The 57551-nt window shown below is 69.9% G+C and carries 50 protein-coding genes and 1 tRNA gene (2 of these 51 cut by a window edge); 24 read left to right on the top strand and 27 right to left on the bottom strand.

Annotation, left to right across the window (positions count from 1 at the left end; all coding sequences use genetic code 11):
• A protein-coding gene (locus ACFU8Q_RS00525; RefSeq protein WP_384446218.1) for a BTAD domain-containing putative transcriptional regulator crosses the window boundary here: on the top strand, positions 1–2369 show its 3' portion. Its footprint begins 637 nt before the window's first position; 2369 of the gene's 3006 nt are visible here — the last part of the coding sequence; the start codon falls outside the window, past its left edge; it ends in the stop codon at positions 2367–2369.
• A gap of 171 nt (positions 2370–2540) precedes the next feature.
• Positions 2541–3299 (top strand): DUF4232 domain-containing protein, encoded by a 759-nt coding sequence (locus ACFU8Q_RS00520; RefSeq protein WP_384446216.1) that lies wholly within the window; start codon positions 2541–2543, stop codon positions 3297–3299.
• Between the two features lie 103 nt (positions 3300–3402).
• Here the strand turns inward: ACFU8Q_RS00520 and ACFU8Q_RS00515 are convergent, their stop codons facing one another.
• Entirely contained in the window at positions 3403–5229 is a 1827-nt protein-coding gene (locus ACFU8Q_RS00515; protein ID WP_384446214.1) for an NHL domain-containing thioredoxin family protein, read from the bottom strand.
• 82 nt (positions 5230–5311) lie between these two features.
• Between ACFU8Q_RS00515 and ACFU8Q_RS00510 the strand changes: the two genes are divergently transcribed.
• Positions 5312–5803 (top strand): LURP-one-related/scramblase family protein, encoded by a 492-nt coding sequence (locus ACFU8Q_RS00510; protein ID WP_384446212.1) that lies wholly within the window; start codon positions 5312–5314, stop codon positions 5801–5803.
• Between the two features lie 127 nt (positions 5804–5930).
• On the opposite strand, the gene ACFU8Q_RS00505 is transcribed toward ACFU8Q_RS00510, so the two are convergent.
• Positions 5931–6731 (bottom strand): carbon-nitrogen family hydrolase, encoded by an 801-nt coding sequence (locus ACFU8Q_RS00505; RefSeq protein WP_384446210.1) that lies wholly within the window; start codon positions 6729–6731, stop codon positions 5931–5933.
• Between the two features lie 170 nt (positions 6732–6901).
• Between ACFU8Q_RS00505 and ACFU8Q_RS00500 the strand changes: the two genes are divergently transcribed.
• Positions 6902–7726 carry a maleylpyruvate isomerase family mycothiol-dependent enzyme gene (locus tag ACFU8Q_RS00500; RefSeq protein ID WP_384446208.1) on the top strand — a complete coding sequence of 275 codons (825 nt, stop codon included), beginning with the start codon at positions 6902–6904 and terminating at the stop codon, positions 7724–7726.
• An 81-nt stretch (positions 7727–7807) separates the two neighbouring features.
• Here the strand turns inward: ACFU8Q_RS00500 and ACFU8Q_RS00495 are convergent, their stop codons facing one another.
• Both ACFU8Q_RS00495 and ACFU8Q_RS00490 read right to left on the bottom strand, forming a co-directional pair.
• Positions 7808–9115: a nitrate/nitrite transporter gene (locus ACFU8Q_RS00495; RefSeq protein WP_384446206.1), complete on the bottom strand. Its 1308-nt coding sequence runs from the start codon at positions 9113–9115 to the stop codon at positions 7808–7810.
• Positions 9112–9807: a GntR family transcriptional regulator gene (locus ACFU8Q_RS00490; RefSeq protein WP_384446204.1), complete on the bottom strand. Its 696-nt coding sequence runs from the start codon at positions 9805–9807 to the stop codon at positions 9112–9114. The genes ACFU8Q_RS00495 and ACFU8Q_RS00490 overlap by 4 nt, the downstream gene beginning before the upstream one ends.
• Before the next feature lie 331 nt (positions 9808–10138).
• Between ACFU8Q_RS00490 and ACFU8Q_RS00485 the strand changes: the two genes are divergently transcribed.
• Positions 10139–11038, top strand: coding sequence for a D-alanyl-D-alanine carboxypeptidase family protein (locus ACFU8Q_RS00485; protein ID WP_384446203.1), 900 nt, complete (start codon positions 10139–10141; stop codon positions 11036–11038).
• A 291-nt stretch (positions 11039–11329) separates the two neighbouring features.
• On the opposite strand, the gene ACFU8Q_RS00480 is transcribed toward ACFU8Q_RS00485, so the two are convergent.
• From ACFU8Q_RS00480 to pdhA (ACFU8Q_RS00465), 4 genes are all read right to left on the bottom strand, one after another.
• The gene (locus tag ACFU8Q_RS00480) at positions 11330–11764 is read right to left on the bottom strand and encodes a VOC family protein (RefSeq protein WP_384446201.1); all 435 of its coding nucleotides are present in this window, start codon (positions 11762–11764) and stop codon (positions 11330–11332) included.
• Positions 11765–12106: 342 nt separating this feature from the next.
• The gene (locus tag ACFU8Q_RS00475) at positions 12107–13510 is read right to left on the bottom strand and encodes a dihydrolipoamide acetyltransferase family protein (RefSeq protein WP_384446200.1); all 1404 of its coding nucleotides are present in this window, start codon (positions 13508–13510) and stop codon (positions 12107–12109) included.
• A gap of 10 nt (positions 13511–13520) precedes the next feature.
• Positions 13521–14501, bottom strand: coding sequence for an alpha-ketoacid dehydrogenase subunit beta (locus ACFU8Q_RS00470; RefSeq protein WP_384446198.1), 981 nt, complete (start codon positions 14499–14501; stop codon positions 13521–13523).
• Between the two features lie 2 nt (positions 14502–14503).
• Positions 14504–15709, bottom strand: a complete 1206-nt coding sequence (pdhA, locus tag ACFU8Q_RS00465; RefSeq protein WP_384446197.1) for a pyruvate dehydrogenase (acetyl-transferring) E1 component subunit alpha — start codon at positions 15707–15709, stop codon at positions 14504–14506.
• Between the two features lie 341 nt (positions 15710–16050).
• On the opposite strand from pdhA (ACFU8Q_RS00465), the gene ACFU8Q_RS00460 reads away from it, so the two are divergent.
• From ACFU8Q_RS00460 to ACFU8Q_RS00450, 3 genes are all read left to right on the top strand, one after another.
• Entirely contained in the window at positions 16051–16710 is a 660-nt protein-coding gene (locus ACFU8Q_RS00460) for a response regulator (RefSeq protein WP_384446241.1), read from the top strand.
• A 386-nt stretch (positions 16711–17096) separates the two neighbouring features.
• The gene (locus ACFU8Q_RS00455; RefSeq protein ID WP_384446195.1) at positions 17097–17528 is read left to right on the top strand and encodes a pyridoxamine 5'-phosphate oxidase family protein; all 432 of its coding nucleotides are present in this window, start codon (positions 17097–17099) and stop codon (positions 17526–17528) included.
• 121 nt (positions 17529–17649) lie between these two features.
• Positions 17650–18642 (top strand): phosphotransferase, encoded by a 993-nt coding sequence (locus ACFU8Q_RS00450; protein WP_384446239.1) that lies wholly within the window; start codon positions 17650–17652, stop codon positions 18640–18642.
• A gap of 47 nt (positions 18643–18689) precedes the next feature.
• On the opposite strand, the gene ACFU8Q_RS00445 is transcribed toward ACFU8Q_RS00450, so the two are convergent.
• On the bottom strand, positions 18690–20333 hold the full coding sequence (locus ACFU8Q_RS00445; protein WP_384446193.1) for a protein kinase: 1644 nt from the start codon (positions 20331–20333) through the stop codon (positions 18690–18692).
• A gap of 297 nt (positions 20334–20630) precedes the next feature.
• Here ACFU8Q_RS00445 and ACFU8Q_RS00440 point away from each other — a divergent pair, with 297 nt between their 5' ends.
• The 6 genes from ACFU8Q_RS00440 to ACFU8Q_RS00415 all read left to right on the top strand — a co-directional run bounded on the left by ACFU8Q_RS00440 (position 20631) and on the right by ACFU8Q_RS00415 (position 28370).
• Positions 20631–22277 (top strand): protein kinase, encoded by a 1647-nt coding sequence (locus ACFU8Q_RS00440; RefSeq protein WP_384446192.1) that lies wholly within the window; start codon positions 20631–20633, stop codon positions 22275–22277.
• A 192-nt stretch (positions 22278–22469) separates the two neighbouring features.
• Entirely contained in the window at positions 22470–23195 is a 726-nt protein-coding gene (locus tag ACFU8Q_RS00435) for a hypothetical protein (RefSeq protein ID WP_384446190.1), read from the top strand.
• 82 nt (positions 23196–23277) lie between these two features.
• Positions 23278–23904 (top strand): PadR family transcriptional regulator, encoded by a 627-nt coding sequence (locus tag ACFU8Q_RS00430; RefSeq protein ID WP_384446188.1) that lies wholly within the window; start codon positions 23278–23280, stop codon positions 23902–23904.
• Between the two features lie 175 nt (positions 23905–24079).
• Complete coding sequence (locus tag ACFU8Q_RS00425; RefSeq protein WP_384446186.1) at positions 24080–24859, top strand: ABC transporter ATP-binding protein; 780 nt, start codon at positions 24080–24082, stop codon at positions 24857–24859.
• Positions 24856–27702, top strand: coding sequence for an FtsX-like permease family protein (locus ACFU8Q_RS00420; protein WP_384446184.1), 2847 nt, complete (start codon positions 24856–24858; stop codon positions 27700–27702). The genes ACFU8Q_RS00425 and ACFU8Q_RS00420 overlap by 4 nt, the downstream gene beginning before the upstream one ends.
• A gap of 119 nt (positions 27703–27821) precedes the next feature.
• Positions 27822–28370, top strand: a complete 549-nt coding sequence (locus ACFU8Q_RS00415; protein ID WP_323183884.1) for a bacterial proteasome activator family protein — start codon at positions 27822–27824, stop codon at positions 28368–28370.
• A gap of 193 nt (positions 28371–28563) precedes the next feature.
• On the opposite strand, the gene ACFU8Q_RS00410 is transcribed toward ACFU8Q_RS00415, so the two are convergent.
• The 7 genes from ACFU8Q_RS00410 to pdhA (ACFU8Q_RS00380) all read right to left on the bottom strand — a co-directional run bounded on the left by ACFU8Q_RS00410 (position 28564) and on the right by pdhA (ACFU8Q_RS00380) (position 37484).
• On the bottom strand, positions 28564–29550 hold the full coding sequence (locus ACFU8Q_RS00410; protein ID WP_384446182.1) for an NAD(P)H-quinone oxidoreductase: 987 nt from the start codon (positions 29548–29550) through the stop codon (positions 28564–28566).
• A 227-nt stretch (positions 29551–29777) separates the two neighbouring features.
• Positions 29778–30914 (bottom strand): potassium channel family protein, encoded by a 1137-nt coding sequence (locus ACFU8Q_RS00405; protein WP_384446180.1) that lies wholly within the window; start codon positions 30912–30914, stop codon positions 29778–29780.
• The gene (locus tag ACFU8Q_RS00400; RefSeq protein WP_384446237.1) at positions 30872–32656 is read right to left on the bottom strand and encodes a molybdopterin molybdotransferase MoeA; all 1785 of its coding nucleotides are present in this window, start codon (positions 32654–32656) and stop codon (positions 30872–30874) included. Before ACFU8Q_RS00400 ends, ACFU8Q_RS00405 begins: the two co-directional genes overlap by 43 nt.
• Before the next feature lie 101 nt (positions 32657–32757).
• A complete protein-coding gene (locus ACFU8Q_RS00395; protein WP_384446178.1) occupies positions 32758–33606 on the bottom strand; it encodes an NTP transferase domain-containing protein in 849 nt (282 codons plus the stop codon).
• Positions 33607–33703: 97 nt separating this feature from the next.
• Positions 33704–35293 (bottom strand): dihydrolipoamide acetyltransferase family protein, encoded by a 1590-nt coding sequence (locus tag ACFU8Q_RS00390; protein ID WP_384446176.1) that lies wholly within the window; start codon positions 35291–35293, stop codon positions 33704–33706.
• The gene (locus tag ACFU8Q_RS00385; RefSeq protein WP_384446174.1) at positions 35293–36324 is read right to left on the bottom strand and encodes an alpha-ketoacid dehydrogenase subunit beta; all 1032 of its coding nucleotides are present in this window, start codon (positions 36322–36324) and stop codon (positions 35293–35295) included. Before ACFU8Q_RS00385 ends, ACFU8Q_RS00390 begins: the two co-directional genes overlap by 1 nt.
• Positions 36321–37484, bottom strand: a complete 1164-nt coding sequence (gene pdhA / locus ACFU8Q_RS00380) for a pyruvate dehydrogenase (acetyl-transferring) E1 component subunit alpha (protein ID WP_384446172.1) — start codon at positions 37482–37484, stop codon at positions 36321–36323. The genes ACFU8Q_RS00385 and pdhA (ACFU8Q_RS00380) overlap by 4 nt, the downstream gene beginning before the upstream one ends.
• Positions 37485–37748: 264 nt before the next feature.
• Between pdhA (ACFU8Q_RS00380) and ACFU8Q_RS00375 the strand changes: the two genes are divergently transcribed.
• Complete coding sequence (locus tag ACFU8Q_RS00375; RefSeq protein ID WP_384446236.1) at positions 37749–38255, top strand: Lrp/AsnC family transcriptional regulator; 507 nt, start codon at positions 37749–37751, stop codon at positions 38253–38255.
• Between the two features lie 148 nt (positions 38256–38403).
• Here ACFU8Q_RS00375 and ACFU8Q_RS00370 read toward each other — a convergent pair whose 3' ends face one another.
• Positions 38404–38997 carry a TetR/AcrR family transcriptional regulator gene (locus ACFU8Q_RS00370; protein ID WP_362192630.1) on the bottom strand — a complete coding sequence of 198 codons (594 nt, stop codon included), beginning with the start codon at positions 38995–38997 and terminating at the stop codon, positions 38404–38406.
• A gap of 123 nt (positions 38998–39120) precedes the next feature.
• On the opposite strand from ACFU8Q_RS00370, the gene paaN reads away from it, so the two are divergent.
• Entirely contained in the window at positions 39121–40821 is a 1701-nt protein-coding gene (gene paaN, locus ACFU8Q_RS00365) for a phenylacetic acid degradation protein PaaN (protein ID WP_384446170.1), read from the top strand.
• Positions 40822–41030: 209 nt separating this feature from the next.
• On the opposite strand, the gene ACFU8Q_RS00360 is transcribed toward paaN, so the two are convergent.
• From ACFU8Q_RS00360 to ACFU8Q_RS00350, 3 genes are all read right to left on the bottom strand, one after another.
• Positions 41031–41660: a TrmH family RNA methyltransferase gene (locus ACFU8Q_RS00360; protein ID WP_384446234.1), complete on the bottom strand. Its 630-nt coding sequence runs from the start codon at positions 41658–41660 to the stop codon at positions 41031–41033.
• A 140-nt stretch (positions 41661–41800) separates the two neighbouring features.
• The gene (locus ACFU8Q_RS00355) at positions 41801–43096 is read right to left on the bottom strand and encodes an HTTM domain-containing protein (RefSeq protein WP_384446168.1); all 1296 of its coding nucleotides are present in this window, start codon (positions 43094–43096) and stop codon (positions 41801–41803) included.
• On the bottom strand, positions 43093–43854 hold the full coding sequence (locus ACFU8Q_RS00350; RefSeq protein ID WP_384446167.1) for a DUF5819 family protein: 762 nt from the start codon (positions 43852–43854) through the stop codon (positions 43093–43095). Before ACFU8Q_RS00350 ends, ACFU8Q_RS00355 begins: the two co-directional genes overlap by 4 nt.
• Positions 43855–43973: 119 nt before the next feature.
• On the opposite strand from ACFU8Q_RS00350, the gene paaA reads away from it, so the two are divergent.
• The 6 genes from paaA (at position 43974) to ACFU8Q_RS00320 (ending at position 48920) form a co-directional block, all read left to right on the top strand.
• Positions 43974–44990 (top strand): 1,2-phenylacetyl-CoA epoxidase subunit PaaA, encoded by a 1017-nt coding sequence (paaA, locus tag ACFU8Q_RS00345; RefSeq protein WP_384446166.1) that lies wholly within the window; start codon positions 43974–43976, stop codon positions 44988–44990.
• On the top strand, positions 44987–45277 hold the full coding sequence (gene paaB, locus ACFU8Q_RS00340) for a 1,2-phenylacetyl-CoA epoxidase subunit PaaB (protein ID WP_093548044.1): 291 nt from the start codon (positions 44987–44989) through the stop codon (positions 45275–45277). The genes paaA and paaB overlap by 4 nt, the downstream gene beginning before the upstream one ends.
• Positions 45274–45975, top strand: a complete 702-nt coding sequence (paaC, locus tag ACFU8Q_RS00335) for a 1,2-phenylacetyl-CoA epoxidase subunit PaaC (RefSeq protein ID WP_384446165.1) — start codon at positions 45274–45276, stop codon at positions 45973–45975. The genes paaB and paaC overlap by 4 nt, the downstream gene beginning before the upstream one ends.
• The gene (gene paaD / locus ACFU8Q_RS00330) at positions 45969–46475 is read left to right on the top strand and encodes a 1,2-phenylacetyl-CoA epoxidase subunit PaaD (protein WP_384446163.1); all 507 of its coding nucleotides are present in this window, start codon (positions 45969–45971) and stop codon (positions 46473–46475) included. Before paaC ends, paaD begins: the two co-directional genes overlap by 7 nt.
• Positions 46476–47534, top strand: coding sequence for a 2Fe-2S iron-sulfur cluster-binding protein (locus ACFU8Q_RS00325; RefSeq protein WP_384446161.1), 1059 nt, complete (start codon positions 46476–46478; stop codon positions 47532–47534). It begins immediately after the preceding gene.
• Between the two features lie 150 nt (positions 47535–47684).
• Positions 47685–48920, top strand: coding sequence for an acyl-CoA dehydrogenase family protein (locus ACFU8Q_RS00320; protein ID WP_384446159.1), 1236 nt, complete (start codon positions 47685–47687; stop codon positions 48918–48920).
• Positions 48921–49006: 86 nt separating this feature from the next.
• Here ACFU8Q_RS00320 and ACFU8Q_RS00315 read toward each other — a convergent pair whose 3' ends face one another.
• The 4 genes from ACFU8Q_RS00315 to ACFU8Q_RS00300 form a co-directional block, all read right to left on the bottom strand.
• The gene (locus ACFU8Q_RS00315) at positions 49007–49351 is read right to left on the bottom strand and encodes a rhodanese-like domain-containing protein (RefSeq protein ID WP_384446157.1); all 345 of its coding nucleotides are present in this window, start codon (positions 49349–49351) and stop codon (positions 49007–49009) included.
• A gap of 46 nt (positions 49352–49397) precedes the next feature.
• On the bottom strand, positions 49398–50381 hold the full coding sequence (locus tag ACFU8Q_RS00310) for a J domain-containing protein (RefSeq protein ID WP_384446156.1): 984 nt from the start codon (positions 50379–50381) through the stop codon (positions 49398–49400).
• Between the two features lie 58 nt (positions 50382–50439).
• Positions 50440–51900 (bottom strand): DUF2252 domain-containing protein, encoded by a 1461-nt coding sequence (locus ACFU8Q_RS00305; protein WP_384446154.1) that lies wholly within the window; start codon positions 51898–51900, stop codon positions 50440–50442.
• Positions 51901–52062: 162 nt separating this feature from the next.
• Positions 52063–53202 carry a hypothetical protein gene (locus ACFU8Q_RS00300; protein ID WP_384446153.1) on the bottom strand — a complete coding sequence of 380 codons (1140 nt, stop codon included), beginning with the start codon at positions 53200–53202 and terminating at the stop codon, positions 52063–52065.
• Positions 53203–53291: 89 nt separating this feature from the next.
• Between ACFU8Q_RS00300 and ACFU8Q_RS00295 the strand changes: the two genes are divergently transcribed.
• The gene (locus ACFU8Q_RS00295; RefSeq protein WP_384446151.1) at positions 53292–53756 is read left to right on the top strand and encodes a MarR family winged helix-turn-helix transcriptional regulator; all 465 of its coding nucleotides are present in this window, start codon (positions 53292–53294) and stop codon (positions 53754–53756) included.
• A 191-nt stretch (positions 53757–53947) separates the two neighbouring features.
• Here the strand turns inward: ACFU8Q_RS00295 and ACFU8Q_RS00290 are convergent, their stop codons facing one another.
• From ACFU8Q_RS00290 to ACFU8Q_RS00280, 3 genes are all read right to left on the bottom strand, one after another.
• Positions 53948–54607: a response regulator gene (locus ACFU8Q_RS00290; protein WP_384446149.1), complete on the bottom strand. Its 660-nt coding sequence runs from the start codon at positions 54605–54607 to the stop codon at positions 53948–53950.
• Positions 54608–54635: 28 nt separating this feature from the next.
• Positions 54636–56357, bottom strand: coding sequence for a sensor histidine kinase (locus tag ACFU8Q_RS00285; protein ID WP_384446147.1), 1722 nt, complete (start codon positions 56355–56357; stop codon positions 54636–54638).
• A gap of 261 nt (positions 56358–56618) precedes the next feature.
• Positions 56619–56701, bottom strand: a tRNA-Leu gene (locus tag ACFU8Q_RS00280).
• A gap of 315 nt (positions 56702–57016) precedes the next feature.
• Here ACFU8Q_RS00280 and ACFU8Q_RS00275 point away from each other — a divergent pair.
• On the top strand, positions 57017–57551 hold the 5' portion of the coding sequence (locus ACFU8Q_RS00275; RefSeq protein WP_384446145.1) for an FhaA domain-containing protein. 338 nt of this gene lie beyond the right edge of the window; 535 of the gene's 873 nt are visible here — the first part of the coding sequence; the start codon lies at positions 57017–57019; the stop codon falls past the right edge of the window.

Genomic DNA, 57551 nt, shown 5'->3' with positions numbered 1-57551 from the left:
TGGACTGGTTCCACCGCACGAGGCGGCTGCTCGCCGATGAGCTGGGGGTCGACCCGGGGCACGAGCTCGCTGATGCGTACGCGCTGATCCTGCGCGGCGACCCCGGGCCGGACGCCGCGCGGGACACCGCACCGGACGCCCGACGGAACACGGCCGACGGCCCGGCAGCGCCGATGCGCGGTCCGGGCCGGCCACGCAACGGCTCCGGCAGTGGCACGGGCGGCGGGAGCGGTCACGGCAACGGCGCGGGCATCGCCAACAGCAACGGGGCTCTGTCCGTGGCCCGTCCGGTGGCCGAGCGTCGGGCGGGGCCGGATGCGGGGGCCGAACCGGCCGACCGGCCGGGCGACTTGATCAGTGGTACGGGGGACGGAGCGGGAGCCGGTGCGAACTCCGCCCCCGCCCTGCCGTCCCCCCGTCCCCTCCCCCCGCCGCCCCTCATCAATGAGCCGCACCCCACCGATCTGCTGCCCCGCGCACCCCGCGGGTTCCACGGCCGGGTCCCCGAACTGGCCGCGCTCACCCGGGCCGCGGCAGGCGAGGCACCCGTCTGTCTGGTCACCGGACCGGCCGGCGTGGGAAAGACCGCGCTGGCCCTGCAGTGGGCGCACCGCAACCCCGCCGCCTTCCCGGACGGACGGCTCTTCGCCGACTTGCGTGGGTTCAGCGACAGCGGAGAGCCCGCGCTGATCGAGGTCCTGCGCGAGTTCCTGCTGGCGCTCGGCGTCGCACCGCGCCGCGTCCCCGAGTCCGTGCCCGCCGCGGCGGCTCTCTTCCGTTCCCTGACCGACCGGCGCCGGCTGCTCGTCGTCCTCGACAACGCCCGCGACTCCGCCACCGTCAGGCCCCTGCTGCCGGGCGGCACCGACTGCGTCACGCTGGTCACCAGCCGGCACCGGCTGGAAGGCCTCATCGCCTCGGACGCCGCCCGCCCCGTCCCGCTCGACGTACTCGAACCGCAGGACGGCACGGCCCTGCTGGCCGGTGTGCTCGGCGAGGAACGGGTCCTCGCCGAACCCGTGGCCGCCCGTCGGCTCGCCGGACTCTGCGGAGGACTGCCGCTCGCCCTGCGCGTCACCGCGGCGCGGCTGGCGGGACGCCCGCAGCGGACGCTGGCCGGGCTGGCCGACGAACTGGCCGACGAACGCAGCAGGCTGACGTACCTCGACGTGGACGACACCGGTGTCTCGGCCTCGCTGCGGCTGACCGTGCAACAGCTTCCGCCGGACGCCGTCCACCAGTTCACCCGGCTCGGCCACCATCCCGGAAGCCACTTCGACCCGTACACCGCCGCCGCACTCGCCGGCACGGACCCGGTCACCGCCGCCGCGGCGCTGGAACGGCTCGCCACCGCCCACCTCGTCACCGAGAGGGCACCCGGTCGCTGGATGCTGCACGATCTGGTCCGTCTCTACGCCCGCGGCCTGGACCCCGCGGCCGGACCCGAGGCCCTCGTCGGCGTCCTCGACCACTACATAGCCACCGCGCTCGCCGCCGCCGACACGGCCGAACCCGGCGGCGAGCCCTGCTTCGTCCTGCCGGACGGCTACCACCGCCCCGCCGCAGTCCGGGACTTCACCGACCGGGCGGCGGCGATGAGCTGGCTGGCCGCCGAACGCGACGATCTGGCCCTGGCCGCCGTCGCGGCCCGGACCGCCGGGCTCGACGACCGGGCCTGGCGGATCATCCTGCTCCAGTGGCCGCGGGTGGTGTGGCGGGTCCGGGACAGCTGGGCCCCGCTGCTGGAACTGGCCCTGGACTCCGCCCGCACCGAGAACGATCCGTACGCCGAGTCGCGAGTGATCAATCTGCTGGGCTGGGTGCTGACCGAGGAGGGCAGGAGCGCCGAGGCCGTCGCCCTGCTGGAGCGCTCGCCCGCCCTCGCCCGGCAGGCCGGAGACCGGCTCGGCGAGGCGACCGCGCTGATCAACCTGGCCATCGTCCAGGCCGAACAGGGCGGGCTCGACCTGGCACTGGAGGGCTGCGAACGGGCCGTCGGCCTGGCCCGCGAGGAATGCGACGCGCACACCGAGATGCTCGCCCTGCAGCACCTCGCCCGGATGCAGCTCACCGCCGACCGCCCGCAGGACGCCCTCCGCTCCGCCCGGACGGCACTCGACCTCGGGCCCGAGCACGAGGAGGCCGCACGCCGGGTGCTGCTGCTGATCGTCAGCGGCGAGGCCCGGCTGGCACTCGGCGAGGAGGACGACGGCATCCGGCTGCTGGACCTGGCGGCGGCGGAGGCGGAAGCCGCCGGTTACGACGAGGGCGCGGTCCGGGCCCTCGAAGCGCTGCTGCGCGTCACGGCACGGACGGAGTACCGCAAACGGTACGAAGAGGCGGTCCGGCGGCTCGCTGACGACGCCTGAGCCGCACGTCCGGACAGAGACGTGAGAGTGCCGGTCCCGGACGTCAGCGGGACGTCAGCGGGACGCCAGCAGAACATGAGCGGCACACCCCAGAGTCATACATGTCAGCAGGTCAGGGGCGTTCGCCAATGACCAGGCGTCCGCCGCACCGTCACACTCGGGGGAAATTCCATGAGTACGCTCCGCAACCGCACCACCGTCCTCGCCGCCGCGACCACCGCGGTGCTCGCCCTGGCCCTGACCGCGTGCGGCGGGGACGGCTCCGGTACGAAGTCCGCCGGCCCGGCGGGCGACGCCGCAGCGGCTGCTGCCTCGACGGACGCCACCGACGCGACGACCACGGGCGCCGAGAAGACCGACGGTGCCGGGCAGAACACCGGAGCCACGAAGACGGGCACCTCGAGGACGGGCACCTCGAAGACCGGCACGTCCAACGGCAGCGCCGAGACGGGCGGCGACACCAGCGACAGCTACGCCTACAAGCACCCGTGCAAGAGCGGGGACCTGTCGGTGCGCGTGTACCCCCGCGAGGGCTCGGCCACCCAGCAGGTGATCGAGGTCAACAACGTCGGCGCGAACTCCTGCGGTCTGAGCTACTTCCCGCGGGTCAGCCTGGGCGCCGCGAAGGCCTCGGACCACAGCTCCGACATCCAGCCGACCGTTCCCGGCGGCCTGGGCGGCGCACCCGCGTACCCGGTCAAGCCCAAGACGGCCGCCATCGCCGTGATCGACCTCAACCCGAGCGGTGCGAACGGCCTGACCTGGATCGACGAGATGAACGTGCTCGCCGACGGTGACCACATGCCCAACGCGCAGACGCAGAACTTCGAGCTCGGCCCCGATGTGAAGGTGCGCGACCCGAAGCTCGGCCTGTACCGGAGCACGGTCGCCGAAGCGGTGAGCTCCATGAAGCAGGCGGGCACCTCCTGACCCGCTGAGCCGGGCCGTACGACGAGCCCCGCGGGACGCGGCCCCTACCGCACGCACCGCACCCGGCGCAGAAGGCCCTCCGTGTCCGGGGCTCCGCCCGCCGTCAGGCCTGCTCGTCCATCCCTGCCAGCACCAGCGGCAGCCGGGGCGTTCCCTCCGCGGTCACGCGGACGGGGACGCCCCAGTCCTGCTGGTGGACATGGCAGGCCGGGTATTCGTTCGCCGGGTCGTCGTCGCACGACGCCGCCATCGCGGACACGTGCAGGACCCCCTCGGTGACGCCGTCGGCCAGCACCAGGTCGCGGAAGAGATCGGTGCCCGGACCGGCGCCCTGTGCCAGCAGCTCCGGCGGGGTCGCCGAGACCAGCAGCCGGGTCGAGGGACCGTACCGGGTGTCCAGCTTCTGCCCGGCGGGCGCCTGGAAGACCACATCGAGGCGGAGCGTGCCCGGGGCGACCTCGGTGGCCGCGCGCTGCGTGTGGTGTGCCTGGCCGGCGACGCGTACGGCCTCCTCCGGAAGCCGCAGCCGGGTCAGCCGGTGCCGGGCGGACTCGACGACGACGAGATCGCCGTCGGTCAGGACGGCGTCACTGGGCTCGCGCAGATCCGTCGCCAGGGTGGTGACCTCGCCGCTCACGGGGTCGTAGCGCCGCAGCGCGTGGTTGTACGTGTCGCAGACGGCGACGGATCCGTCGGGCAGCGCGGTCACGCCCAGCGGGTGCTGGAACAGCGCCTGCTCCGCCACGCCGTCGCGGTGTCCGAAGTCGAAGAGACCGGTGCCGACGGCCGTACGGACGACGAAGCCGGTGCCGTCCCGCTCGACGTACCGCAGGGCAGACGTCTCCGAGTCGGCGACCCACAGCCGCTCCCCGTCGGCCGACGTCGCGAGGCCGGACGGCTGGGCGAACCACGCCTCGTCGGCCGGCCCGTCGACCAGGCCCTCGTTGGTCGTACCCGCGGCGACCCGCACGGTCCCCGTCGCGGGGTCGTACGTCCACAGCTGGTGCACGCCCGCCATGGCGATCCACAGTCGGTCCGCGAACCACGCGACGTCCCAGGGGGAGGACAGGTCGACCTCGCGGGCCGGGCCCGACGTCGGTGAGCCCTGCCACCACTGACGGCCGGTGCCGGCGAGGGTCGTCGTCGCCCCGGTGGCGAGGTCGAGGGCGCGAATCGCGTGATTGACGGTGTCGGCCACCGCGATCCGGCCGTCGGGCAGCACGGCGAGCCCCTGCGGCTCGGAGAACCGGACCTCGTCGGGCCCGCCGTCGGTGAACCCCCTGTCCCCTGTTCCGACGTGACGGCGAACCGTTTCACCGTCATGTTCGATCTCGACCAGGCGGTGCCGGGTGGTGTCGGAGACGAGGAAGCCGCCGTCCGGCAGGAGCAGGGCCTTGCCGGGGAACCGCAGATGCGTGGCGACCGGCTCGGGCGCGACGTACGGGCCGTCGCCGCGGCGCAGCGTGCCCGTCGCCCCGTGCTCGGTCTCCAGCTCCTCGACCAGCTTCTCGATGGCGTGCGCATGGCCCTCGCCCGCGTGCTGGGCGACGACGTAGCCCTCCGGGTCGATGACGACGAGCGTGGGCCAGGCACGTACGGCGTACTGCTTCCAGGTCGCCAGCTCCGGGTCGTCGAGGACCGGGTGGTGGACCTCGTACCGCTCGACGGCGTCGACGACTGCCTGGTGCTCGGCCTCGTGGACGAACTTCGGCGAGTGCACACCGATGATCACGACCGTGTCGCGGTGCTTCTCCTCCAGTTCACGCAGCTCATCGAGAACATGGAGACAGTTCACACAGCAGAAGGTCCAAAAATCCAGGATCACAATGCGCCCTCGCAGGTCAGCGAGGGTGTACTGCTGGTCGCCTGTATTGAGCCAGCCGCCCTTGCCGATCAGCTCGGGGGCCCGGACGCGCGCACGTGTTCCCATGTGGACAGTCAACAGCACCATGGCCCGCACGCATTCCGGAGGGTCCACGTATTCCGGGCGGTTCTGGGGGAACCTGTGAGCCATGAGATTCCTGGTGCGTGAACGGCTCTTCGCTGTAGGCGACGACTACTGGATCGAGGACGCGGACGGTCGCAAGGTCTTCCTCGTCGACGGCAAGGCCATGCGGGTGCGTGACACCTTCGAGCTGAAGGACGCGCAGGGCCGGATCCTGGTCGAGATCCGGCAGAAGCTGCTCAGCCTGCGCGACACGATGCTCATCGAGCGGGACGGCGAGCAGCTCGCCAAGGTCCAGCGCAAGCGGCTGTCGCTGCTGCGCAACCACTACCGGGTCACGCTGGTGGACGGTACCGAGCTCGATGTCAGCGGCAAGATCCTGGACCGCGAGTTCGCCGTCGACTACGACGGGGAACTGCTGGCCCAGATCTCGCGGCGGTGGCTGACCGTCCGGGACACGTACGGCATCGACGTCGTACGGGAGGACGCCGACACGGCACTGCTCATCGCCGTATCAGTGTGCGTCATCGTGCTCGCCGACAAGGAGCACGAGGACTGACGAGCTCGAAGATCAAGCCCGTCGAGAGAGTCCCCCACGCCCTTAAGGCCATGGGGGAGATTGAGGGCAGAACGACCAGCGGGTGGGTCCGGCGATGGCATCGAACCCGGTTTCACGTGAAACGTGACTACTCGCCCGTCTCGGGCGGTGCCAGTCCCAGCCGCCGGTCCTTGAGCGCCGGGAACTGCTCGCGCGTGGCGGCGACCTTCGCCGGGTCGAACTCCACGCTCAGCACCTCCTCATCGGCACCCGCCTCCGCAAGCACCTCGCCCCACGGGTCGACGACGATGCTGTGTCCGGCCTGCTGGATTCCGGCGTGGGTGCCCGCGGTGCCGACGGCCAGGACGTACGACTGGTTCTCGACGGCACGGGCCCGGGCCAGCAGCGTCCAGTGGGCGCGGCGGCGCTCGGGCCAGCCCGCCGCGACGATCAGCGTCTCGGCGCCCGCGTCGACCAGGCCGCGGAACATTTCCGGGAAGCGCAGGTCGTAACAGGTGGCGAGGCCCAGGGTGGTCTGCGGCAGGGCGACCGTGACGAGGTCCTCGCCGGCGCCCATCATGACCGCCTCACCCTGGTCGAAGCCGAAGCGGTGGACCTTGCGGTACGCGGCGGCCCGCTCACCCTCGGGCGTGAAGACGAGCGCCGTGTTGTAGAGGGTGCCGTCGACGGCGCGCTCGACGAAGGAGCCCGCGTGCAGCCAGACCCCGGCGTCGGCCGCGGCCTTGGCCATGATGTCGTGGGTGGGCCCCTGGAGCGGTTCGGCCTCGTCGGCGAAGGAGGTGTACGCGAAGGCACCGACCGGCCAGAGCTCTGGTAGAACCACCAGATCCGCACCGCGCTGGTCCGCGATCAGCGAAGCCGCGCGCTGCCTACGGGAATTGACCGATTCGTCCGGGTCTACTGCGATCTGGATGAGGGAGGCGCGCACACTACCACCGTCCTGGCATTCGAGCCGTCAACACGGGCCTACGATCGTCACACGAAAGCACTGCCGGGGTGCCTGCTCGCAGCGTAACTTAGCGACCGAACCTCCCACGCAGTCCGCCGCCCGCGCCCAGCACTCCAGCCCATGCACCGCAGAACCGCACGAGGGGTCCCGTGACCGTCCATCCCAGCCTCCAGACCTACGCCGATGCCTGGACCCACTCCATCGAGTCGATAGCCGAGCTGGTGAAGCCGCTCGCCGAGGGAGAGTGGAACAGCCGTACACCGTGCCCCAACTGGTCGGTGCGTGACATCGTCTCGCACATCATCGGCATGGAGAGCGAGCAGCTCGGCGACCCGCGTCCGATCCATACGCTGCCGCGCGATCTCTTCCACGTGCAGAGCGACTTCGCGCGCTACATGGAGATGCAGGTCGATGTGCGGCGTCACCACACCGCGCCGGAGATGACCTCCGAGCTGGAGTACACGATCATCCGCCGCGCACGTCAGCTGCGCAACGAGACCCGTGCCCCCGAGACCATGGTCCGGGCGCCGCTGGGCGCCGAGCAGACCCTCGAACTGGCGCTGCGGATGCGGGCCTTCGACGTCTGGGTGCATGAGCAGGACCTGCGGACGACGCTGGGGCGGCCCGGCAATCTGGACTCCCCCGGCGCCACCGTCGTCCGGGACACCCTGCTCGCCGCACTCCCGAAGGTGGTCGCCAAGGACGCGGGCGCGCCGGCCAATTCGGCGATCGTGCTCGATGTGCACGGGGCGCTGGAGTTCCTGCGCACGGTCAGGGTCGACGCGGAGGGCCACGGCTCGGTGGACGGATCGCCGTCGCTCGGGCCCGCGGTGACGCTGGCGATGGACTGGGAGACCTACTACCGCCTCGCCTGCGGACGGGTGCGCGCGGCCGCGGTCGCGGACCGGATCAAGATCGAGGGCGACCCGGACCTGGCGGCGGCGATCCTGCAGAACTTCGCCGTGACGCCGTAGCGCCCCGGCGCCGCGCCCCGGTGATCGGCGGCGCCCGTCGTGCGAGGACGGGCGCGCCGCCGATCCGGCGCGACAGGCGCGTCACGCGGGTACGTGCACGGCCTCCACGCGGCTGATCACATGGTGGTCCCGCTCGCGGTGCGTGGCCCGGGAGTGCAGTCGCAGAATCTGTACGACGCCGAGCGCCTCCAGCACGAAGACCGAGGCGAAAGCGATCCGGTAGTTGCCCCCGGTCGCGTCCAGCAGCACGCCGACGGCGAACAGCGTCGTCATCGAGGCGATGAAGCCGCCCATGTTGACGATGCCCGACGCGGTGCCCTGGCGCTCCGGCGGGTTGGCGGGCCGTGCGAAGTCGAAGCCGATCATCGAGGCGGGACCGCACGCGCCGAGCACCGCGCACAGGACGATCAGCAGCCACATCGGCGCGTGTTCGCCCGGGTAGAAGATGGTCGACGCCCAGAGCAGGGCCGTCACCGTGACCGTTCCGAGGGCCAGCGGGGCGCGGGCCGCGTGGTGGCGGGCGATGATCTGCCCGTAGACCAGCCCGAACGCCATGTTGGAGAGCACCACCAGGGTGAGCAGCTCACCGGCCGTGGACCGGCTCAGCCCTTGCGCCTCCACGAGGAACGGCAGGCCCCACAGCAGCAGGAACACCATTGCCGGGAACTGCGTGGTGAAGTGCACCCACATACCGAGCCGGGTGCCGGGCTCCCGCCAGGCGGCGGCGATCTGCCGGCGTACGTAGGCGGCGCCCGCGTGCTCGGCGGGCGGCGGCTCGTGGCCCTCGGGGTGGTCCTTCAGGAACAGCAGAAGGAGTACGAGGACGAGAACCCCGGCGGCGGAGCTGCCGACGAAGGTGGTGGTCCAGCCGAATCCGTGCAGGGCCCGCGCGATGAAGAGCGTCGAGACGAGGTTGCCCGCCATTCCGAAGAGCGCGGCCACCTGCCCGATCAGCGGACCGCGTCGCGCCGGGAACCAGCGGGCGCCGAGCCGCAGCACACTGATGAACGTCATCGCGTCGCCGCAGCCGAGCAGCGCCCTGGACGCCAGCGCCATGCCGTACGAGGGGGAGAGCGCGAAACCCAGCTGCCCCAGGGTGAACAGGACGGCCCCGAGGGTGAGGACCTTCTTGGTGCCGAGCCGGTCGACCATCAGGCCGACAGGTATTTGCATGCCCGCGTAGACGAGCAGCTGAAGGATGGAGAACGTGGAGAGCGCGGAGGCGTTGACGTGGAACCGGTCGGCGGCATCGAGTCCGGCGACACCCAGGCTGGTGCGGAAGATGATGGCGACGAAGTAGACGGCGACACCGATGCCCCAGACCCACACGGCCCGCCGGCCTCCGGGCGGATCACCGGGCAGGGACAGGGTGGGCGCGGCGGAACTCATCGGTCCTCACCCCTGACGAGCACCTTGACCCGGCTGACATGACGCCGCACGACCTGCGCGGCGCCGTCCGCGTCGCCGGACCTGATGGCCTCCAGCAGCTCACCGTGCTCGGTGATGTTCGCGGCGATCCTCCCCGGGTGCGCCTCCATCACGGCCACGCCCATCCTCAACTGCCGGTCGCGCAGCTGGTCGTAGAGGCGCGAGAGGATGTCGTTGCCCGCGTTGCGCACGATCTCGGCGTGGAAGCAGCGGTCCTTCACGGACACCGCGGCCAGGTCCCCCGCCTCCGCCAACTGCCGCTGCTCATCGAGAAGCTCTTCGAGCCGCCTGATCAACTGAGAGGAGGCGGGCACGGCCTTGCGGGCCGCGAACTCCTCGACCAGCAGCCGGGTCTCCACCACGTCCGCGATTTCCTGGGCGGAGACGGCGAGCACGAGAGCCCCCTTCTTCGGATACAGCTTGATCAGCCCCTCGACCTCCAGCCGCAGCAGCGCCTCACGCACGGGCGTACGGGAGACTCCGACGGCCTCCGCGAGACCGCCCTCGGTGAGGAGAGTGCCGCCCTCGTAGCGACGGTCCAGGACGGCTTCCTTGACATGGGCGTAGACGCGCTCGGCGGCGGGGGGCTGCTTGACGGAAGACTTCTCGGCGGACTTCACACGGGGCTTCACGGCTGGGGGTGCGGCAGGCATGTACACAGCATAGATACAAGATGCGTGCATGATGACACTCGTCCGGAATCTGGACGGCGAAACCTCGGCCGACCGCGCCGGAACCGGCCGATGGAGCGGGACGGTCACCCGCACGGCGTGACGCGATCGACATCAACGACGTCGCATACAGGAGCGACGGTGCCCGGATCCGGCGAAGCCGCGCCGAACGGCGCGCCGGCCCATGCCCTGAACCACCCGCAGCCCCGGAATTACCCCAGGATTCAGCACATCCTTCCCTGGGTCTCATGAGTCTCATTACCGAGCGGCACCCTTATGAGGCCGCATTCCAGGGGCATTTGGAGCGTTCAAGTTGAAAATCGGCATCAAGGGCATAAACCGCGTTTCGGCCGCTGCCACCGTGGCCCTCACCGCGGGTGCTGTCATCGCGGGAAGCGCGTTCGCCTCCACGGCGCAGGCCGCGACACTGCCTACCCCCACGATCACCGCCAAGGGCGGTTACGTGATGAACGACGGCACCGCGAAGACCCTGTACTCCAAGGCCGCGGACACCCGTCGCTCCACCGGTTCCACCACCAAGATCATGACGGCCAAGGTCGTCCTGGCACAGAAGAATCTCAACCTGGATTCCAAGGTCACGATCCAGAAGGCGTACAGCGACTACATCGTCTCCAAGGGCGCCTCGTCCGCCCGCCTGATCGTGGGTGACAAGGTCACCGTCCGCCAACTGCTGTACGGCCTGATGCTGCCGTCCGGCTGCGACGCCGCGTACGCGCTGGCCGACAAGTTCGGCTCCGGCACCACCCGCGCGGCCCGCGTGAAGTCGTTCATCGGCAAGATGAACGCCCAGGCCAAGTCCCTGGGAATGACGAACACCCACTTCGACTCGTTCGACGGCATAGGGAACGGCTCGAACTACTCGACGCCGCGCGATCTGACGAAGCTCGCGAGCAACGCGATGAAGAGTTCCACGTTCCGCACGGTCGTGAAGACCAAGTCGACCAAGCAGAAGGTCACCACGAAGAGTGGTGGCTACCGCTACATGTCGTGGTCCAACACCAACGCGATGCTCAGCAGCTACAGCGGCGCCATCGGCGTGAAGACCGGTTCCGGCCCGACGGCCAAGTACTGCCTGGTCTTCGCCGCGACCCGCAACGGCAAGACGGTCATCGGCACGGTGCTCGCCTCCACCAACGCGACCACCCGCACCGCCGACATGAAGAAGATCATGGACTACGGCTTCAAGAAGTAGTCCGGCCGATCACGGCGACACGTCGCAGAGGGGCCCCGCGCGGTGCGGGGCCCCTTTCGCATTCCCCTGCCCGCAGAGCGGGCTGCACCGGTACGGAGCAGGGGAAGCCGGCTCGTCCACGCTCGCGCCATGGAGAACCCACCGGAGCCGCCACACCGTGACCGTGACCTGGTGCGGGCCTCCCACCGCGGCTTGCGGACGACGTTCAGGGAGACCGGGTGCAGCGCTCGGCACCGCCTCGGATCAGCGGCATCCCGGTGCCGGTCACCAGGTCGCCGTCCCGGAGACCGCTCAGTCGAGACAGAACTCGTTGCCCTCGATGTCCTGCATCACGATGCACGACTCGTTCTTGTCATCGGCGTACAGCACGTTCACGCACACCGCGCCGAGCGCGACCAGCCGATCGCGTTCGGCCTCGAGCGTGGCCAGACGCTCCGCGCCCACGAGCCCGGTGCCGGCCCGTACATCGAGGTGCACCCTGTTCTTGGCGACCTTGCCTTCGGGAACGCGCTGGAAGTACATGCGCGGGCCCTCACCCGTGGGGTCGGAGCACGCGAACCACGCCCCCCGCTCCTCGGGCGGCAGCGAGTCGTTGTAGGCGTCCCAGGAGTCGAACCCCTCCGGCGGCAGCGGTGCGACGTACCCCAGCACCTCGCACCAGAAACGGGCGACGCGCTCGGGATCCGCGCAGTCGAAAGTGATCTGGATCTTCTTGACCGATGCCATCGGGCCACCCTAGCAGCGGACCTCCGCAGCCCAATTCCCGGCGCATAATGGGACGTTGACCAGCGGATTTCCTTTGCGAACCGTTGCCGTGCCGTGCGGTCCCAGAGGGCGAGCCGATGCCGGTTCCTCCGCTCCGAGGAGTTGCTCGCCGATCCGGGGCAGTCCGACCCGACCAGCCCCCCCGACGAGTGTTACGGGCGAGGGCTCTTGATCGTCGCGCGGACCGCTGGGGCGTCGAGCCGCGTACCGTCGGCAGGACCGTGTTCGCCGAACTCACCGTGTGGCACGGGCCGGACATGCCGATGGGCCCTCGCAAACTTCGCGCGGGCCCATCTCGCACAGCTACGCCCAGGTGATCAGCCGCTTCGGCTGCTCCAGGATCGCGGCGACATCCGCCAGGAACTTGGAGCCGAGTTCGCCGTCGATCAGACGGTGGTCGAACGACAGGGCCAGCGTGGTCACCTGACGGGGCTTCACCTTGCCCTTGTGGACCCAGGGCTGGAGCTTGATCGCGCCGACCGCGAGGATCGAGGACTCGCCCGGGTTCAGGATCGGCGTACCCGTGTCGACGCCGAAGACGCCGACATTGGTGATCGTCACCGTGCCGCCCGCCATGGCTGCCGGGGACGTCCTGCCCTCACGCGCCGTGGAGACCAGCTCGCCCAGCGCCGCGGCGAGCTCCGGCAGGGTCATGTCGTGCGCGTCCTTGATGTTCGGCACGATCAGACCGCGCGGGGTGGCGGCGGCGATGCCCAGGTTGACGTAGTGCTTGCGCACGATCTCCTGGTTCGCCTCGTCCCATGCGGAGTTGACCTCCGGGTTGCGCCTGATCGCGACGAGGAGCGCCTTGGCGATGATCAGGAGCGGGTTGACCCGGACCCCCGCCATGTCCTTGTCTTCCTTGAGCTCCGCCACCAGCTTCATCGTGCGCGTCACGTCGACGGTCACGAACTCCGTGACGTGCGGCGCGGTGAAGGCGCTGTCGACCATCGCCTGGGCGATCGCCTTCCGCACGCCCTTGACCGGGATACGGGTCTCCCGCGCGCCCGCGACGGCAGCGGCCGGTGCCTCGGGGGCGGGGACCGTCGCGGCCTCCGCCGCGACGGGGGCCTGTGCCTGGGCCGGTACGGGCGTGGCCGCCGCGTGCACGTCGTCGCGGGTGATGATCCCGCCCTCGCCGGTCGGGACGACCGTCGCCAGGTCGATGCCCAGGTCCTTGGCCAGCTTGCGCACCGGCGGCTTGGCGAGCGGCCTGCTCTCCCGGACAGTCGCGGCGCCGTGGCCGTTCATCTCACCCTGGATCGCGGCCGCCGCGGCGGGCGCCGGCGCCGCGGTGCCCTTGCGGGCACGCCGCTTCGTGGAGGTCTCGGCGACGCCGTACCCCACGAGGACGGGCTGACGGCCCTTGGGAGCCTCGGGCTCCGGTTCCGGCTGCGCGGCCGGCTCGGGCGCCGGGGCCGCGTCACCGGTGCCCGGGGCCACGTCCACGGCGATGATCACCTGGCCGACGTCGACGGTCGTGCCCTCGGGGAAGCGCAGCTCGTGCACCACCCCGTCGTACGGGATCGGCAGCTCCACGGCCGCCTTCGCCGTCTCGACCTCGCACACGACCTGGCCGTCGGTGACGGTGTCGCCGGGCTGGACGTACCACTTGAGGATCTCGGCCTCGGTCAGTCCCTCGCCCACGTCGGGCATCTTGAACTCACGGAAGCGAGCAGCGTTGGAAGTGTCGGTCATCGTTGTCACGCCCCAGTCCTCAGTACGCCAGCGAACGGTCGACGGCGTCGAGCACCCGGTCGAGACCCGGCAGGTACTCGTCCTCCAGCCGCGCCGGCGGGTACGGGGCGTGGTAGCCGCCGACCCTCAGCACCGGTGCCTCCAGGTGGTAGAAGCAGCGCTCGGTGATCCGGGCGGCGATCTCCGCCCCGGAGCCGTAGAACACCGGCGCCTCGTGGACCACGACGAGCCGGCCGGTCTTCTCGACCGAGGCCTGGATGGCGTCGAAGTCGATCGGGGACATCGAGCGCAGGTCCAGGACCTCGATCGACTTGCCCTCCTCCTGGGCGGCCGCGGCCGCTTCCAGGCAGACCTTCACCATCGGCCCGTACGCGACGAGCGTCAGGTCGGAGCCCGTACGCGCCACCGCGGCCCGGTGCAGCGGACCGGGAATGGAGTCGGTCTCGACCTCGCCCTTGTCCCAGTAACGGCGCTTCGGCTCGAAGAAGATGATCGGGTCGTCGCTCTGGACGGCCTGCTGCATCATCCAATAGGCGTCGCTCGCGTTCGAGGGCGAGACCACCTTCAGGCCCGCGACGTGCGCGAACAGGGCCTCGGGGGACTCACTGTGGTGCTCGACGGCACCGATGCCGCCGCCGTACGGAATCCGCACGACGACCGGCAGCTTGATCTTGCCGAGCGCACGGGCGTGCATCTTCGCGAGCTGCGTGACGATCTGGTCGTACGCCGGGAAGACGAAACCGTCGAACTGGATCTCCACGACGGGCCGGTAGCCGCGCAGGGCCAGTCCGATCGCCGTACCGACGATGCCGGACTCGGCGAGCGGGGTGTCGATCACCCGGTCCTCGCCGAAGTCCTTCTGGAGTCCGTCGGTGATCCGGAAGACGCCGCCCAGCTTGCCGACGTCCTCCCCCATGATGAGGACCTTGGGGTCGGTGTCGAGAGCCTTGCGCAGCGACTCGTTGAGAGCCTTCGCAATGGACATCTTTTCCATGGCCATGGCTACTTGCCCTCCTCGGCGGAGTCGGAGTCGGAGTCGGCGAACGATGCCTGGTAGGCGGCGAACTGGGCGCGCTCCTCGTCGACGAGCGGGTTCCCGTCGGCGTAGGCGTGGTCGAAGATCGCCATCCGGTCCGGATCGGGCATCGCCCGTACCGCCTCACGCACCCGCTTGCCGAGGGCCTCGCTCTCCTCGTCCAGGGCGGTGAAGAACGCCTCGTCGGCGCTGCCCTGCTTCTCCAGGTAGGTGCGCAGCCGCATGATCGGGTCCTTGGCCTCCCAGGAGGCGCGCTCCTCGTCCGCCCGGTACTTCGTCGGGTCGTCGGAGGTGGTGTGCGCGCCCATCCGGTAGGTGAACGCCTCGACGAGCGTGGGCCCTTCCCCCCGGCGGGCCCGCTCCAGCGCCGACCTGGTGACGGCCAGGCAGGCGAGTACGTCGTTGCCGTCGACCCGGACTCCGGGGAAGCCGAAGCCCTGCGCGCGCTGGTAGAGCGGGACGCGGGTCTGCTTCTCGGTCGGCTCGGAGATCGCCCACTGGTTGTTCTGGCAGAAGAAGACGACCGGGGCGTTGTAGACCGCGGAGAAGGTGAACGACTCGGCGACGTCTCCCTGGCTGGACGCGCCGTCGCCGAAGTACGCGATCACGGCCGAGTCCGCGCCGTCCTTGGCGACGCCCATGGCGTAGCCGGTGGCGTGCAGGGTCTGCGAGCCGATGACGATCGTGTACAGGTGGAAGTTGTTGCTGTTCGGGTCCCAGCCACCGTGGTTCACACCGCGGAACATCCCGAGCAGATTGGTCGGGTCGACGCCCCGGCACCAGGCGACACCGTGTTCGCGGTACGTCGGGAAGACGTAGTCGTCGTCGCGCAGGGCCCGGCCGGAACCGATCTGCGCGGCCTCCTGGCCGAGCAGCGAGGCCCACAGGCCCAGCTCGCCCTGGCGCTGCAGGGCGGTCGCCTCGGCGTCGAAGCGGCGGGTCAGGACCATGTCCCGGTACAGGCCGCGCAGTTCTTCGGCGGTCAGGTCGATCCCGTAGTCCGGATGCTCCACCCGCTCACCCTCGGGCGTCAGCAGCTGTACGAGCTCGGGCTCGGAACTCTGTGGCGTCTTGGCGGACACCTTGGCGGACGTCCTAGCGGGCGTTTTCACGGCGCTGGTCCGCTTACTGCTGCGTCGCGGTTTGCTCGCGGCAGTGCTCTCCACGGTCACGTGCGTGCTCCTCCGTCGGTCCGGCCCCCGGGGTCTGCCGGGAAGCCAGTGCGGCTCGCCTGTGTCCGTACCCGTGCACGGGGTGGGTGCCGCTCGGTCCGGGAAACAGGCGTGACAGGTGCCCCGGCGAGCGCCCTGCCAAAAGCACGTTACCCAGTACGCCGCATAACTGCGAAACCCTATCTGACCTGCGATTTTGCTTGGATTTCCAAGTAAATCGAAAAAGTCGGGAACTCTCGCTGGTCACAGCACTGGGAACAGCCTTGCAGGCCGCCGGAACAACGGCACGTTATCCCGCCGTTCGGCGGCAGGGAAGAGGCGAGTGTGTGAGACTGCGTTTTGTGCGCGAACAAGGAAAAATCACCGTTTTTCTGCTGGACGACCACGAAGTCGTCCGGCGCGGAGTCCATGAATTGCTCTCGGTCGAGGACGACATCGAGGTCGTCGGCGAGGCCGGCACGGCGGCGGACGCGCTGGTCCGTATCCCCGCGACCCGGCCCGACGTGGCGGTGCTCGACGTACGGCTGCCGGACGGGAGCGGGGTGGAGGTCTGCCGGGAGATCCGTTCCCAGGACGACAGCATCAAATGCCTGATGCTGACCTCGTACGCCGATGACGAGGCACTGTTCGACGCGATCATGGCGGGCGCCTCGGGGTATGTGCTGAAGGCGATCCGCGGCAACGAACTGCTGAGCGCTGTACGGGATGTGGCAGCCGGGAAGTCGCTGCTGGACCCGGTCGCGACCGCCCAGGTGCTGGAGCGGCTGCGCAACGGGAAGAAGGGCCGGGGCGACGACAAGCTCGACAGTCTCACCGATCAGGAGCGCAAGATCCTCGATCTGATCGGGGAGGGGCTGACGAACCGGGTGATCGGCGAGCGGCTGCACCTCGCCGAGAAGACGATCAAGAATTATGTCTCCAGCCTGCTCTCCAAACTGGGCATGGAACGGCGCTCGCAGGCCGCCGCGTACGTGGCCAGACTGCAGGCCGAGAAGGGCTGAACGAGGGGGACTGCGGGAGGCTGCGGCGGGGTGCGGCGCTCGCGGGCCGCTGCGTACGTGGCCAGGCTGCAGGCCGAGAAGGGCTGAACGAGGGGGACGGCGGGAGGCTGCGGCGGGGCGGGACGGCGACGCGTGGCCGGGCAGCCGGACACTGCCGGGCGCGGCCGGTCGGGGTCCGAACGGCCGGGACGGTCCGCCCCGGCCGGAAACGCGCACGGTCCGACGCGCCGGAACAGCCCCGGCCGCGGGCCGGCACCGTACGCCGGAAAGAACCCGACGCGCACGGAGCGGCCGTGGTCCTCGGTGGTCTTCGGGACTTTGGTCCCGGACCACCTGGGGCCGCGGCCTCTTTTTTACGGTCTCCCCGGTGGCGGAGAGTGGAGGCCATGTCCTCTGAGGAACTCCACGCGCTCGATCTGCTCGGCCGCGTCCCCTACGGCCGGCTGGCGACGAGCATGCGAGCCCTCCCCATACTGGCGATCGCCCGCCACATCGTCGTCGACGGCCGCGTCGTCCTGCGGATGCACAGCGGCCTCGGCTACCACGAGGCCTGCGACGGCACGGTCGTGGCATACGGGGCGGACAACGTCAACACGCCCTCGGGGGACGACGGCGAGCTGTGGTCCGTGCAGTTCACCGGCCCCGCCGAGATCGTGCACCCGACCCCCGAGCAGCGGGAGCGCTTCGGCACCGCCCCCACCCGGATGAACGGGGAGCCCTTCGCCCCGGCCTACCTCGGGGTCGACCCGCACCTCGTCTCCGTGCACACTCTGGGCCTCTCACGCAAGTCAGCCGAGCCGCAACGCAGCGTGATCTAACATCTGGCGAGTGCCGCGCTCATCTGTAACCCTTCCGTCTGCTCCGCCGGTCGGCGAGGTGCCGTGCTCCTCCGCCCCCCGTTCCGCGGTGCCCCGTCCGCCCGTTCCTCCGGTGGACGAGGTGCTGCGCCGCTACCCGGACGCCGGTGATCCCCTCACCTGCAAACCTGTCACCCAGGGCCTCCTCAACCACGGCTACCGCGTCTCCACCACCCGCGGCCACTACTTCCTCAAGCACCACCTCGACGACTCCACCGGCGACCGCGCCACGATCGTCCGCCAGCACCGCGCCACCCAGCGGCTCCAGTCGCTCGGCGTGCCCGTCGCCCCGCCCGTGGAGGACACCGAAGGTGACACGGTGACGGAGATCGGCGGCCGGTGCTATGCCCTGCACCCCTGGGTCGACGGGCTGCACCGGGCCGGCGCCCAGCTCACCGCCGCCCAGTCGCAGCGGCTCGGGGCGCTGCTCGGGGCCGTGCACACCGGACTCGAACAGGTCATGGAGGCGGGCGCGGGCCTCACGGGGCGGTCCGGCGGGTACCGGAGCCCCGATCCCGCCGACACGTTCGCGCTGATCGACGACCTGCTGGCGGCCGCCCGCGGGCGCCGTCCCCGGGACTCCTTCGACGAGCTGGCGGAACACCGTCTCCTGGAGCGGCGGGCCCTGCTGGAACAGCACGCCGACCGCAGGCCGCCCACCCCCGACGTCCCGGCCACCGGGTGGGTGCACGGTGATTTCCACCCACTGAACGTCCTCTACCGGGGCACGGACCCGGCCGCGATCCTCGACTGGGACCGGCTGGGGGTCCAGCCCCGCGCGGAAGAGGCGGTGCGGGCCGCGGCGATCTTCTTCGTGCAGCCGGCCGGGAAGCTGGAGCTGGAGAAGGTACGGGCGTACGCGGGGGCCTACCGGCGGGTGGCCGGGGCGGGGGCGGCGGAACTGGCCGCGGCGGTGCACCGCGTGTGGTGGGAGCGGCTCAACGACTTCTGGATACTGCGCTGGCGATACTGCCTGCACGACCGAAGGGCCGACCCGCAGTTCCCTGCGGTGTCGGCCCTGGCGGTCTGGTGGACGCGCGAGTACGAGGCGGTGTGCGAGGCGTTCACGGGGTGAGACCTCGCGCGTTCACGGAGTGGGAGTTCGCCGTGAACGCTGTGGGGTCACGGGCTGGTGCCGCCCGAGACGGGATTGCCACCGGATCCGCCGAGGGGCCCCCCGGTCGCATCGCTGCCCGTACTGCCCGTACTCGTGTCGGTGCCGCCGCTGTCGCCCGTGCCCGAGCTGCCGCTGTCGCCGCCCGTACCTGAGCTGTCGCCGCTCGTACCGGTGCTGCCGTCGCCCGTACCTCCGGCACCGCCGTCGGCCGTACCCGTGCCACTGTCGCCCGTGCCACCCGTATTCGGTGTGGACGGTTCCGTCGACGGAGGCTCGGACGACTCGCTCGGGGTGACCGGCGGGGTGTAGGACTTCTTCGGCGGAGGCGAGTCCTGCTGGTTGCCGGTGGAGTTCTCCGGAAGTTGGCTGCGCTCGCTCTGCTGATCGCTCGGCTCGGGCGAACTCTCCGGCGAGGACGGTGAACTGGAGGTCGTCGCGGGCGTCTTCTCGTGCGTCGTGCCGCTGCCCTTCGCGGCGCTGACGGCGAAGGCGACACCGACCCCGATCGCGATCAGCGCGAGCACGACGAACAACCACAGCTTGCCGCGGCCGCCCCCGCCCCCGTTCCCGCCTTCGTAGCCCCCGTCATCGGGGTTCATCGGCGGCAGGATCGGGCCCTGCGAGGTGTCCCCGTGCTGCGGGTGGCCCATCGCCATCGTGCCACCGGTGATACCCATCGCCGGGGTGTGTCCGCCCTCGTGCATCGCGACCGTGCCGGTGTTCCACGTGCCCGTGTGGCCGCCCTGCACCTGGAGCATCTGCAGGCCGTACTGGATGAGGCCGCGCATCTCCTCGGCGCTCTGGAACCGGTCGTCCGGGTCCTTCGCGAGCGAGCGCATGACCAGCCCGTCCAGCTCCGGCGGCACCGCGTCCAACACCTCGGACGGCGGGACCGGAATGTCCTGCACGTGCTGATATACGACGGAGAGCGGCGTCTCACCCGTGAACGGGGGCCGCAACGCCAGGAGTTCGTACAGCAGGCAGCCGGTGGCGTAGAGGTCGGAGCGGTGGTCGACGGCCTTGCCCAGCGCCTGCTCGGGGGAGAGGTACTGCGGCGTGCCCATGACCATGCCGGTCTGCGTCATCGTCGACTGCGCGCCGTGCAGCGCACGGGCGATGCCGAAGTCCATCACCTTGACCGCGCCCGAGTTCGTGATGATCACGTTGGCGGGCTTGATGTCACGGTGCACGATGCCGTGCTGGTGCGAGTACGCGAGGGCTTCCAGCACGCCCGAGACGATGATCAGGGCCTGCTCGGGCGGCGGCGCCTCGGCGTTGAGGAGCAGATCGCGGATGGTGCGGCCCTCGACGAGCTCCATCACGATGTAGGGGACGGTCTGGCCGCCCACCACGTCCTCGCCGGAGTCGTACACGGCGACGATGGCGTGGTGGTTGAGGCCCGCGACCGACTGCGCCTCGCGCGTGAACCGGGCCTTGGAGACCGGATCCTCCGCGAGATCGGAACGCAGGAGCTTCACCGCGACCGTACGTCCCAGCCTGACGTCCTCGGCCGCGAAGACCTCCGCCATGCCGCCCCGGCCGAGCCGGTGGGTCATCCGGTAACGTCCGTCACCGACGACGCCGCCGATGCCCCAGGAGTCGGTGCCATCCGAAACTCCGCCGCCGTTTGCTTCGGAATCGGGTGCCATCAGTCCTCGCCGTCGTATCTGTCCGCGCGTCCGCGGGTTCTCACGGTGTCTAGCTGCATTGCCACGTCACGCTACAGCCTCTGCGGGACACACCGTTCCCGAGAGGGACCGGTCATCCAACCGCCCGGCGCGCCGCCCGGGCAAATTCGATGCGGATCCTGTAACGCTTCCGAGACGCTTCTTGTGCGTAGGGTCACGGAACGGGCACCCGGCTTGACGTGTCGTACCCCTCGGGCAGACTTGGCGCGTAAATAGGGATCATCGCGTCAGTCGCGCGCGCCGAGGGGGAAGCAAGTCATGAGCCAGGACGGCGCACACGGCGCTCAGGGGCGCTACGCGGGCGGTTCGGTCGCCGGCGGCCGATACCAGCTTCGCGACCTGCTCGGCGAAGGCGGGATGGCATCCGTATATCTGGCGTACGACTCCGCTCTGGACCGCCAGGTCGCGATCAAGACGCTCCACACGGAGCTGGGCCGCGAGCAGTCGTTCCGCGAGCGGTTCCGGCGCGAGGCACAGGCCGTTGCCAAACTGCAGCACACCAACATCGTCTCGGTCTTCGACACCGGCGAGGACGAGCTCGGCGGCGCGCTGATGCCGTACATCGTCATGGAGTACGTGGAGGGGCAGCCGCTCGGCTCCGTACTCCAGGCGGACATCCGGAACTACGGGGCGATGCCGGCCGACAAGGCGCTCAAGGTGACGGCCGACGTACTGGCCGCGCTGGACACCAGCCACGAGATGGGCCTGGTCCACCGCGACATCAAGCCCGGCAATGTGATGGTGACCAAGCGCGGTGTCGTGAAGGTCATGGACTTCGGCATCGCCCGCGCCATGCAGTCGGGCGTCACCTCGATGACGCAGACCGGCATGGTCGTCGGCACCCCGCAGTACCTCTCCCCGGAGCAGGCCCTGGGTCGCGGGGTGGACGCCCGCTCCGACCTGTACTCGGTCGGCATCATGCTGTTCCAGCTGCTGACCGGGCGCATCCCCTTCGACGCGGACTCGCCGCTCGCCATCGCGTACGCGCATGTCCAGGAGGAGCCGGTCGCGCCCTCCACCATCAACCGGTCGATCACCCCGGCGATGGACGCGCTCGTCGCCCGCGCGCTGAAGAAGAACCCGAACGAGCGCTTCCCCAGCGCCGCGGCGATGCAGGACGAGATCGCGCGCGTGCTGAGCGCGAGCGGGCAGACGGGCGCCCCGGTGATCGTCGCGGGCGGCGGCGCCCCGGCGAACAGCGGTTCGGGCGTCGGCTCGGCGGTCTTCCCGCCGGTCGACCAGTCCACTCCGGCCCCGCAGAACGTCCAGATGCCGTACCAGCCGGGCCCGTACCAGTCGGGCCCGTACGGTGCTCCGACCCCGGCGCCCACCCCGGCCCCGTCGTACGGCTATCCGCAGCCTGCTCCGGCGTACCAGAGCCAGGCGCCGATGTCCCCCATGTCCCCGATGCAGCAGCAAACCCCGCCGCCGTACACGATCGCGCCGCAGACGCAGGGCGGCTCCGGCGGGGGCGACGCCAGGCGGAACATGCCGGTGATCATCGGCTCGATCGTCGTCGCGTTGGTCGCCATAGGCGGGCTGATCACGGTGCTCGCACTGAAGGACGACCCGGGTACGAAGGGTGCCTCCCCGAGCGAGTCGTCGGCATCGAGCGAGCACAAGGATCCGGAACGGAACCGGACGATGAAGACCGATGCCTGCACGGACGCCATGGAGAACAACGACGACCCGCACAAGGTCGACGCGCCGAGCTTCCTCTACAAGGACATCCTCTCCGCGAAGGCGTGCGCGGACGCGGCGGGCTGGACGATCAAGGAGATCAAGGTGCCGGGGAACGCCTACGCGGAGGACCAGGTCATCGACCAGTTCCCGACCCCCGGAACCGCCGTACCCAAGACGGGCGCCCACTTCGAACTCCGCATCGCGACGGGCGACCCGGCCTGAGCGGACGCGGCAGACACGTACGCGGCGGGCTCGTTTCGCGCGTGCACGACGGGCGCGGTACGCACGTACACGGCAGTGGCGGGCGGGGGCGATTTCCTGAGGGTGTCACATATCCGAGATGCCGGACATATCGTCACATGTGACGCTGACCCCATGGCTCAAGGACTCCTCCCATCGCGGTCCACGAGGTGCGTGGTCTGCCTCATATTCTCGGCGGGCGCGGCACTTGGGGCCGCGACAGGCCAGGCGCACGCGGACCGGCGCGCCGCCGGAAGGACGCCGGAGGCGGTCAGCGACTCGGTGACGCCTCCCGCGAGGACCTCCGCCGCGTCCTCCGCCCACCCGACCACCGGCCCGAGTACCCCCGGTGCCCAACCGTCGGACAAGGAGTCGGCCACCCCTTCGGCCGAACCCTCGGCCATGCCGACCGCCACCCCGCCGGACGGCGGCTCGGCCGCCCCCGCGCCCCCGGCGCCCGCGCTGCCCTCCTCCCTCACATCCGGTTCTGCTTCGACCTCCCCCTCCGGCCCGCCGTCCGCCGCAGCCGCGGACACGAAGTCGCCGTCCCACGAAGTGCAGTCCCCGCTCGCCGGGCGCGAGGCCGGTGAGGGACGGCTGCGGCCCGGACGGCCGCTCGCACCCGCGGACAGTTCTTCCGCCGAAGCCGCCGAACCCGACGAGCCCGCCCAGTCCGACGTACCCGACGCGTCCGACACGTGGCCCGCGACGACCGATCCTGGGACGGTCCCCGCCGCGATACCCGCTGCGAGCACGTCCCCCGAGCCCGGCCGGCCCGCGCCGCAAGCCCTCTACGGGCCGGCCGTACAGCGCATGCAGCGGGTGTCCCTGGGCGCGGGAATCGCGCTGATAGGGCTGGGGCTGGGCTTCCTCGCGTTACGCATACGTCGCTCGACCTGAGACGCCCACAGGCCTGCAACCAGCGCGCAGACGCCCCGGACGGGATTTGCGTCGATCGACATACTGGGTATACATACTCAGTATGTCGATCCGTCACGGGCTACTGGCCCTGCTGGAGCGGGGGCCCAGATACGGCTCGCAGCTCCGCACCGAATTCGAGTCGCGCACCGGCTCCACCTGGCCGCTGAACGTCGGCCAGGTGTACACGACGCTGAGCAGGCTGGAGCGCGACGGCCTGGTCGTCCAGGACGACGAGGACGACCAGGGGCACGCCCTCTACGCCATCACCGACGACGGCCGCACCGAGCTGCGCAGGTGGTTCGAGACGCCCGTCAACCGCAGCAATCCGCCCCGTGACGAGCTGGCCATCAAGCTCGCCATGGCGGTCGGAGCGCCCGGTGTGGACATCCGGGCCGTCATCCAGTCCCAGCGCCACCACACCCTGAAGGCGATGCAGGACTACACCCGCCTCAAGGCACAGGCCCTCGCCGATGTCCCGGCCAACCGCGACGAGGTCGCCTGGCTGCTCGTACTGGAACAGCTGATCTTCCAGGCGGAGGCGGAGGCCCGCTGGCTGGACCACTGCGAGTCCCGGCTGGTCCGCCTCGCCGAGGCCGCCGCCACGGAACCGGAACCCGAGGGTACGACCGGCCGCACCCCGGCAGTCCGCACCCCTGCCCGTACCGCCCGTCCACGCGGCCGGCGCTGACCACCGACCACCCGCGTACACCCGGCACATACCCGGACCATGCGACGCCCGGCATCCGCCACCCGGCGCCCGGCACAAGCTCCGGAGCGCCCGCGTACGCACCCGGTGCCGGCCACGGACCGCTTCCGGGTCCGCCGCCGGTCACAGACCTGTTCCAAGGGGGGAACCACCCACCATGTCCTCACGCGCCCCGTCCCGATCCGCGTCCTCGTCCGACGCACCACTGTCGGTCGACGCACCGGTGCTCGAACTCCGAGCGCTCACCCGCACCCACGGCACCGGCATCGCCGAGGTGCACGCCCTGCGCGGCGTCAACCTCGCCGTGCACACCGGTGAACTCGTCGCCGTCATGGGCCCCTCCGGCTCCGGCAAGTCGACCTTGCTGACCATCGCCGGCGGTCTCGACACCGCGACCAGCGGCCAGGTCGTCATCGAGGGCCAGGACATATCCGGCCTCGGCCGCAAGGGCGTCGCAGCCCTGCGCCGCCGCAGCGTCGGTTATGTCTTCCAGGACTACAACCTGATCCCGGCGCTGACCGCCGCCGAGAACATCGCCCTGCCGCGTGAGCTCGACGGGGTCTCCGTGCGCAAGGCCCGCAAGGAGGCGCGGGCGGCGCTGGAGGAGATGAAGCTCCTGGAGATCGCCGACCGGTTCCCGGACGAGATGTCGGGCGGCCAGCAGCAGCGCGTCGCGATCGCTCGCGCACTGGTGGGGGACCGGCGCCTCGTGCTCGCCGACGAACCGACCGGGGCACTCGACTCCGAGACCGGCGAGGCCGTGCTCGCACTGCTGCGCAACCGCTGTGACCAGGGCGCGGCCGGCGTGATGGTGACGCACGAACCGCGGTACGCCGCCTGGGCGGACCGGGTCGTGTTCCTCCGGGACGGTTCGATCGTCGACCAGACACTCACCGCCGACGTCGACTCGCTGCTGGCCGCCGAGGGCGCCAAGTGAGCGTCTTCACGGGGTGGCGCGCCGCCCTCCGCATCGCCAGGCGCGACGCGATGCGCGCCAAGGGCCGCAGCGCGCTGGTGGTCGCGATGATCGCGATACCGGTGCTCGGCGTCACGGCCCTCGATGTGACGTACCGCAGCGTGACGCCGACCGTCGCCGAGCAGCTGACCAGCAAAATGGGCTCCGCCGACGCGCTGTTCAGCGACGGGATGATGGGGCCCATCGAGCAGCTCCCCGATGGGGCGGTGAGCAACATCTACATGGGCGTGGACGACGCACCGCCCGTGGAGGACGGCGACCCGGTCGACATCAGGACGACGTTCCCCAAGGGTTCGCGGGCGATCAGCGTCCAGTCCGTCCCTGCGAGTGTCACCACCCGGTACGGCGTCACGAACACCGACATCGTCGAGATCCGGACGTCGGACGCGATGGCCCGCGGCAAGATCGACCTCGTGCGCGGCGCCTACCCGCACGGCAAGGGCGAGATGGCCGCCACGGAGCCGTTCATGAAGGCGACCGGTCTGCACGTTGGTTCGACCACCACCGTGCGCAACTCCGGCCGGACGTACACCATCACCGGTGTGGTCGAGCTGCCCAGCGAGCTGAAGACCGAAGCGCTCTACGCCGACCCCGGTGCGGTCATCGCTCCGTGGAAGGCCGAGGCCGACCGGGACAAGAAGGTGCTTCCGCCGAACGCCGGGTCCATGGACTGGCTGGTCAAAGGCCCCGCAGGGATCGGCGTGACCTGGCCGCACGTCATGGCGGCCAATAAGTCGGGCGTGCTCGTCACGTCCCGGCAGGTCGCCCTCGACCCACCGCCGGACTCCGAGATCCCGCTGATGGCCAGGAACCCCCACATCGCCGACAGCGGCTCCGGAGAGCTCAGCACGGCACTCGTCACCGTGATCGCCATGGCGGTCCTGGAGATCGTGCTGCTCGCCGGACCGGCCTTCGCGGTCGGTGCACGACGTTCCCGCCGTCAGCTCGGCCTCGTCGGCACCTGCGGCGGAGACAGGCGCCACGTCAGGGCCGTGGTGCTCGGTGGCGGTCTGGTGCTCGGTGGCATAGGAGCGGTGACGGGTGTCGTGGTGGGCCTCGGACTCACCGCGGCTTTCCAGCCCGTGATCGAGAACTGGGCCGGACACCGGTTCGGCTCTCTGACGATGCTGCCGCTGGAGTTGCTGGTCATCGCCGCGATCGGCCTGATCACCGGCTTGTTGGCGGCGTTCGCCCCGGCGATCGTGGCGAGCCGGCAGTCGGTACTGGAGTCGCTGACCGGCCGGCGCGGCGTCCGCCGCTCCTCCCGGCTGCTGCCCGTCCTGGGCGCCTGCGTGCTTGCGCTCGGTGGCGCGGTCGCCCTCTACGGCGGTACCAGCGGGGATTCGACACTGGTCGCCGGCGGATCGATCGTCGCCGAACTCGGTCTGCTCGCCTGCATCCCGGTGATCGTCGGCTTCCTCGGGCGGCTCGGCAGGAGGCTGCCTCTCTCGCCCCGGATGGCGCTGCGCGACGCCGCCCGCAACCGTGGCCGTACCGCTCCCGCCGTCGCCGCGGTGATGGCGGCCGTCGCGGGTTCGGTGGGCATCGCCACCTACATGTCCAGCTACTCGGCCGAGTACGAGTACAACTACACCCCCTTGCTCACCGAGGGAACCATCGTCGTCTCGTCCTTCGGCGAGGAGTCGGCCGAGCGGCTCCCGCTGGCTCGGACGGCCGTGGAGCGGAACATGGCCGTCACCGGCGGACACGCGGACTTCCGACGGGTCTGGGCGGGCAGCGACTGCAACTCCTACGAGGAGAACCACTGCGGCACGCTGGAACTGGTCAAGCCCAGTGGCAAAGCACACAGTTGTCCGCTCACCCGCAAGGGGGCCAAGGAACTTGCCGCGCGACTCTCCGCCGACGAGCACAAGAAACTGGTGCGTTCCCCCGCCTGCCTGACCGACCTGATGACATCCGGTGTCTTCAACACGGACGAGAGCAACATCGTCGTCGCGGACGCGGCCCTGCTCGACACGTATGTGAAGCTCGACGACCCCGCGGCCGCCGAGGCGCTGGCCGCGGGCACACCGGTACTCCTCAACCCGGTGTACGCGGAGAACGGCGAGGTGACCATCAAGTCGGTCCACCAATACAACGAGAAGGACAAGAAGAACTGGAAGCAGCACCCGGGCAAGGCGCGGACCACCGTGGACAAGCTGAAGGTGTACGTGGCCCCCGCCAAGTACGCCGCCACCCCCGGAATCCGCATGATCCTTCCGGAGCGGACCGCGGAGCGGCTCGGCCTGCACACCAGGGTGGCCGGAAGCGTGTATGCCGTCTCCCACGCCCCGACGAACGCCGAGGACCAGCGGGTTTCCGGTGCCATCGCGCAGACCGGCGGCGGACTATGGGTGCAGTCCGATCACGGCCCCGGCCAGGAGGACAACACCGTACTGCTGATCCTGACCCTATTCGCCGGCATAGTGACGCTGGGCGCTGCCGCGATCACGACGGGCCTCGCCAAGGCGGACGCGGAGGCCGATCTCAATACCCTCAGCGCAGTGGGTGCCCCTCCGGGCGTGCGGCGGAGGCTGTCCGGCTTCCAGTGCGTGGTGGTGGCGCTCACGGGTGTGGTGCTCGGCACACTGGCAGGTCTGGTGCCCGCGGTGGCGCTGCGTCTCATCGACCTGCGGGAAGCGCTGAAGCAGATGCGCCTGGACCCCACACAGTCGGCGTACACGCCGATCGTGCTGCCCTGGGCGACCATCGGTCTGCTCGTCGTGTGCGTTCCGCTGCTGGCCGGGGTACTCGCGGCGGCTTTCACGCGGTCGCGCCTGGTGCTGGCACGGCGGGCGGGGTGATCACGCGGGCGACGCGACGAGTGGCCTGACCGGCTGATTTGGTGCCCCTGTAAACGGTGGATCAACCGTTTGCGGGGGCACCACGGTGTTGTACGGCAGGTGTGCGAGACAATGACGCCATGGAGATGCCGAGGAATGAACGGTCGCAGGAGCACCCCCAAGTCCTCGTGGTGGGGCAGGACGGCATGGCGATCGGCGGCGGTGGCACTGACGACGAGTCGCGTGAGGTCCCGGTGACGGAGATGGTCGAACAGCCCGCGAAAGTCATGCGCATCGGCAGCATGATCAAGCAGCTCCTGGAGGAGGTCAGGGCTGCTCCTCTCGACGAGGCGAGCCGGGTCAGGCTCAAGGAGATCCACGCGAGCTCCGTGAAGGAGTTGGAGGACGGCCTCGCGCCGGAACTGGTGGAGGAGCTGGAGCGGCTCTCCCTGCCGTTCACCGAGGAGTCGGTGCCCTCCGAGGCAGAACTCCGGATCGCGCAGGCCCAGTTGGTGGGCTGGCTGGAGGGCCTCTTCCACGGCATCCAGACGGCGCTGTTCGCCCAGCAGATGGCGGCGCGGGCCCAGTTGGAGCAGATGCGCCGCGCCCTTCCGCCGGGGAGTGGCCACGAGGACGAGGACGGCAGCGGGGACCAGCACGGGGCCATCCGGTCCGGGCCATATCTGTAGTCGGTACGCCACTCCGGTCCGTGCGGCACTCTGGTCCGTACGTTTCGATGACGTAGCAACGCCAAGGCCCGGCACGCATGGTCGACGACCTGTGTGCCGGGCCCAGTTGTGTGCCGTGCGTCCCGGTCGCGGGTCAGGGGGCGTCCCGGTGACGGGGCAGCGGGCGTCCCGGTGACGGGGCAGCGGGCGGGGGTCAGCCCGCGGGTGTCCGCAGAAGCACCTTCCCGATGTGCGCGCTGGACTCCAGCACCCGGTGGGCCTCGGCGGCCTCGGACATCGGCAGCGTGCGGTCCACGACCGGCCGTACGACACCGTCGGCGATCAGCGGCCAGACATGTTCGCGTACGGCGGCGACGATGGCGGCCTTCTCGGCGAGCGGACGGCCGCGCAGTGAGGTCGCGGTGATGGCGGCCCGCTTGTTCAGCAGGGCGCTCAGATTCAGCTCACCCTTGACGCCGCCCTGGAGGCCGATGATGGCCAGCCGGCCGTTGACGGCGAGTGCCTTCACGTTCCGGTCCAGGTACTTCGCGCCGACGATGTCGAGGATGACGTCCGCACCGGCGCCGTCCGTCGCCTTGCGCAGCTCCTCGACGAAGTCCTGCTCCCGGTAGTCGATCAGGATGTCGGCGCCCAGCTCCGCGCAGCGCGCCAGCTTCTCCGGTCCGCCCGCGGTGACCGCGACCCGTGCGCCCACGGCCTTGGCGAGCTGGATCGCCATCGTGCCGATGCCGCTGGACCCGCCATGCACCAACAGCGTCTCGCCGGGGCGCAGATGGGCCACCATGAACACGTTCGACCAGACCGTGGACGTCACCTCGGGCAGTGCCGCCGACAGCGTCAGGTCGACTCCGTCCGGTACGGGCAGCAGCTGCCCGGCGGGTACGGCGACCTTCTCCGCGTAACCGCCACCGGCGAGCAGTGCACACACCTCGTCGCCGACCGACCAGCCGCTGACGCCGGGCCCGATCGCCGAGACACGGCCGGCGCACTCCAGGCCCGGGTACGGGGAAGCACCGGACGGCGGGTTGTAGAACCCCTGCCGCTGCAGCACATCGGCGCGATTGACCGCGCTGGACGCGACATCGACGAGGACCTCGCCTTCGCCGGCTACCGGATCGGGCACCTCGGCCCATACGAGCGCCTCGGGGCCACCGGGTTCGGGGATCGTGATCGCATACATGGCGGCGAGGCTACTCCGTGGCGCGGAACGGACGGAGCCGCGGCGCTGGACAGGCAACCATACGGCGCCGGGAGGCGACTCCATGACGCGACGGGCCGAGCGGTGAGAGCGAACCGGAACGACGGGAGCAGCGGGAGCAGCGGGAGCGAGCCGAGTCGGCGGGGTGCCCACCATCGACCCGAGGATGACTCCCGATGACGAGATCGTGGCGCCCGCGAAATGCCCGGCTACGGGCGGGGCGCGCCTGGCGCCGGGTGACTGGGCGGTGGTTCGTTCGAGGCACGCACGATGGTGATCAAACGGTCCGTCAGCTGCAGGGGGCTGGCCGCCGGATCGTCGTATCCGAGCAGCCGATGCCCCCGCAACACGCTGACGACGAGATCCTCGGTCTCCCGGACACTCTTGCCCACCTCGGCCTTTATCACCGGCCGTTCGACGAGGTCGAGACCGCTGCCCTGCTGGATCAGGTCCTCCATCACCGTGCCCGCGCTGGGACTGAGGACGGAGAGGCCGAGTAGCCGGCCCGCCGCGCTGGCGCTGGTGATCACCGCGTCGGCGCCGGACTGCCGGAGCAGCGGGGCGTTCTCCTCCTCGCGCACCGCGGCGACGATCTTCGCGCCTCGGTTGAGCTGCCGCGCCGTCAGCGCCACCAGCACCGCCGTGTCGTCACGCTGTGTGGCGATGATGATCTGACGCGCCTTCTGGAGCTCGGCACGCAGCAGAACCTCGCTGCGCGTCGCATCACCGACCACCCCCACGAACCCTTCGGCGTTGGCGATCTCGATCACCTTGCTCGCCGGATCGACGATGACGATCTGTTCCTTCTTCAGACCGGTGGCCCGCAGGGTCTGAATGGCCGAACGGCCCTTCGTGCCGAAGCCGACGACAACGGTGTGGTCACGCAAGTTGGTTCTCCAACGCTTCAGCCGAAAGTCCTCCCGGGTCCGTTCTGTGAGGACCTCAAGAGTGGTGCCGACCAAGATGATCAGGAAGAGCACCCGCAGCGGTGTCACGAGCACCACATTGGTGAGCCGGGCGGCGTCCCCGTACGGGGTGATGTCTCCGTATCCGGTGGTGGAGAGGGTGACCGTCGCGTAGTACACCGCGTCCAGCAGGTCGACGTTGTCATCGGCGGCGTCGTGATATCCCCCGCGGTCGAGCCAGACGATCAGCACCGTGGCGGCAAGCACTATCAACGCCATCATCAGCCGTTTGGCGACCTGCCGCGCCGGTCCTTGGACGACCCTGCGCGGGAGCTCCACCCGCGTGGGCGCGACATGCTCGTCGGCGCGCCTGGCCATCGCATCGTGGCCGGGAAGTTTCACGTGAAACACCCTTCCGTCCACGGCGTCGCCGAGGCCCACGGTAGGTCGAGGATCTCCACCTCGGTGCCGGACCGTACCCCGCCGGGAGGTATGACGGCCAGCCCGTCCGCCGCGGCAATCCCTCGGAGCATGGCCGGACCGTTGTAGTGCAGCGGTACGACGTGTTCGGCACCGGTGCCGGTTCTCGCGCTGCCCAGATTCCGGCCGCTGTCGTCGGGGTCGCCCGCACGGTGGACGACGGGTACAAGACGGGTGTCGCGCGGGTGCCCGTGCACCTCGTCGCGCACCACTGCCCGGTACGGCGTCTCCGGCGCATGGCCGGCCAGCCCGCGGAGCAACGGTTCGGCGAGCGTGAGAAGCCCGGAGACGGCGGCCAGCGGATTGCCCGGCAGCCCGACGAGATACGGGCCCGCATCCGGCCCCTCCGCCCTGAACCTGGCCAGCAGCATCGGGTGGCCGGGGCGCACGGCGACGCCGTCGACCAGCAGCTCGGCCCCGATCTCGGCAAGGACCGGGTGGACGTGGTCGACAGGGCCTGCGGCCGTGCCGCCGGTGGTGATGATCAGATCCGCGTCGGAGGCGGTGAGGGCACGCCGGAGGGCCGCGGCGTCGTCGCCGAGGCGCTGCGGGGCGGAGACCTCGGCACCCAGGGCACGCAGCCAGGGGCCGATCATCGGGCCGAGCGCGTCACGGATCAGCCCGTCGTGCGGCAGCCCACTGGTCAGGAGTTCGTCACCGAGAACGAGGACATCGACGCGGGGGCGGGGGACGGTGCCCAGCTCGTCGTACCCTGCGGCGGCGGCCAGGCCGAGAACTGCGGGCGTCACCAGGGCGCCGGCGGGCAGGAGTTGATCACCGGAACGGCATTCCTGGCCTCGGGGCCTGATGTCCTGCCCCGGATGTACCCGGCGCGTCGCGTGGAGCAGCCCCTTGGACTCGTCCACGCGAGCGTGCTCGCTGCGGATCACCGCGTTTGCGTCCGCCGGGATGCGTGCGCCGGTGGCGATCCGTACGGCATCGCCGTCGGGGAGCGCAGCGGGGGCGCGGTGCCCGGCCAGGATGCCCGGATCTTGGCCCGGACGTGGGCTGAGGCGCGCGCTCGGGCGTGGGCCTGTGTCGCCCTCCTCACTCCCGCTTCCTTCGACCTCGCGGATGGTCCATGGACCCGGTCCGGTGACAACCCAGCCGTCCATGGCGGAGGTGTCGAAGGACGGCAGATCGGTGAGTGCGACGAGCGGTTCGGCGAGTACGTGTCCGAGTGCCTGCCCGAGGGGAAGCCGCCGGGTACGGACGGGTACGTCACGGCCCGCCCGCGCGGCGAGCGCGCGCGCCTCCCGCCAGGGGTACGTCCGGCCGACCGGGGACTGTGACCTGGACGGGGATACGGACGCACGCTCTTCCGTGGGGCGGAGCCTGCCCGTGGAGTTCGACGACTCCGAGGAACAGGAGTCCATGAAATGGGGCCAACCAGCAGACTGAGGCCGGTCCACGGGCCGAGGCCCGTCCACGGAGTGGGGCAGATCCGCAGAACCGAGCCGATCCACGGACCGAGGCAGGTCCGTGAAGCCGAGCCGGTCCGTGGACCGAGGCTGATCCACAGAGTGAGACCGGCGTGACGGTTGGAGCTCATCCGAGGACCGGTGCCCAACCAGCGCGAGGGCCTGTTCAACGGCCCGATCCTCTTCGGCGGCCCGCAGCTCCTCCTGGGTCGGCACCCGCTCGCCCGACGCCGGACTGTCACGCGCCGGGGCCCCACCGCCCTCCGAGGGCTCCACGCCCATCGAGGGCTCCTCGGCCGCCGAGGGCCCTGCGTTCACCGGCGCAACGCCCATCGGCGCGGCATCGGCCGCCGGGAGCGGGTCGGACCTGTCGTTGCGAGCCGTCATGGGGTCTCGTTCTCGTCCGCCCACCGGAGGGCCAGCGCGGCGGCCTTGCGGGCGGCCTCGGCCACCGCTGCCGGGCCGTCGCCGTCGCTGCTCGCCTTCGCCGCCGCGTACCCGACAAGGAACGTCGTCAGAGGCGCGGCGGGACGGGCGACGCCGTGGGCGGCGTCCCGGGCGAGATCGAGCAGGACGTCGGTGTCGACGTCGAGTTCGATGCCCAGTTCGTTCTTGACTGCGTTGATCCATTCATCCAGCACGGTCCCATGCTCTCTGATACGGGCCCGGGCCGACGCAATGTCCTCCCAGGTGTCGCAGTCGAAGGAGGCGAGGGGGCCGGCCTCCACCCGGGCAAGGTCGAGCTCGTTCATCAGCAACCGCAAGGGCAGCCCGGACAGACCTCCGTGCTCGGTGGCGATCAGGGCGAGCTCGCGGCGCAGCGGTTCGCCACGATAAACCGCGACGAGAGGCTGATCACGACCGTCCTGGTCGGTGCACAGGGCCCCGTCCCGCCGACCGTCACGAGCGGCGGCCAACAGCGCTCCGACGGTGCTCTCCCCGAGGAACGGCAGATCGGCGGAGAGCACGAGAACCCATTCCGCGCCGGTACGCCGGACGCCGGCGTCGAGCGCGGCCAACGGGCCACCGCCCTGCGGTTCTTCACGCGTCCAGGTCACTGCGCGCACGGTGGGCCGCCGCCCGCCCACCACCACGGTGGTCGAGGCGTCGGCGCAGGCCGCGAGCACCCGGTCGAGCAGCGCACGGCCACCGACCCGGATGCCGGGCTTGTCGGCGCCGCCGAGCCGCTTGGCGGCCCCTCCGGCGAGGACGATGGCGTCATACGCGGTCATGCTCCGAGTATGCGGGCCACGGCCCCCGTTGATCCTCCCCGGTCCGCAATCCGGAAGATCCACCGGGGAAGAAACGGGAGACCGCAGCCGAATCCGCCTACAACGTGCGTAGGAGCACCGCCGGTTGTTCCACGCAGTCGGCCACGTAGCGCAGGAAGCCACCCGCCGTACCGCCGTCGCAGACCCGGTGGTCGAAGGTCAGCGAGAGCTGGACGACCCGGCGTACGGCCAGCTCGCCTTCGTGCACCCACGGCTTGGGCACGATCCGGCCGACGCCCAGCATCGCCGCTTCCGGATGGTTGATGATCGGGGTCGAACCGTCGACCCCGAACACCCCGTAGTTGTTCAGCGTGAACGTGCCGCCGGTCAGCTCTGCCGGGGTCAGCCTCCCCGTCCGGGCCGCCTCGGTCAGCCGAGCGATCTCGGCCCCGATCGACTCCGCGTTCCGGGCCTGCGCATCCCGCACGACGGGGACGACGAGACCCCGCTCGGTCTGCGCCGCGAACCCGAGATGGACCTCCGGCAGCCGCACTATCTCCCGCGCTTCCTGATCCACCGTGGCGTTGAGCTCGGGGAACCGGGCCAGCGCGGCAGTGCAGATACGCGCCAGCAGGGCGAGCACCGACACCTTGGGCCCGGCGGCCGTACCGCCGGCGCTGTTCATCGCGGATCTGGCAGCCATCAGCTCGGTGGCATCGGCGTCGACCCAGCACGTCGCATCGGGGATCTCTCGCCGACTGCGCGCCAGCTTGTCGGCGACCGCGCCCCGTACGCCGCGCAGCGGAATGCGCTCCACGGTCTGCCCCGTGGCCCCCCGCGACGCCGACGGCCGCACCGGAGGCAGCGACGTCGATACCGAAAGCGGCCCCTGTCCCGGCTCGGGCACCGAAGCCGACTCCGACACCAGCACCGGCTCCGGCGCCGACACGGGCACCGAGACCGCGTCCGGCGAAGGAGCCGCTGCCCCCTCTGCCAGCGCCCTGATCGCGGACTCGACATCGGCACGCATGATCAACCCGTCCGGCCCGGAGCCCACCAGCTGCCGCAGATCGAGGTCATGCTGCCGCGCCAGCTTCCGTACCAGCGGGGAGACAACGGCCACCGGCCCCTTCACCGCGTCGGCAGCAGAGGCCGAAGCAGATGCCGCAACCGCAGCCGCAGCCGTCGTGTGCGCGGCAGCATGCGCCGCCACCGCCTCGGGCCGGACCCGTCGACGGCGTGCCACCGGCGCGCCCGTCCCGTACCCGACCAACACATTGCCGGACGACTCCACCTCACCGGCCCCGTCTCTGCCCCTGGCCTCGGAGCCGGAACCCGCCCCGCCCGAACCGACCCCGGCCCCCACGGGCGACACCACCGCCCCAGCCCCAGCACCTTCTCCTGCCCCCGAGCCCACCGATCCCGCTGACCCCATGACCCCCGCAGACCCCAAGCTCCCCTCGGACCCCACAGCCACCGTCAACAACGGTGCCCCGACCGGAAGTTCCGCGCCCTCCTCGCCGAACAGCGCGGTCACCACCCCCCCGTAGGGGCAGGGCACCTCCACCATCGCCTTGGCCGTCTCGACCTCGACGACCGGCTGGTCGATGGCGACGACATCGCCGACCTCCACCAGCCAGCGCACGATTTCCGCCTCGGTGAGCCCCTCGCCGAGGTCCGGCAGCTTGAATTCGAGTACCTGTGGCATCAGCTCTCCGCCTCCCACTGCAAGCGGGCGACCGCGTCGAGCACCCGGTCCACGCCCGGCAGATGGTGCCGCTCCTGCATCGGCGGCGGATACGGAATGTCGAACCCGGTGACCCGCAGCACCGGCGCCTCCAGATGGTGGAAGCAGCGCTCGGTGACCCGGGCCGCTATCTCGCCGCCCGGACCGCCGAAACCGGAGGACTCATGGACGACGACCGCGCGCCCCGTACGCCGCACGGAAGCGGCGACGGTCTCGTCGTCGAACGGAACCAATGAGCGCAGATCGACGACTTCGAGGTCCCAGCCCTCTGCCACGGCCGCCTCCGCGGCCTCCATGCAGACCGGCAGTGACGGCCCGTACGTGATCAGCGTCGCGCTGCGCCCGGTCCGGCGGACGACGGCCCGTCCGATCGGTTCCACGGCCACCGGCGCCTCGGGCGACCAGTCCGCCTTCGACCAGTAGAGCCGCTTCGGTTCCAGGAAAACCACCGGATCGTCGGAGGCGATCGCGGCCCTCAGCAGCCCGTACGCGTCCTCGACCGTGGCGGGCGTGACGACGTGGAGGCCGGGCGTCGCCATGTAGTACGCCTCCGAGGAGTCGCTGTGGTGCTCGACCCCGCCGATCCCGCCGCCGTACGGCACCCGGACCGTGATCGGCAACGGCATGGCACCGGCCGTCCGGTTGCGCATCTTGGCGACATGGCTGATGAGCTGCTCGAAAGCCGGATAGGCGAAGGCGTCGAACTGCATCTCCACCACCGGCCGCAGCCCGTACATCGCCATGCCGACGGCCGTGCCGAGGATGCCCGCCTCGGCCAGCGGGGTATCCGTGCAACGGTCCTCGCCGAACTCCTTCGCCAGACCGTCGGTGATCCGGAAAACCCCGCCGAGCGTGCCGACATCCTCGCCGAGGACGTGCACCGTCGGATCCTCGGCCATCGAGTCGCGCAGCGCCCGCCCGAGCGCCTGCGCCATGGTGGCCGGCTTGGTCTTCGCCGTCCGCTCTCCGGCCGGCGCTGCTGCGGTGGTCATCGCCCGCCCTCCAGGTCGTTGTGGCCGTGCTGGTCCTGCTCGGCCTCCAGCTCGACACGCAAGCGGGCGGCCTGCTCCCGCAGTTGGGTGGTCTGTTCCTCGTAGACATGAGCGAAGAGATCCATCGGTTCGAGCACCGGATCGGCGTTCATCCGCTCGCGCAGAGCCGCCGCCATCCGCTCCGCGTCCGCGCGCGCGTCCTCGATCCCGTCGTCGCCGAGCAGTCCCCGTCCGGTCAGCTCCCGCTCCAGGAGCTGGATCGGATCGTGCGCACGCCACGCCTCCACTTCGCTGTCGACGCGGTAGCGCGTGGCGTCGTCGGCGTTCGTATGGGCGTCCATGCGGTACGTCACCGCTTCGACGAGCGTCGGCCCGCCACCGCTCCGGGCCCGTGCCACCGCCTCACCGAGGACCTGGTGCACGGCGGCCACGTCATTGCCGTCCACCAGCCGGCCCGGCATCCCGTACCCCACGGCCTTGTGCGCCAGGGACGGAGCCGCGGTCTGCTTCGCCAGCGGTACGGAGATCGCGAAACCGTTGTTCTGCACGAGGAAGACGACCGGGGCTCGCCAGACGGCCGCGAAATTCAGTGCCTCGTGGAAATCGCCCTCGCTGGTCCCGCCGTCACCGACCATGGCCAGTGCCACCACGTCGTCACCCCTGAGCCGCGCCGCGTGTGCCAGGCCCACGGCGTGCGGCAGCTGAGTGGCGAGGGGGGTGCAGAGCGGGGCGATACGGTGCTCGCGCGGGTCGTAACCGGTGTGCCGGTCGCCGCGCAGCAGCGTCAGTGCCTCGACCGGGTCGAGGCCGCGCGCCACGGCCGCCAGCGTGTCGCGGTAGCTGGGAAACAGCCAGTCCCGCTCCTCCAGCACCAGCGCGGCCGCTATCTCGCAGGCCTCCTGCCCTGTGCTCGACGGGTAGACAGCGAGCCGGCCCTGCTTGGTGAGAGCGGTGGCCTGTGCGTTGTACCGCCGGCCGCGCACCAGCTCCGCGTAGAGCCGCAGCAGCAGCGCGGGGTCGGCGTCGGCCACGGCGTCCGTACCGAGCACGCGATACGGCTCGGGGTCCGGGAGCAGCGGCGCGGGATCGGTGAGCGGCTTCCAGGCCGGGGGCGGCGTGGGCCGGTAAGCGGCCGCGCCGGGCAGCTCTTGGACCGTCATGACAAGCACCTCCTGGCATCGAGGGGTTTCGAGCGGCGTCTGTCGGCATCGGGGGATCGTCCGATGCCGAGGGGTGTCGAAATACATCGAAATATCGAGCGCTGTCCGAGGCGCGGATGTCCCGTGCCTCACCTACCGATTGTTCGGTCGCGAGCGCATTTTGGCTACAGGCGCCTTCAGCCTGTGGACAAACGGTTCTCCACAGCCTGGGATGGGGGCAGGTCGTCCAGGACAGGGAGGCGCGGGCACATGTCAGCTGAACAAATGGCCGACGGGGGCGAGGAACCCGGCCAGGTTCCGCCCGCGCGCCCGCTGGACGCCGTCGACCGCGACATCCTGCGGTTGCTCCAGACGGATGGCCGCGCCTCGATACGGTCGGTGGCCGATCGCGTCCACGTCTCCCGTGCCAACGCCTACGCCCGGATCAACCGGCTCATCGATGACGGTGTGATCCGCGGTTTCGGCGCGCGCGTGAACCATGAGCGGGCGGGGCAGGGTGCCTCCGCATACATCACGCTCAAGATCGTCCAAAATTCCTGGCGCACCGTGCGCGAGCAGCTCCAGGCACTGCCCGGGGCCACCCACATCGCGCTCGTCAGCGGCGACTTCGATGTCCTGCTGCTGGTGCACACCCCGGACAACCGGTCGCTGCGCGAACTGGTCCTGACCAGGATCCAGGCCATCCCGGAGGTGCTCTCCACCCGCACAATTCTGGTGTTCGAGGAGACGGACCTGGCCACGGGCCCGGCCAGACCCCCCGAGCTCACGTAAATGGGACGAATTGGGCGGAATGCGGGCTCCGAACCGAAGACAGAGCCCCGCTCCCGTTCACACCGCCCGAGGCAGCGGTCACACCGAAGGCGCAGCGGCCGCCCAGGCCTGCCCGCTCGTCAACGTTTCAGCTCAGCGGATGATCCGCTCAACGACTGGACCGCATCCCCTCGAAGGCCACCAGGACGAGCGTGTCCGCCAGCCGCTCACCGTCGACGCCACCGTCCGGCTGGGGCCGGTACCACTCCACCAGCGAGTTGACCATCCCGAAGAGCAGCCGCGTCACCAGCCGTATGTCCACGTCGGAGCGGAGATCGCCGTCCGCGACTGCCGCCCTGAGGAGATCGGTCACCCGGTGGTCGAACTCGCGCCGTCGCTCCATGGCCCAGCGCTCGGTCTTCGTGTTGCCCCGCACGCGCAGCAGCAGCGTGACGTAGGGCAATTCGGCTATCAGCACATCGACCGTGCGGCGGGTGACGTACTCGACCCGCTCGATCGCTCGCCCCTGTGTCGCCCCCGGCTCGTCGAGAATGCCGAAGAGCCCGTCCAGCGCCCGGCTCACCGCACGGCGGAGGAGCTCCTCCTTGCCCGCGACATGGTGGTAGATGGACGACTTGGAGATGCCCGCAGCCCGGGAGAGATGCTCCATGGACGTGCCGTCGTAGCCGCGCTCATTGAAAACACGGACAGCGACGGTGAGCAGAGTCTCCGGGGTGTACGTGTCCCGCTTGGCCGTGGTCATGTCCGCGATCCTCCCCTACGAGTTGTCCACAGGTTTGGCGGGCCCCCTTGTCCCGACCGATCGTTCGGTTACTCTAACTCTGTCCGCCCGTCCCTGCCCAGCTCGATGAGGAGTTGGTCCGTCATGGCCGCCGAGCTCTCCCCCCACCTGCTGTCCGAGAAGCACCGCCCCACGCTCGACCAAGCCCTCGACGCGATCCGCACGCGCGCCTACTGGTCTCCGCATCCCGAGCATCCGAAGGCATACGGCGAGGGCGGCGCCCCCGGCAGCCTGAGCGCCGCCGAGGGCAAGGCCGCGTTCGACGCCGTACTGCACACCCGGCTCGACCTCGGCCAGCCCGGCACCGACGGCTGGACGGGCGGAGAGATCTCCCCGTACGGGCCGGAGCTCGGCGTCGAATACCCGCACGCCGACCTGGATGTCCTGCTGCCAGCGATGCGTACGGGCATGGCCGCCTGGCGTGCGGCAGGCCCCGAGACCAGGGCCCTGGTCTGTCTGGAGATCCTCGCGCGGATCAGCGCCAGGACCCATGAGTTCGGCCACGCCGTGATGCACACCAGCGGCCAGGCCTTCATGATGGCGTTCCAGGCGGGCGGCCCGCACGCCCAGGACCGCGGCCTGGAGGCAGTGGCGTACGCGTACGCGGAGCAGATCCGCACCCCGCAGAGCGCCGACTGGTCCAAGCCGCAGGGCAAGCGCGACCCGCTCCAGCTGCACAAGTCGTTCACCGCGGCACCCCGCGGTATCTCGCTCCTGATCGGCTGCAACACGTTCCCCACGTGGAACGGCTATCCGGGCCTCTTCGCCTCCCTGGCCACCGGCAATCCCGTCCTGGTCAAGCCGCACCCGCGCGCCGTGCTTCCACTCGCGCTCACGGTGCAGCTGGCGCGCGAGGTGCTCGTCGAGGCGGGCTTCGACGCCAACCTGGTCGCCCTGGCCGCCGAACGGCCGGGCGAGGGCATCGCGAAGTCTCTCGCGGTGCGCCCGGAGATCAAGATCATCGACTACACCGGATCCACCGCCTTCGGCGACTGGCTGGAAACCAACGCCCGCCAGGCCCAGGTGTACACGGAGAAGGCCGGCGTCAACAGCATCGTCCTCGATTCCACGGACAACTACCGGGGAATGCTGGCCAACCTGGCGTTCTCCCTCTCGCTGTACAGCGGCCAGATGTGCACCACGCCGCAGAACCTGCTGATCCCCCGCGACGGCATCACGACCGACGACGGCAACAAGTCGTACGACGAAGTCGTCGACGACATCGCCGCCGCGGTGAACGGGCTGCTGGGCGACGACGCCCGGGCGAACGCACTGCTCGGCGCCCTGGTCAATCCCGATGTGAAGGCCCGCCTGGAGGCGGCAGCGGAGCTGGGTGAAGTCGCCCTGCCCTCGCGCGAGGTGGCCAACCCGGAATTCCCCGACGCCGTGGTCCGCACCCCCGTCGTCGTCAAACTGGACGGCACCAAGCCGGACGACGAGGACCACTTCCTGTCGGAGTGCTTCGGACCGGTCTCCTTCGCCGTAGCGGTCGACTCGACAGCCGACGCCGTGGAGCTGCTCCGCCGCACGATCCGCGACAAGGGGGCGATGACGGTCGGCGCATACACCACCTCACCGGAGGTGGAGCGCGCGGTGGAGGACGTCTGCGTGGACGAGTCGGCCCAGCTCTCGCTGAACCTGACCGGCGGGGTATACGTCAACCAGACCGCGGCATTCTCCGACTTCCACGGCTCGGGCGGCAACCCGGCAGCGAACGCGGCCCTGTGCGACGGAGCGTTCGTAGCAAGCCGGTTCCGCACAGTGGAAGTCCGCCGCCAGGCATAAATCCCGCGCCTCGCTCTCCCGTTCCCCCGCCCCTCGCGGACTCGTCCGCCCCCGCCCCTTTCGGGCTTCTTTCCAGCCCTCCGGCGTTTGATGAGCGGGGGTACGGGGGGGCGGAGCCCCGGTCGCGGGAAGGGGCCGGGAGAAGGGGCGGGTAGGGCAAGCCCGCCCCCAGGCGTCCAACCCACAGGCACCGACACCCGGGCCCGCACCTACCCCGGAATATCCGCATACCGCTGCACCCACGCATGCATGGCAATCGCAGCCGCGGCCCCGGCGTTGATCGACCGCGTCGACCCGAACTGCGCGATGGAGCACACCAGCGCCGCGTGCTTGCGGGCCTCTTCCGTCAGCCCGGGCCCCTCCTGCCCGAAGAGCAGCACACACCGCCGCGGCAGCTCGGTCCGCTCCAGCGGCACCGCCCCCGGCAGATTGTCGATCCCGATGATCGGCAGGCCCTCCGCCGCCGCCCATGCGGTCAGCGACTCCGTGTCGGGGTGGTGCCGCACATGCTGGTACCGGTCGGTGACCATCGCACCGCGCCGGTTCCAGCGCCGCCGCCCCACGATGTGGATCTCCTTGGCGAGGAAGGCGTTCGCGGTACGCACCACGGAGCCGATATTGAAGTCGTGGCCCCAGTTCTCGACCGCCACGTGGAAGTCGTGCCGCCGCAGATCAAGATCGGCGACGATCGCTTCCCGCGTCCAGTACCGGTAGGCGTCACCCACGTTGCGCCGGTCGCCGTGAGCGAGCAGCTCGGGGTCGTACCGCTCGTCCTCGGGCCAGGGCAGCGGGTGCGGCCCGACGCCGATCTCTGTTCCGAACCCGTCGTCGTACTGCATCGGTTCCACCGCCGAACCGAGTTCTCCCGCTGGTACGGACGCGAAGGGCGTTTCAATTCCCCGGGACTCCTCGATCGGCGATTTGCCGCCGGTACTGCCGGTGCCACCAATGCCGCCGATGCTGCTGCCGCTCTCACTACTCACCCGACGAGCGTATGGCCCTCCTCGTCGCTGCGCTGCGGGGCCTCCTCGTCATCTGCGGCACGCCGCTGCCCCGGCACCCTGCCCCTGCGCGAGAACAGCAGCTCCCGCCCGAGCGTCACGCGGCCACCGAGCCACACCAGGAAGACGGTCGGCAGGAAGACGGAGTCGGCGGCGATCATCGCCATCGAGAAGAAGGGCAGTCCGAGCAGCAACGCGATGCCGACGTGCTCGCACATCATGGCGACGAGCAGGACATTCTTGACCCGCCGGTTGAACAGAGTGAAGGGGAAGGCGACCTGAACTATGACCGTGCCGTACGTCAGCAGCATCACCATCACACCGCTGGACGCGAGAATGTCCGACAGCCCGGGCCAGGGCGTGAAGTAATCGAGCTTGAGCGGGTAGTACAGCGCCGTGCCGTCCTGCCACCGCGACCCCTGGATCTTGTACCACCCTGCCGTCGCGTAGATCACGCAGACCTCGGCCGCGATCACGACGAGGGTCGCGTTGTGGGCGAGGTTGGCGATGACATCGAGCAGGGTGCGCGCTTCACTGTCCGGCGCGCGACGATTCACGACCCACCAGGCACCGTGGCCGACCCAGAGGAGCCAGAAGAGAACCGGCAGCCACAAGGTGCCGCCGAGACCGTCTGTCACGGTGGCCACCATCAGAAACAGGCCGAGCACCACCCAGAGAACCGGACCGGCCACATCCCCCCGCACCGAACGCCGAGGACCATCGCAGTCCGCATCCACATCAGCCGGCAAGGCAGGGGCGCGGCCCAGTCGGCTCACACGCCCCGGACGGCCCGCACGAGCAGCACGCCGGGCATCCAACGACCAGACCTGCCCGCAACGCGTCAGCACGAGATAGATCGCCATCAGGTGGATGACATTGTCGCCGCCGTCGCCCATGAAGATGCTGCGGTTCTGCAGGGAGAGCACACCGACCATGAAGAGAACCGACGTGGCGCGGGTGTGCCAGCCGACCATGAGCAGCACGGCGGAGAGCAGAGCCACCGCGTACACGACCTCGAACCAGACCGTGCTGTCCGACCACATGAGTGTGGTGAAGGCTCGATTGCCGGCTATGAGCTGCTGCGCCATGTCCCAGCGCCATGGGGCGTCGGGGCCGTACATCTGGTGGCGGTGTGGCAGTTCGCGCAGCAGGAACAGCAGGTAGGTGGTGGAGAAACCGATCCGGATGACGGCGCTCTGGTACGGGCCGAGGGCCGAGGAGGTGACGCGCTGGATGCCGCGGGCGAGCTTGCGATCGAAGGTGGACGTACTCACTTGTCCGCCCCCTTGGCGCTCTCGGGGAGGTCGGCGGGGGTTACGGTCCACCACGGCAGCACCCGGTAGGACGGCTTCGTGCTGATCCTTTCCTCGCTCCAGCCGGGCGCCGCGATGGACCGCACCTCGGAACGGATCTGGATGCGCTCGACGGTGCCGCCGTAGTCGTGCTCGCCGAGGCGCATCATCGCGATGCGGCGGATGTAGCGCTCGGAGAGCTCACCGCGCAGGCCGTTCGCCCGGTTCTCGTTGTCGTGGGAACTGACGTAGAAGTCCCAGCTGCGCCGCAGCTCGTTCTGATGGATGTGGCTGGGGAGAAGATTGCCGCGTATCGCCTTGCCGTCCTCGCCGGAAAGGCTCATCCAGGAGGTGGTGCGGCGGCCGTCGGCGCCGGCTATCTCGGCGCGTACGTGAACGGCCACGTTCTGCTGGAGCGGGTTCGGAGCGAAGAGCTTCCAGTTCTGTTCGAACTCGGGATAGATCCAGTCGTCGACCGCTTGGCCGTGCTGCTTGGTCAGCGTGTTGGAGGGCGCGACATGCAGAAACACCATGGCCAGCTGGCCGCAGGCGAACAGCCCGACGACGGACAGCGCGATCGCGGCCACGATCTGGTACGGAAGGGACAGGGCAGCTATGCCGCCACGGGGACCTGAACCCGGCTCCTGACCGGCGGCGGACGGCGTGTCCTCGCCCTGCCCCCGCCCTGGTCCGGCGCTCCCGTTCCCGCCTCCGACACCCCTGTCGTCGTACGAATCCATCCCGCCCCGATCCCCGTCGATCCCCGGTCAGTTATCCACAGGGTTGACACCCTACGGGCCATCGACTCACCATTGAAGGCAATGAACCGAACGATCGGTCGGTCGGTAGGGAGTCCGGGATGACGGCAGTGACTGCGGACCAAGCGGCGCAGGCAGGAACAGGCAGCCCCGCAGGGGCCGACGAGGCTCTGAAGGCATCCTTCGAAGCCGCAGTGGCAGCGGACGAGCGCATCGAGCCGCGCGACTGGATGCCGGATGCGTACCGCGCCTCGCTGGTCAGGCAAATGGCCCAGCACGCCCACTCCGAAATCATCGGCATGCAGCCGGAGGCCAACTGGATCTCGCGAGCGCCCTCGCTGCGCCGCAAGGCGATCCTGATGGCCAAGGTGCAGGACGAAGCCGGGCACGGGCTCTATCTGTACAGCGCCGCGGAGACCCTCGGCACCGGCCGTGAGGAGTTGCTCGACAAGCTCCACGCAGGCCGCCAGAGGTATTCATCGATCTTTAATTACCCGACGCTGACCTGGGCGGACGTCGGCGCGATCGGCTGGCTCGTGGACGGCGCCGCGATCACCAACCAGGTGCCGCTCTGCCGCTGCTCCTACGGCCCGTATGCCCGGGCGATGGTCCGCATCTGCAAGGAGGAGTCCTTCCACCAGCGTCAAGGCTACGAGCTGCTGCTCACCCTCAGCCGCGGCACCCCGGCACAGCACGAGATGGCTCAGGACGCGGTGAACCGCTGGTGGTGGCCGTCCCTGATGATGTTCGGCCCGCCGGACGACGCATCGGCCCACTCGGCGCAGTCGATGACCTGGAAGATCAAGCGGCACTCCAACGACGAGCTGCGGCAACGCTTCGTGGACATCTGCGTCCCCCAGGCCGAAGCGCTGGGACTCACCCTTCCGGACCCGGATCTCCGGTGGAACGAGGAGCGTGGACATCACGACTTCGGGGAGATCGACTGGAAGGAGTTCCAGGAGGTCCTCAAGGGCAATGGCCCGTGCAACGAGCAGCGCCTCGCCCAGCGCCGGCGGGCACACGAGGAGGGCTCCTGGGTCCGGGACGCGGCAGTCGCGTACGCGGAGAAGCACACAGGAGTACGAAACGCGGTACGGAACGAGGAGGCGACAGCATGAGCAGCTCGACCGAATGGCCGCTGTGGGAGGTGTTCGTGCGTTCGCGCCGTGGGCTGTCCCACACCCACGCGGGCAGCCTGCACGCCCCGGACGCGGAAATGGCCCTGCGCAACGCTCGCGATCTGTACACACGCCGCTCCGAGGGCGTCTCCATCTGGGTGGTCCCGTCCGCACAGGTCACGGCCTCCTCGCCGGACGAGAAGGACTCCTTCTTCGAGCCGGCCGGCGACAAGCCGTACCGGCACCCGACGTTCTACGAGATCCCGGAGGGGGTGAAGCACCTGTGACCGCGGCCCTCGCCCTGGGCGACGACGCGCTGGTGCTCTCGCACCGGCTGGGGGAGTGGGCCGGCCACGCCCCCGTACTGGAAGAAGAAGTGGCCCTGGCCAACATCGCCCTGGACCTGCTGGGACAGGCCCGGGTGCTGCTCTCCCTCGCCGGGGACGAGGACGAGCTGGCGTATCTGCGCGAGGAACGCGCATTCCGCAACGTACAGCTGGTCGAGCAGCCGAACGGCGACTTCGCTCACACCATCGCCCGCCAGCTCTACTTCTCCGCCTACCAGCGCCTCCTGTACGAACAGCTGGCGGCCGGTGAGAGCCGGTTCGCCGGGCTCGCGGCGAAGGCGGTCAAGGAGGTCGCGTACCACCAGGACCACGCGGAGCACTGGACGCTGCGGCTCGGTGACGGCACGGACGAGAGCCATGAGCGGATGCAGCGCGCGGTGGACGCCCTGTGGCGTTTCACCGGAGAGCTGTTCCAGCCCGTCGAGGGTGTGGAGATCGACTGGCAGTCGCTCCACAACAGCTGGCTGGAGACCGTCACCGCGGTGCTGGAGAAGTCCACGCTGACCGTTCCGACCGGTCCGCAGTCCGGAGCGTGGACGGCGGGCGCGGGCCGCCAGGGCATCCACACCGAACCCTTCGGCCGGATGATCGCCGAGATGCAGCATCTGCATCGCAGCCACCCGGGGGCATCATGGTGACCGAGACCCTCCTGAAAGAGGAGCTGTACCGGCTCGCAGGCTCTGTGCCCGATCCCGAACTGCCCGTGCTGACCCTGGACGAGCTGGGGGTGCTTCGGGGTGTGGACGTGCTCGCGCCCGGCAAAGTCACCGTACGTCTCACCCCGACCTACACCGGCTGCCCGGCGATCGAGGCCATGTGCTCCGACATCGAGCGGGTGCTGCATGACCACGGCATACCGGAGGTTTCCGTGGTCACCGTGCTCTCGCCGGCCTGGTCGACGGACGACATCAGTGTGGAAGGACGGCGCAAGCTGGCCGAGTTCGGCATCGCACCCCCGCGCCCGCACGATGCCACGGCTCCCGCAGGCGGCCCGGTGTCGCTCACGCTCTCGGTGCGCTGCCCGCACTGCGGCTCGACTGATACGGAGCTGCTGAGCAGGTTCTCCTCTACCGCCTGCAAGGCGCTGCGCCGGTGTGTGACATGCCGCGAACCGTTCGACCACTTCAAGGAGTTGTAGATGTTCCATCTGCTCCGGGTCCGCGCGATCGAACAGCTCACGGACGATTCGGTGGCCGTCACCCTCGCCGTACCGACCGAGTTGCGCGAGACCTTCCGCCACCAACCCGGTCAGCACCTCAATGTGCGCTACACCGTCGATGGCGAAGAGATCCGCCGCTCGTACTCGATCTGCTCCGCGGCCACCACGGAAGCGGCCGATCCGGTACTGCGCGTGGGCATTCGCCTCGTCGACGGCGGCGCGTTCTCCACATACGCGCTGAAGGAACTCGCCGTCGGTGACCTGGTCGAGGCGATGCCTCCGATGGGCCGCTTCGTACTCACGCCCCGCGCCGGGCATTTCGCGGCGATCGTCGGGGGCAGCGGGATCACCCCGGTACTGTCGATCGCGGCGACACTGCTGGCACGGGAGCCCGACGCGAGTTTCTGTCTGATCCGTAGCGACCGGACGGCCGTCTCGACGATGTTCCTGGACGAGGTCGCCGACCTGAAAGACCGCTACCCGGACCGGTTTCAGCTGGTCACGGCTCTCTCCCGGGAAGAGCAGCAGGCAGGCCTTCCGTCCGGCCGACTGGACCGGGAGCGGCTCACCGACCTGCTGCCCGCGCTGCTTCCGGTGGCGGAGGTGGACGGCTGGTATCTGTGCGGGCCGTTCGGACTGGTACAGGCGGCCGAAGGCGCGCTGCATGGCCTGGGTGTCGACCGGAACCGTATCCACCAGGAGATCTTCCACGTGGACGACGGCCCGAACGCGCCTGTCCGCCCCCGGGCCGAAACGCCTGCTCACAGCAGACTCACCGCGACCCTGGACGGCCGCTCCGGCACCTGGCCGGTAGAGGATGGCGAATCGTTGCTGGAGACCGTGCTGCGCAGCCGCTCCGACGCGCCATACGCCTGCAAGGGCGGTGTGTGCGGGACCTGCCGGGCGTTCCTGGTCTCGGGCGAAGTGCGAATGGACCGCAACTTCGCGCTGGAACCCGAAGAGACGGGTGCGGGCTATGTGCTGGCGTGCCAGTCGCATCCGGTCACTCCGGAAGTGGAACTCGACTTCGACCGTTGACCGCCGGCCGGCCAGCAGCGGCCACACCCCATGCCGCCCGGCGCCACGCCCCTCCTGGCCTCCTCCTGTTCCCTTCTCGTAGAACCTGTTCTATCTTGACGCCCCGTCAGGTCTTGTTACGGGAGCAGCGGTTCGCGGGAGGCCAGGGCAGTGGACTTCACCTTCACCGAGGAACAGCAGGCAGCCACCGAGGCGGCGAGAGCGGTCTTCTCGGGCGTAGCGCCCGATGCGGTTCCCAGCCCGGCTCTCGTGCCGGGCGCGGTGGCCGAGGACATCGACCGGCCCCTGTGGGCCGGGCTCGCCGCAGGCGACCTGCTGGGCCTGACACTGTCGCCGGAGCACGGCGGGGCGGGACTCGATCTCGTCGCACTCTGTCTGGTGCTGCGCGAGTCCGCCAAGGTGCTTGCGCGGGTGCCACTGCTCGAGACGTGCACGGTCGCGATGACGCTCCAGCGCTATGGCGACCCGGGGTTGGCGGCCCAGTTGCTTCCCCTCGTCGGGCGCGGCGAGCTGGTTCTCACCGTCGGGGCCAACGGCCGCTCCGGCCACAACCCGGCCGAGCTAGCCGTCACCGCGCACCGCGAAGTCCCCAGGAGGAGCGACCGGCCCGGTCAGATATCCGGCAAAGGGCGTGCCGAGGTTCCCGACGAAATTCTTGGCGGTGCGACCGGCGATGCCGATGGTGGCGCCGCGGGCTGGGTGCTCGACGGGGTGCAGTCAGGGGTGCCCTGGGCGCAGGCTGCGGACTGGATCGCGATTCCCGCCCACACGGGGGAGGGCCGGACCGTTCTCGCCCTGATCCGGCCCGCCCACAAAGGCGTCACCCTGGCCGAGCAGGTCTCCACCAACGGTGAGCTGTTCGCCGAGGTCCGGCTGGATTCGGTAAGGATCGACAGCCACGCGTTGATCGACACCACCGGGGCCTGGGAGTGGCTGCGCGCCCTGCTCACCACCGGGACGTGCGCGCTCGCGCTCGGTCTGGGCGAGGCCGTGCTCGCCATGACGAGCGAATACACCGGCAGACGCGAGCAGTTCGGCTTTCCGGTAGCGACCTTCCAGTCCGTCGCCGTGCAGACCGCGGACCGTTACACCGACCTGCGGGCCATGGAAGTGACGCTCTGGCAAGCGGCCTGGCGGATCTCCACCGGGGCCGACAGCGCGCTGCCCCCCGAGGGCGACATCGCCGTGGCGAAGATCTGGGCGTCGGAAGGTGTCCGTCGGGTCGTGCAGACCGCACAGCATCTGCACGGCGGCTTCGGCGCGGACACCGACTACCCGCTGCACCGCTTCCACGCCTGGGCGAAGCAAATCGAGCTCTCCCTCGGCCCGGCTGCGGCGCACGAGGAGGCACTGGGTGACCTCCTGGCCACACACCTCCTCGGCTGACCCCCGACCCGGTCCTCAACCGACGCCGCCCGAGCCACCGAGCAGCCGCGCAACCCGAAGGCCCCGGTAACCGGGCTGCCAACGGCTCAGAGCACGAAAGCCGGGGTCCCGTTGTCGGTGACCATCGGACGCCCGGCACCGTCCCAGGCAAGCATCCCGCCATCGATGTTCACCGCGTCGATGCCCTGCTGCACCAGGTACTGGGTGACCTGGGCGGACCGGCCACCGACCCGGCACATCACATGCACGCGCTGTCCGCCCTCGGCCGCTTCGGTCAGCTCACCGAAGCGACCCACGAAGTCACTCATCGGAATGTGCAGAGCGCCTTCGACATGCCCGGCCGCCCATTCGTCGTCCTCCCGGACGTCCAGCACAAAGCCGTCCGACGGAACCGCCGCGACATCCACCGAGGGCAGCGGGGCGAAATTCATGGGTCATGCCTTCTCTCGTACGTACGCTCCAGAGTCATCAGGAACGCTACTGCACCAGACCCGCCAGCTCCGCCTCACGCTGAGCGACCTCGCCCAGCAGCTGATCGGCGATCTCGTCGAGCAGCCGGTCCGGATCGTCGGGCGCCATCCGCAGCATCGACCCGATCGCGCTCTCCTCAAGCTCCTGAGCAAGCACGGTCAGGAGTTCCTTGCGCTGGGTCAGCCAGTTCAGCCGGGCGTAGAGTTCCTCGCTCTCGCTGAGCTCCGTCTGCGGCGCCACCGGCCCTGCCGCCCACTCCTGCGCCAGCTCGATCAGCAGTGCCTCGTCACCACGCCCGTAAGCGGCGTTGACGCGGGTGATGAACTCGTCCCGACGTGCCCGCTCCGTCTCGTCCTGCGCCAGGTCCGGGTGAGCCTTGCGCGCCAGTTCGCGGTAGAGCTTGCGCGCCTCCTCGGTCGGCCGGACCCGCTTGGGCGGCCGGACCGGCTGCTCGGTCAGCATCGCCGCCGCCTCGGGGGACAGCCCGTCGGAGTCGATCCAGTCGTGGAACAGCTCGTCGACACCCGGCATCGGCATCACGATCGCCCGGGCCTCCTGAGCCTTGCGGAGGTCTTCGGGATCACCGGTCCTGGCAGCCCGGGCCTCCGCGATCTGCGCATCGAGCTCATCGAGGCGGGCGTACATCGGCCCGAGCTTCTGGTGGTGCAGCCGGGAGAAGTTCTCGACCTCGACCCGGAAGGTCTCCACCGCGATCTCGAACTCGATCAACGCCTGCTCCGCCGCCCGTACGGCCTTGGCGAGCCGAGCCTCGGGCCGAGCCCCCTCCGCATGCCCGCCGACGGGCACGCCGGTCCCATCAGCAGCACCGGCACCCTCACCAGCATCGGCACCGGCTGACCGGCCGTCCGGCGCATCCGGCGCATCCGGCGCATCCGGCGCATCCGGCGCATGCTGATCGTGCTGCCGGTCGTTGTCCTGCCGGTCATCGTCGTTCCGGGTGGTCGGCACCCCGGCGGCTTCGTGGGTCACCCGTCCAGCGTATGGCCACCTCCCGGGCCCCGCTGACGCGCGGTCGGCTCAATGCCCCTCACACGCCCGGTTCGGCGGCTATTCGCCCCGATCCGATGGCCCGTACCAGCTCCGCGTGGTCCGCCTCCGTACGGTCCGCGTACGTCACCGAGAACGCCGCCACCGCCTCGTCAAGCTCTTCGTTCTTGCCGCAGTAACCCGCGATCAGTCGCGGATCGGCGCTGTGCGCATGGGCCCGCGCCAGCAGCGCACCGGTCATCCGGCCATAATCGTCGACCTGGTCGGCTGCCAGGGCCGCCGGGTCCACGCTGCCCTTGCGGTTCCGGAACTGCCGCACCTGGAAGGGACGCCCCTCCACGGTGGCCCACCCCAGCAGGATGTCGCTGACGACCTGCATCCGCTTCTGCCCGAGCACCACCCGGCGTCCCTCGTGCGCCACCTCCGGCACATCGAACCCGGCAGCCGGCAGATACGGCGCCAGCACAGAGGGCCGCGCCTCCTTCACCTGCAGCACCAAGGGCTCGCCACGGTGATCGAGCAGGAGCACCACGTACGACCGGGTGCCGACGCTCCCCGTGCCCACCACCCGGAACGCCACGTCGTGGATCGCGTACCTGGCGAGGAGCGGCACCCGGTCCTCCGCGATCGTGCCCAGATAGTCGCCGAGTCCCGCCGCCACCGCCGCGGCCTCGTCGTCCGGTACCCGCCGCAGTACCGGCGGCGCGTCGATGAAGCGACGGCCGCCGTCCCCGGAATCCTCGGTGGACTTGGCCGCGAAACGGGCGCTGGTGTTATTACGGGCCTTTTCCGAGACCCGCTCCAGGGTGCCGAGCAGATCCCGCGCATCTGTGTGCGAGACCAATTCCTCGTCCGCGATGGCATTCCAGGCATCGAGCGCGGGCATCTTGGCCAGCAGCCGCATCGTCCGCCGGTAGGCGCCCACCGTGTCGTATGCACCCTGGCGGCAGGTGTCCTCGTTGGCCCCTGCCTCGCGCCCGGCGAGCACCAGCGACGTGGCGAGGCGCTTGAGGTCCCATTCCCAGGGGCCGAACACGGTCTCGTCGAAATCGTTCAGATCGATAACCAGGCTGCCGCGCGCATCGCCGTACAGCCCGAAATTGGCCGCGTGCGCATCGCCACAGAGCTGAGCGCCCACCCCGCTTACGGGCGTGCTCGCCAGGTCATGGGCCATCAGCCCGGCCGAGCCCCGCAGAAAGGCGAACGGTGTGGCCGCCATCCGCCCCACCCGTATAGGGGTGAGCCCGGGCACCCGGCCGCGGCTCGAATCCTCGACCGCCTGTACGGCATCGGGCCGCCCGGCCGGAAGGTTCAGAGAGGAGTGAGAGGCCCTGGACACCCTCTCCCGCAAGGCCTTGCCCACGCCCCTGGGCGACTGCGGCGCGCTCCTGCCCGCCGCGGCCACCCCATCCGCCCGGCGAGCGAATCCGGGCACGACCGGAATGCGCGGATTCTCTTGCACAGCCCGCTGAACCGGCACTGTCGCTTCGATTTCGCCCATGGCGCACGGCCTCCCCCACCCTCGCCCTGCGCTCCTGGCCCGACGCCCTGTCGCAGATCAATTGCGACGAAGGTACCGCCGTCCGCCGAAAGCCGTCTGCCCCTGTGGAAAACCCACGTTCCGGCCTGCCGACAACACCCCGTGGGCACCGCTCTGTCCTGGTCAGACGCCGACGGCCTCTTCCAGCTCCTCTTCCAGCTCTTCCTCGTGGTCCGCCTCGGTCCGGGCTTCGGCCCTGACGTGCCGCCCCCGTCCCCGTGCAGACCCGGCCTCGACCGTTCCGTCGGCCACCCCTGCCGGATCGGCCTCCACCGCGGCCTTCCGCCGCCTCTCGGCCAGCCCTGCCGCGCCCATCACCGCCAGACCCACCACGAACCAGAGCGCGAGCACCAACACATTCCGGCCGAGCGCATGTCCGCCGAAGTACACATGGCTGCGTACGCCCTCGACGAAGCCCGCACCGTTCCAGAAGGAATGCAGCGCACCGAAGAAGCCGGGCTGCAGCTCCGGCCGGAAGATGCCGCCGGAGCTGGTGAAGTTGAGCATCACGAAGAGCACCATCACGCCGAGCGTCGTCCACCGCTTGAGGAAGGTGTGCAGCCCGACGCCGATCAGCAGAATGCCCGCCGAGTAGAGCCAGGCCATCGCCCAGAGACCGCCGAGCCCGTGGTCGACGAGACCGAACATTGGACCGGCGAAGACCGCTCCGATCAGGCTCACCACCAGGGATGCGGCAATCGTCAGTGCGGCTCTGATCCGCAGCGAAAGCACCGCGCCCGCGCCGCCGATCACCGCGACCGAGGCGTAGGAGCCGATGCTCACCGCGACCAGCAGGAAGAAGATGCCCTGGCCGGTCGGATCGCCGTCCGCGGTCGGTGCCGTGTCCGTCACCTTCAGCGGATGACCGTGCTCGGCGGCGACCTTGGTGAAGATCTTCTCGACCACCGTGGCGCTGGTGTCGGACGCCGCGCCGGCCACCAGCAGCTCGGGGTGCTTCCCCGGTAGGTAGGCACCGTAACTCGCCTGCGTCTTCAGGTGGTCCACCGCCGCTGCACGATCGGGGACCGTGTGCACACTCAGCGCCCCGTCGCCCTTGTCCTGCAGCGTCTGCGCGAGCACCTGCGCGCTCGGCCCCGACCCGACCACGTCCACCTTCAGGTCGTGCGGCTCAGGGGCGTGAAACGCCCCGAGGTAGGCGAGCCCCATGCCGATGCACATCAGCAGCGGCGTGACGAGATGGCTCAGCACATGACGCAGAGCCGCTGCGGTGGAGTCGGCGGCGGCACTCGGGCCTGAGGACATTCGGACACTCCAATAGTTGGCTTTTACAACCCATAACCCGTTGTACTATACAACTGGATCCCGAGGAAGACGAGACGGAAGGCGAACCAGTGCCAGGCGACCCCGGAGAACGCGAAGAATCGCTGAATGTCATCCAGCGCGAACTGACCGCCTTCGCGCGTCGCGCGCGGGCCGCGGCAGCCCGCCTCCATCCGGAACTGCCCCTGGTCTCGTACACGCTGCTGGCGCACATCGACGGCCAGCACGGCTGCCGGGCAACGGATCTTGCCGCGCACTACATGCTGGACAAATCGACCGTCAGTCGACAGGTCGGCACTCTGGAAAAGCTGGGCCTGGTCGAGCGCCACCCGGACCCTGACGACCATCGCATCCAGGTACTGCAACCCACCGAGGCAGGAACCCGGGCACTCGCCTCGACACAGGCCAGCCGCCACGCCGCGTACCAGCAGCGTCTCGCCGACTGGACAGCGGACGACCTCGCCAGGTTCGCGGAGTACCTACTGCGCTACAACTCGGCAGGCGACACGGGCGCAACCACCCCGCAGACCCCCTGACCTGCACCCCACGGTCCCCCTCCGACCTGCCAAATCAGCCGTCGGACCACGATCACCGGACAACACCCGGGGGTCGAGTATCCCGCCTGCCCGGACGCTCCTTCTCGTACGTACGAGAACGCCCACAATCGGGTGTTTCACGTGAAACACAGCCCAATCATCCCGACCTCACCCCGCACCCCGCGGCCCTTCTACAAGCCCGCATCCCTCGCCAACAACGCAGCCTGCACCCGGTTCTCGCAACCCAGCTTCGCCAGGATCCGGCTCACGTACGTCTTCACCGTCGCCTCGCTCATGTGCAACCGCCTGCCCGCGTCCGCATTGGAGAGCCCCTCCCCGAGCAGCGCCAGCACCTCACGTTCCCGCCCGCTGAGCGCCGCCACCCGCTGCCGCGCCTCCTCGCCCCGCACCGCCGTCCGGCCCAGAGTCAGCCGATCCACCACATGCCGGGTGGCACGGGGTGAGAGATAGGCATCGCCGGCCGCCGCTGCCCGCACCGCCTGGATCAGTTCGGCCGGAGCGGTGTCCTTGAGCAGGAAACCGGCACCCCCCTGCTCCAGCGCCCGCAGCACGTTCTCCCGCTCACCGAACGTCGTGAGCACAATCACATGTGCCGCCGGAACCGCCGTGCGCAGCTCCGTCAACGCCGTGAGCCCGTCCATCACCGGCATCTGAATGTCGAGCAGCACCACATCCGCGGCATGGGCACGGACCAGCTCTACGGCCTCCCGCCCGTTCGCAGCCTCCGCGACGACCTCGATGGAACGGTCCGAGGTGAGGATCATCCGTATCCCGGCCCGGATGAGAGGCTCGTCGTCAGCGATGACAACCCTGATCGGCCGACCCGTCACTCGTACCCCCGCGCTCGTCCTGGGCGCCTCATCTGCCGGCGACCTCGTAGGACTTCTTCTCGATCAGCTTGCCGTCCTGGAAGCAGAACCGGAACACCGGCTCGGTATCGAGGCTGTCGCCCAGCTCGGAGGACATCAGGACCAGACACCTCGCCCCGGCCGGTTTCCTGGGTCCCTCACCGTCCAGTCCGGTCGTCATGAATGTATCCCCGGCGGGCAGTTGCTCCCGTACCTTGTCCTCCGCCGTGCCGATCTCGATCGACCGGTACTGACTCGGATCGATCATCGCCTTGTCCGCCTCCGCCGCCAAGAAGTACAGGCCGAAGCCGCCGGCCAGCATCAACAGCACCAGGGCTCCGGCTCCTATCCCGCAGCCCAGCGCGACCCCGCTGCCCCTACCTCTTCTGCTGCCGCTCATCGCCAACTCCCGCTCAGAAACCGTCCAGTCCATGACGGGATCAGCGTTCCCCCGCTGGGCCATCCGGGACTGCTGCCGGAAGTCGTCCTCCGCATCGACCATCGGCGCGCCCGCCGCACCGCCGGGCACACCCTCGGCGCCGTAGGGAAGCACCCCGGCCACCCGGAAGCCGCCGTCCTGGGTCCGGCCGGCGTGCACCATGCCGCCGACCAGCCGGGCCCGCTCATGCAGACCGGGCAGCCCCTGCCCGCCGCTGACGACCTCACCCGCAGGCTGCGCATGCCGCTGTGGACCATTGACGATCTCGACGACGAAGGAATCCGGCTCGTAGCGCAGCTCGACCGTGATCACCGCACCTGGCGCATGCTTGTACGCGTTGGTCAGTGCTTCCTGGACGACGCGGTACGCCGCATGGTCCGAGGCCGCAGCGAGCGCCCGGATCCTTCCCGTACGGCGAAGCTCCACGGCGCTTCCGGCAGCCCGCGCCGCCGCCGTCAGCTCCTCGATGCCGGCGGTCCCCCGCGCCGCCGGCTGTCCGCCCTCACCGCCCCGCGCCGGTCCCTCGACACCGTCCCGGAGGATGCCGACGACCTCGCGCAGCTCGTGCATCGCGTGGACCGAGGCATCTCGCAGCACCCCGACCACTTCTCGCTGCCGTGCCGTCAGCTCCCGGTCGACCTCCAGCGCTCCCGTATGGACAGAGATGAGCGCCAGTCGGTGACCGAGGCTGTCGTGCATGTCCTGGGCGATCCGCTGGCGTTCCATGAGCCGCGCCTGCCCCACGATCATGGCCCGCTCCCGGACGAGCTGCGCATTGCGCTCCTGCAGCGCGTGCAACAGGGTCCGGCGCTGTGTCCAGTACCGGCTGGCAAGGCCCGGCACGAGTGTCGTCGCCAGGAAGTAGAGAGTGGTGAACAGCACCTGGGTCAGTGGACGCATCACCGACCAGTTCACCGCGACGGTCAGTCCCACATAGAGCGCGTACGAGGCGGTGAAGGCCCCCAGAGCCCGCCCCGCCCCGGCGATCCGGCGCCCGGAACTCCACGCCACCGCCATAAGCAGCAGTGCGAATCCGCTGGAGAGCCCGGCCAGGGCGGCCGTCACCACCAGCACGGTCACCGGTATCCGGCGCCTCATCAAGGACAGCACCACGACGGCGGCCGACACCGTCCACAACCGCGGCTCTCCGCTGCGCAGTAGTTCTTCCGTCCCGGCCGCCAGTAGCCCGAGCACCACGGCCAGGACGGCCTCTCCGGCCGTCCTGCGCCGGGACCACAGCTCCGGCGCCGCACACCACTGCCATCCGGCCCGGAGCTTCGATATCGCGTACACGCCCCGCACCCTAGGCAGCCCCGCACACCCGCGACGCCTCACTTTCGTCGCACCCGCTCACGACGAAAGCAGCCACACCCCGGTCGCAGCCCATCGGCCACAGAGACAGCGAGCACGCGAAACGCGACAGACGCAACCAGGGCAGACATAACAGGCACGAAGAGCGCCAGTGGGAACCGACGAGTACCCATGGGAACTGACGAACACCGGCGGGAACGAAGAAGCCCCACAGACCGTTTGGCCTGTGGGGCTTCTCTCTTGTGCGCGAGGGGGGATTTGAACCCCCACGTCCCTAAGGACACTGGCACCTGAAGCCAGCGCGTCTGCCGTTCCGCCACTCGCGCAAGAATGGTGTTTCCAGACTCTCTCACTGTTTGGTGCGAGCGCCTGGCGACATCCGGAAGATTAGCACGCTGGACAGGGTGGATTCACATCCGTTGTTTCACCGAACGCCTGGCGGGAAACGGGAACGCCCACCGGCCGCCCCCACTCCTCCTCAGTGCACCCCTCGTGCGGGACACTGTGAGGAGGCCGCCTCTACGATCCGTGTGAGAGGTGACACTCATCCACAGGGCAGACAAGGGGAACCAGCCGATTTCCCGACGCGTGGATACGATCAGTAAGCAGTACAGGGACGACTACAACGGAGGAGGTGCCCCATGGGAGTCATGAAGCGTTTCGAGCAGCGTCTCGAAGGTCTGGTCAATGGCACCTTCGCCAAGGTCTTCAAGTCCGAGGTCCAGCCGGTCGAGATCGCGGGAGCCCTCCAGCGCGAGTGCGACAACAACGCAACGATCTGGAACCGTGAGCGGACCGTCGTCCCCAACGACTTCATCGTCGAGCTCAGCACCCCCGACTACGAGCGACTCAGCCCGTACTCGGGACAGTTGGGCGACGAACTCTCCGGCCTGGTCCGCGACTACGCCAAGCAGCAGCGGTACGCCTTCATGGGCCCCATCAAGGTCCATCTGGAGAAGGCCGACGACCTGGACACCGGGCTCTACCGGGTACGCAGCCGCACCCTGGCGTCGAGTTCGTCACAGCAGCAGGACTCCCAGGGCCGGCCGGGACAGCACGGCCAGCCCCCCTACCCGGGCCCGGGGCGTCCCGCGCAGCCCACCGGCGGTTACGGTTATCCGCCCAGCTCCGCCCCACCCATGCCCGCGGCGCCGCCGCCGGGCGCAGGCAGGCCCG

The sequence above is a fragment of the Streptomyces sp. NPDC057543 genome, assembly GCF_042801895.1.
In the GTDB taxonomy this organism is placed as follows: domain Bacteria; phylum Actinomycetota; class Actinomycetes; order Streptomycetales; family Streptomycetaceae; genus Streptomyces.
Note: the sequence above shows the minus strand (reverse complement) of the source record. Positions and strands in the feature narration are given on the sequence as shown.

Coding starts and splice junctions, on each gene's coding strand:
- ACFU8Q_RS00360 (WP_384446234.1), bottom strand. CDS start 41,660: ATGCAGTACGACGACGGGTTCGGAACAGAGATCGGCGTCGGGCCGCAC.
- ACFU8Q_RS00510 (WP_384446212.1), top strand. CDS start 5,312: ATGAGATTCCTGGTGCGTGAACGGCTCTTCGCTGTAGGCGACGACTAC.
- ACFU8Q_RS00480 (WP_384446201.1), bottom strand. CDS start 11,764: ATGGCATCGGTCAAGAAGATCCAGATCACTTTCGACTGCGCGGATCCC.
- ACFU8Q_RS00490 (WP_384446204.1), bottom strand. CDS start 9,807: ATGCCTGCCGCACCCCCAGCCGTGAAGCCCCGTGTGAAGTCCGCCGAG.
- pdhA (WP_384446172.1), bottom strand. CDS start 37,484: ATGACGGTCCAAGAGCTGCCCGGCGCGGCCGCTTACCGGCCCACGCCG.
- ACFU8Q_RS00385 (WP_384446174.1), bottom strand. CDS start 36,324: ATGACCACCGCAGCAGCGCCGGCCGGAGAGCGGACGGCGAAGACCAAG.
- ACFU8Q_RS00395 (WP_384446178.1), bottom strand. CDS start 33,606: ATGACCGCGTATGACGCCATCGTCCTCGCCGGAGGGGCCGCCAAGCGG.
- ACFU8Q_RS00300 (WP_384446153.1), bottom strand. CDS start 53,202: ATGTCCTCAGGCCCGAGTGCCGCCGCCGACTCCACCGCAGCGGCTCTG.
- ACFU8Q_RS00515 (WP_384446214.1), bottom strand. CDS start 5,229: ATGGGAACACGTGCGCGCGTCCGGGCCCCCGAGCTGATCGGCAAGGGC.
- paaN (WP_384446170.1), top strand. CDS start 39,121: ATGGCCGCCGAGCTCTCCCCCCACCTGCTGTCCGAGAAGCACCGCCCC.
- ACFU8Q_RS00400 (WP_384446237.1), bottom strand. CDS start 32,656: ATGGGCGTGGAGCCCTCGGAGGGCGGTGGGGCCCCGGCGCGTGACAGT.
- ACFU8Q_RS00425 (WP_384446186.1), top strand. CDS start 24,080: ATGTCCTCACGCGCCCCGTCCCGATCCGCGTCCTCGTCCGACGCACCA.
- ACFU8Q_RS00410 (WP_384446182.1), bottom strand. CDS start 29,550: ATGTATGCGATCACGATCCCCGAACCCGGTGGCCCCGAGGCGCTCGTA.
- ACFU8Q_RS00375 (WP_384446236.1), top strand. CDS start 37,749: ATGGCCGACGGGGGCGAGGAACCCGGCCAGGTTCCGCCCGCGCGCCCG.
- ACFU8Q_RS00415 (WP_323183884.1), top strand. CDS start 27,822: ATGGAGATGCCGAGGAATGAACGGTCGCAGGAGCACCCCCAAGTCCTC.
- ACFU8Q_RS00455 (WP_384446195.1), top strand. CDS start 17,097: ATGTCCTCTGAGGAACTCCACGCGCTCGATCTGCTCGGCCGCGTCCCC.
- paaA (WP_384446166.1), top strand. CDS start 43,974: ATGACGGCAGTGACTGCGGACCAAGCGGCGCAGGCAGGAACAGGCAGC.
- ACFU8Q_RS00495 (WP_384446206.1), bottom strand. CDS start 9,115: ATGAGTTCCGCCGCGCCCACCCTGTCCCTGCCCGGTGATCCGCCCGGA.
- ACFU8Q_RS00520 (WP_384446216.1), top strand. CDS start 2,541: ATGAGTACGCTCCGCAACCGCACCACCGTCCTCGCCGCCGCGACCACC.
- paaD (WP_384446163.1), top strand. CDS start 45,969: ATGGTGACCGAGACCCTCCTGAAAGAGGAGCTGTACCGGCTCGCAGGC.
- paaB (WP_093548044.1), top strand. CDS start 44,987: ATGAGCAGCTCGACCGAATGGCCGCTGTGGGAGGTGTTCGTGCGTTCG.
- ACFU8Q_RS00305 (WP_384446154.1), bottom strand. CDS start 51,900: ATGGGCGAAATCGAAGCGACAGTGCCGGTTCAGCGGGCTGTGCAAGAG.
- ACFU8Q_RS00370 (WP_362192630.1), bottom strand. CDS start 38,997: ATGACCACGGCCAAGCGGGACACGTACACCCCGGAGACTCTGCTCACC.
- ACFU8Q_RS00430 (WP_384446188.1), top strand. CDS start 23,278: ATGTCGATCCGTCACGGGCTACTGGCCCTGCTGGAGCGGGGGCCCAGA.
- ACFU8Q_RS00445 (WP_384446193.1), bottom strand. CDS start 20,333: ATGGCACCCGATTCCGAAGCAAACGGCGGCGGAGTTTCGGATGGCACC.
- ACFU8Q_RS00390 (WP_384446176.1), bottom strand. CDS start 35,293: ATGCCACAGGTACTCGAATTCAAGCTGCCGGACCTCGGCGAGGGGCTC.
- ACFU8Q_RS00440 (WP_384446192.1), top strand. CDS start 20,631: ATGAGCCAGGACGGCGCACACGGCGCTCAGGGGCGCTACGCGGGCGGT.
- ACFU8Q_RS00325 (WP_384446161.1), top strand. CDS start 46,476: ATGTTCCATCTGCTCCGGGTCCGCGCGATCGAACAGCTCACGGACGAT.
- ACFU8Q_RS00470 (WP_384446198.1), bottom strand. CDS start 14,501: ATGGCCATGGAAAAGATGTCCATTGCGAAGGCTCTCAACGAGTCGCTG.
- ACFU8Q_RS00350 (WP_384446167.1), bottom strand. CDS start 43,854: ATGGATTCGTACGACGACAGGGGTGTCGGAGGCGGGAACGGGAGCGCC.
- ACFU8Q_RS00315 (WP_384446157.1), bottom strand. CDS start 49,351: ATGAATTTCGCCCCGCTGCCCTCGGTGGATGTCGCGGCGGTTCCGTCG.